This is a genomic window from Shewanella sp. MF05956 (assembly GCF_059758055.1).
Window position 1 is genome coordinate 115,343 of the sequence record NZ_JCAYNV010000011.1, and the last position, 57,671, is coordinate 173,013.

The 57,671-nt window shown below is 43.3% G+C and carries 45 protein-coding genes (2 of these 45 running past the window's edge); 8 read left to right on the forward strand and 37 right to left on the reverse strand.

Going from position 1 to position 57,671, the window contains the following annotated elements; genetic code table 11:
- Window positions 1–541: the 3' end of a PepSY-associated TM helix domain-containing protein gene (locus tag AC19MX_RS13545; RefSeq protein WP_498298728.1), read on the forward strand. It extends 581 nt beyond the left edge of the window; the window shows 541 of its 1,122 coding nt (coding positions 582–1,122); its start codon lies beyond the left edge, outside the window; it ends in the stop codon at window positions 539–541.
- A 77-nt stretch (window positions 542–618) separates the two neighbouring features.
- Here AC19MX_RS13545 and exeM read toward each other — a convergent pair whose 3' ends face one another.
- Window positions 619–3,234: an extracellular exonuclease ExeM gene (gene exeM / locus AC19MX_RS13550; protein ID WP_498298730.1), complete on the reverse strand. Its 2,616-nt coding sequence runs from the start codon at window positions 3,232–3,234 to the stop codon at window positions 619–621.
- Window positions 3,235–3,919: 685 nt separating this feature from the next.
- Between exeM and AC19MX_RS13555 the strand changes: the two genes are divergently transcribed.
- Entirely contained in the window at window positions 3,920–5,359 is a 1,440-nt protein-coding gene (locus AC19MX_RS13555; protein WP_498298732.1) for a methyl-accepting chemotaxis protein, read from the forward strand.
- A 260-nt stretch (window positions 5,360–5,619) separates the two neighbouring features.
- Window positions 5,620–7,038: a 30S ribosomal protein S12 methylthiotransferase RimO gene (gene rimO, locus AC19MX_RS13560; RefSeq protein ID WP_432400899.1), complete on the forward strand. Its 1,419-nt coding sequence runs from the start codon at window positions 5,620–5,622 to the stop codon at window positions 7,036–7,038.
- A gap of 141 nt (window positions 7,039–7,179) precedes the next feature.
- Here rimO and AC19MX_RS13565 read toward each other — a convergent pair whose 3' ends face one another.
- Window positions 7,180–8,547: a hypothetical protein gene (locus tag AC19MX_RS13565; RefSeq protein ID WP_432400897.1), complete on the reverse strand. Its 1,368-nt coding sequence runs from the start codon at window positions 8,545–8,547 to the stop codon at window positions 7,180–7,182.
- 226 nt (window positions 8,548–8,773) lie between these two features.
- Complete coding sequence (gene pmbA, locus AC19MX_RS13570) at window positions 8,774–10,153, reverse strand: metalloprotease PmbA (protein WP_432400895.1); 1,380 nt, start codon at window positions 10,151–10,153, stop codon at window positions 8,774–8,776.
- 147 nt (window positions 10,154–10,300) lie between these two features.
- On the opposite strand from pmbA, the gene yjgA reads away from it, so the two are divergent.
- The 4 genes from yjgA (at window position 10,301) to AC19MX_RS13590 (ending at window position 15,206) form a co-directional block, all read left to right on the forward strand.
- Window positions 10,301–10,834 carry a ribosome biogenesis factor YjgA gene (gene yjgA, locus AC19MX_RS13575; RefSeq protein ID WP_432400893.1) on the forward strand — a complete coding sequence of 178 codons (534 nt, stop codon included), beginning with the start codon at window positions 10,301–10,303 and terminating at the stop codon, window positions 10,832–10,834.
- A gap of 45 nt (window positions 10,835–10,879) precedes the next feature.
- Window positions 10,880–13,354 (forward strand): hypothetical protein, encoded by a 2,475-nt coding sequence (locus AC19MX_RS13580; RefSeq protein ID WP_498298734.1) that lies wholly within the window; start codon window positions 10,880–10,882, stop codon window positions 13,352–13,354.
- Window positions 13,355–13,569: 215 nt separating this feature from the next.
- Window positions 13,570–13,971 (forward strand): hypothetical protein, encoded by a 402-nt coding sequence (locus AC19MX_RS13585; protein ID WP_432400889.1) that lies wholly within the window; start codon window positions 13,570–13,572, stop codon window positions 13,969–13,971.
- Between the two features lie 344 nt (window positions 13,972–14,315).
- The gene (locus tag AC19MX_RS13590) at window positions 14,316–15,206 is read left to right on the forward strand and encodes a LysR substrate-binding domain-containing protein (protein ID WP_498298736.1); all 891 of its coding nucleotides are present in this window, start codon (window positions 14,316–14,318) and stop codon (window positions 15,204–15,206) included.
- 35 nt (window positions 15,207–15,241) lie between these two features.
- Here AC19MX_RS13590 and AC19MX_RS13595 read toward each other — a convergent pair whose 3' ends face one another.
- The gene (locus AC19MX_RS13595; RefSeq protein ID WP_498298738.1) at window positions 15,242–15,796 is read right to left on the reverse strand and encodes an aspartyl/asparaginyl beta-hydroxylase domain-containing protein; all 555 of its coding nucleotides are present in this window, start codon (window positions 15,794–15,796) and stop codon (window positions 15,242–15,244) included.
- A 505-nt stretch (window positions 15,797–16,301) separates the two neighbouring features.
- On the opposite strand from AC19MX_RS13595, the gene AC19MX_RS13600 reads away from it, so the two are divergent.
- Window positions 16,302–16,814 carry a tetratricopeptide repeat protein gene (locus tag AC19MX_RS13600; protein ID WP_498298740.1) on the forward strand — a complete coding sequence of 171 codons (513 nt, stop codon included), beginning with the start codon at window positions 16,302–16,304 and terminating at the stop codon, window positions 16,812–16,814.
- A 144-nt stretch (window positions 16,815–16,958) separates the two neighbouring features.
- Here the strand turns inward: AC19MX_RS13600 and AC19MX_RS13605 are convergent, their stop codons facing one another.
- The 33 genes from AC19MX_RS13605 to AC19MX_RS13765 form a co-directional block, all read right to left on the reverse strand.
- A complete protein-coding gene (locus AC19MX_RS13605) occupies window positions 16,959–18,113 on the reverse strand; it encodes an ABC transporter permease (protein WP_498298742.1) in 1,155 nt (384 codons plus the stop codon).
- Window positions 18,110–19,282: an ABC transporter permease gene (locus AC19MX_RS13610; protein WP_498298822.1), complete on the reverse strand. Its 1,173-nt coding sequence runs from the start codon at window positions 19,280–19,282 to the stop codon at window positions 18,110–18,112. The genes AC19MX_RS13605 and AC19MX_RS13610 overlap by 4 nt, the downstream gene beginning before the upstream one ends.
- Before the next feature lie 21 nt (window positions 19,283–19,303).
- A complete protein-coding gene (locus tag AC19MX_RS13615) occupies window positions 19,304–20,290 on the reverse strand; it encodes an HlyD family secretion protein (protein ID WP_498298744.1) in 987 nt (328 codons plus the stop codon).
- Window positions 20,280–21,677, reverse strand: coding sequence for a TolC family protein (locus AC19MX_RS13620; RefSeq protein ID WP_498298824.1), 1,398 nt, complete (start codon window positions 21,675–21,677; stop codon window positions 20,280–20,282). The genes AC19MX_RS13615 and AC19MX_RS13620 overlap by 11 nt, the downstream gene beginning before the upstream one ends.
- A 239-nt stretch (window positions 21,678–21,916) precedes the next feature.
- The gene (gene tldD, locus AC19MX_RS13625) at window positions 21,917–23,365 is read right to left on the reverse strand and encodes a metalloprotease TldD (protein WP_498298746.1); all 1,449 of its coding nucleotides are present in this window, start codon (window positions 23,363–23,365) and stop codon (window positions 21,917–21,919) included.
- Between the two features lie 59 nt (window positions 23,366–23,424).
- Entirely contained in the window at window positions 23,425–24,261 is an 837-nt protein-coding gene (locus AC19MX_RS13630; RefSeq protein ID WP_498298747.1) for a carbon-nitrogen hydrolase family protein, read from the reverse strand.
- Window positions 24,185–28,417 carry a YhdP family protein gene (locus AC19MX_RS13635; protein WP_498298748.1) on the reverse strand — a complete coding sequence of 1,411 codons (4,233 nt, stop codon included), beginning with the start codon at window positions 28,415–28,417 and terminating at the stop codon, window positions 24,185–24,187. Before AC19MX_RS13635 ends, AC19MX_RS13630 begins: the two co-directional genes overlap by 77 nt.
- Window positions 28,417–29,907, reverse strand: coding sequence for a ribonuclease G (gene rng / locus AC19MX_RS13640; protein ID WP_498298750.1), 1,491 nt, complete (start codon window positions 29,905–29,907; stop codon window positions 28,417–28,419). Before rng ends, AC19MX_RS13635 begins: the two co-directional genes overlap by 1 nt.
- 83 nt (window positions 29,908–29,990) lie before the next feature.
- Entirely contained in the window at window positions 29,991–30,578 is a 588-nt protein-coding gene (locus AC19MX_RS13645; protein ID WP_498298751.1) for a Maf family protein, read from the reverse strand.
- Window positions 30,579–30,619: 41 nt separating this feature from the next.
- A complete protein-coding gene (gene mreD / locus AC19MX_RS13650; RefSeq protein WP_498298753.1) occupies window positions 30,620–31,111 on the reverse strand; it encodes a rod shape-determining protein MreD in 492 nt (163 codons plus the stop codon).
- Window positions 31,108–32,202, reverse strand: coding sequence for a rod shape-determining protein MreC (mreC, locus tag AC19MX_RS13655; RefSeq protein ID WP_498298754.1), 1,095 nt, complete (start codon window positions 32,200–32,202; stop codon window positions 31,108–31,110). Before mreC ends, mreD begins: the two co-directional genes overlap by 4 nt.
- Before the next feature lie 61 nt (window positions 32,203–32,263).
- Window positions 32,264–33,313 (reverse strand): rod shape-determining protein, encoded by a 1,050-nt coding sequence (locus tag AC19MX_RS13660; RefSeq protein WP_188956447.1) that lies wholly within the window; start codon window positions 33,311–33,313, stop codon window positions 32,264–32,266.
- Window positions 33,314–33,506: 193 nt separating this feature from the next.
- Complete coding sequence (locus AC19MX_RS13665; RefSeq protein WP_498298756.1) at window positions 33,507–38,054, reverse strand: DUF6701 domain-containing protein; 4,548 nt, start codon at window positions 38,052–38,054, stop codon at window positions 33,507–33,509.
- Window positions 38,055–38,139: 85 nt separating this feature from the next.
- Window positions 38,140–38,595 (reverse strand): MSHA biogenesis protein MshP, encoded by a 456-nt coding sequence (locus tag AC19MX_RS13670; RefSeq protein WP_432400859.1) that lies wholly within the window; start codon window positions 38,593–38,595, stop codon window positions 38,140–38,142.
- Window positions 38,585–39,412, reverse strand: coding sequence for a prepilin-type N-terminal cleavage/methylation domain-containing protein (locus AC19MX_RS13675; RefSeq protein WP_498298758.1), 828 nt, complete (start codon window positions 39,410–39,412; stop codon window positions 38,585–38,587). Before AC19MX_RS13675 ends, AC19MX_RS13670 begins: the two co-directional genes overlap by 11 nt.
- Window positions 39,412–39,972 (reverse strand): type IV pilus modification PilV family protein, encoded by a 561-nt coding sequence (locus AC19MX_RS13680; RefSeq protein ID WP_498298760.1) that lies wholly within the window; start codon window positions 39,970–39,972, stop codon window positions 39,412–39,414. Before AC19MX_RS13680 ends, AC19MX_RS13675 begins: the two co-directional genes overlap by 1 nt.
- Window positions 39,962–40,450 (reverse strand): pilus assembly FimT family protein, encoded by a 489-nt coding sequence (locus AC19MX_RS13685; protein WP_498298826.1) that lies wholly within the window; start codon window positions 40,448–40,450, stop codon window positions 39,962–39,964. The genes AC19MX_RS13680 and AC19MX_RS13685 overlap by 11 nt, the downstream gene beginning before the upstream one ends.
- A 216-nt stretch (window positions 40,451–40,666) precedes the next feature.
- Entirely contained in the window at window positions 40,667–41,158 is a 492-nt protein-coding gene (locus AC19MX_RS13690) for a type II secretion system protein (protein ID WP_498298762.1), read from the reverse strand.
- Window positions 41,159–41,226: 68 nt separating this feature from the next.
- Window positions 41,227–41,832, reverse strand: a complete 606-nt coding sequence (locus AC19MX_RS13695; RefSeq protein WP_432400851.1) for a pilin — start codon at window positions 41,830–41,832, stop codon at window positions 41,227–41,229.
- A gap of 108 nt (window positions 41,833–41,940) precedes the next feature.
- Window positions 41,941–42,543 carry a hypothetical protein gene (locus AC19MX_RS13700; RefSeq protein ID WP_498298764.1) on the reverse strand — a complete coding sequence of 201 codons (603 nt, stop codon included), beginning with the start codon at window positions 42,541–42,543 and terminating at the stop codon, window positions 41,941–41,943.
- 33 nt (window positions 42,544–42,576) lie between these two features.
- The gene (locus tag AC19MX_RS13705; RefSeq protein WP_498298766.1) at window positions 42,577–43,791 is read right to left on the reverse strand and encodes a type II secretion system F family protein; all 1,215 of its coding nucleotides are present in this window, start codon (window positions 43,789–43,791) and stop codon (window positions 42,577–42,579) included.
- Window positions 43,792–43,793: 2 nt separating this feature from the next.
- On the reverse strand, window positions 43,794–45,554 hold the full coding sequence (locus tag AC19MX_RS13710; RefSeq protein WP_498298768.1) for a GspE/PulE family protein: 1,761 nt from the start codon (window positions 45,552–45,554) through the stop codon (window positions 43,794–43,796).
- On the reverse strand, window positions 45,551–46,891 hold the full coding sequence (locus AC19MX_RS13715; RefSeq protein ID WP_498298770.1) for a tetratricopeptide repeat protein: 1,341 nt from the start codon (window positions 46,889–46,891) through the stop codon (window positions 45,551–45,553). The genes AC19MX_RS13710 and AC19MX_RS13715 overlap by 4 nt, the downstream gene beginning before the upstream one ends.
- The gene (locus AC19MX_RS13720; RefSeq protein WP_432400841.1) at window positions 46,891–47,826 is read right to left on the reverse strand and encodes an ExeA family protein; all 936 of its coding nucleotides are present in this window, start codon (window positions 47,824–47,826) and stop codon (window positions 46,891–46,893) included. The genes AC19MX_RS13715 and AC19MX_RS13720 overlap by 1 nt, the downstream gene beginning before the upstream one ends.
- A gap of 19 nt (window positions 47,827–47,845) precedes the next feature.
- Window positions 47,846–49,504 carry a pilus (MSHA type) biogenesis protein MshL gene (mshL, locus tag AC19MX_RS13725; RefSeq protein ID WP_432400839.1) on the reverse strand — a complete coding sequence of 553 codons (1,659 nt, stop codon included), beginning with the start codon at window positions 49,502–49,504 and terminating at the stop codon, window positions 47,846–47,848.
- A gap of 13 nt (window positions 49,505–49,517) precedes the next feature.
- Window positions 49,518–49,853: an MSHA biogenesis protein MshK gene (locus tag AC19MX_RS13730; RefSeq protein WP_432400837.1), complete on the reverse strand. Its 336-nt coding sequence runs from the start codon at window positions 49,851–49,853 to the stop codon at window positions 49,518–49,520.
- Complete coding sequence (locus tag AC19MX_RS13735) at window positions 49,834–50,490, reverse strand: MSHA biogenesis protein MshJ (protein WP_498298772.1); 657 nt, start codon at window positions 50,488–50,490, stop codon at window positions 49,834–49,836. Before AC19MX_RS13735 ends, AC19MX_RS13730 begins: the two co-directional genes overlap by 20 nt.
- Complete coding sequence (locus AC19MX_RS13740; protein WP_498298774.1) at window positions 50,487–51,107, reverse strand: PilN domain-containing protein; 621 nt, start codon at window positions 51,105–51,107, stop codon at window positions 50,487–50,489. Before AC19MX_RS13740 ends, AC19MX_RS13735 begins: the two co-directional genes overlap by 4 nt.
- Window positions 51,104–51,985 carry a biogenesis protein MshI gene (locus AC19MX_RS13745; RefSeq protein ID WP_498298776.1) on the reverse strand — a complete coding sequence of 294 codons (882 nt, stop codon included), beginning with the start codon at window positions 51,983–51,985 and terminating at the stop codon, window positions 51,104–51,106. The genes AC19MX_RS13740 and AC19MX_RS13745 overlap by 4 nt, the downstream gene beginning before the upstream one ends.
- Window positions 51,986–52,298: 313 nt before the next feature.
- A complete protein-coding gene (gene csrD / locus AC19MX_RS13750; RefSeq protein ID WP_498298778.1) occupies window positions 52,299–54,206 on the reverse strand; it encodes an RNase E specificity factor CsrD in 1,908 nt (635 codons plus the stop codon).
- Window positions 54,207–54,653: 447 nt separating this feature from the next.
- Window positions 54,654–55,901, reverse strand: coding sequence for a malic enzyme-like NAD(P)-binding protein (locus AC19MX_RS13755; RefSeq protein WP_432400827.1), 1,248 nt, complete (start codon window positions 55,899–55,901; stop codon window positions 54,654–54,656).
- Between the two features lie 435 nt (window positions 55,902–56,336).
- The gene (gene rpmE, locus AC19MX_RS13760; protein WP_432400825.1) at window positions 56,337–56,549 is read right to left on the reverse strand and encodes a 50S ribosomal protein L31; all 213 of its coding nucleotides are present in this window, start codon (window positions 56,547–56,549) and stop codon (window positions 56,337–56,339) included.
- Between the two features lie 157 nt (window positions 56,550–56,706).
- Window positions 56,707–57,671, reverse strand: the 3' portion of a protein-coding gene (locus tag AC19MX_RS13765) for a hypothetical protein (protein WP_498298780.1). 274 nt of this gene lie beyond the right edge of the window; the window shows 965 of its 1,239 coding nt (coding positions 275–1,239); its start codon lies off the right edge, out of view; it ends in the stop codon at window positions 56,707–56,709.

The following is a 57,671-nucleotide window of genomic DNA, read 5'->3' on the forward strand; positions in this document are numbered from 1 at the left end:
AGTGCTCATTATTGTGGCTTTGACTGGCGTGTATTGGAATTTTATTGGCATTCAACATGAACTTAGCGAGCATGCCGATGGTGAACATTATTTAGTCAGTGCGCCACGTCATAACCCTAGTATTGCCTTTGAAGCACTCATGCAACAAACAGAGGCCGAAATTGCCAGCTACAAAGCGGGTTACCTTACCATGCCATTTGAACCCGGCCGTGATATCACCTTTTACGGCGAGGTCGACAGTCGCAATCCATTTAATAGTGAGTACGCCAGTTATGTGAGTTTTGACAGAACCACAGGAAAGTTGCTCGCCAAGCAAGATATACGTCAGGCGGACACTTTAACCGTGTTTTTAGACAGCTTTCGTAAATTACACTTTGGCTATTTTGGTGGCCTGCTAAGCCGTATTATTTGGTGTGCTATTGGCTTAATGCCACTTATCCTTGGATTTACAGGGTTGTATATGTATTGGCACCGCCGTAAACAACGGATTAAATCAGCACAAAATCGCCGCCAACAAGTCGTAAGCGCATCAATAATCTGAGTGCATAAAATGGCCAATAAAAAAGGATGACTATATAGTCATCCTTTTTTCTTAAGCACTAAAACAATTAGTCCACATTAGCTGCGACGACGTAAGCCTAGTGCACCTAATAACATTAATGCGAAGTAGCCTAAGCTACCACCGTCACTCTTTTTCTCTGGCTCTACAGGATCTGGAGTCGGGGTCACTACTGGCGCTGGGTAGCTTAATGCAATAATTACTGGGTCGTGATCAGATGCTGAAAATGCATTTTCAGACTTCACTAACTCACCAGTGTACTTGCTGCCATATTCAAATAGATTAGATTCAACCGAGTTGATGTGCCAGTCATCAATATCGACTAACTTAGCGGCTAAACTCGCATTACCTAACGCATGGTCTAAGTTACCTAGCTCACCGTTGTAGCTGTATGAGTAAGTGTCAGCACCGTGCGCTTGAGTATTTAAGTTAATTAACCCGTAACCTTTATCAATCACACTACCTTCACGTTCATACACTTTGCCATCAAGGGTAGTCCATGACGCAGTACGGATAACATGGTCAGTTGTCGATGCATCATAGTCGGTTAATACAGCGACAGGATCTTCTTTGCCATAAGCATTTAAATCACCAATCACTAACACATCACCGTCAACATCTTTAAGTGACTCACCTAATACTTTGGCAGCCGATACGCGGAACGCAGTACACTTACCTTGTAAGTCAGCAGGCTCTGAGTTGTCATTAAATTTAGCCCAATCTTCAACACAACCTGAACCTTTCGACTTAAGGTGATTTACCACAATCGTGAGTTTTTCATCATTAATGCTAAAGCTTTGTACTAGGCTGTGACGTTGGAACACATTATAGCTAGGGCTAGATTCAACAACATCATTTTGCTCGCGAGTTTGCGCACCTTCAGCGGCATGCTGCTCAGGTGTAGCAATCACTTGCGCGGCACCATTTAAGCTAATACGGGCTGGGCGATATAACATGCCCACAGTAATGGCATCGCTACCAATGAATTTGCCTTCATACTTATCGGCATCTTCAATTTCAACAAAGCGATATGCTTGCTCGTCTGTTAGCTCAGCATTTAATGCATCAACTAGGTTTTGAATCGCACTTAGCTCGCCAAAACCGTTGTTAGCGATTTCCATTAAACCAACAACATCAGCATTCATGGCAACGAGTGCAGTCACAATCTTGGTGCGCTGTAGTACCATTTCGTCTTCAGTTAACGCACCACGGTTGCTGTTTGATGGATTAGCATCGCCACCCACTGCGTCATTGAAGAAGTTAAGTACGTTAAAGCTTGCTACACGAATGTCGCCCATGTCTGCCACAGTTGGCGCATCGGTACGGTCATCAACACGGATAAAGTCACCCGCAGTGATAGTGTTCGTCGCTAAAAGACGGTATGAGCTGTAGCTATAACCAATCACACCTTCAAGATTAGTTAACTGGTCACCAACGCGGATATAACCTGTTTCAGCATTAAAGTCAGGGAAGTAAGGTACTTCGCCGTCTTTAGCTTTGAAATCTGACTCAACAAATAGCTGGTTAACGATATTGGCATCATTTAATGCTACCGCTTCTGCTGAATTTGGCTCAAATACTTGAGTCGGTTTCATTAAAGGTGCTTTATGCGACAACACCATGTTGTTGCGATAGCTTGAGTAATCGAAACTAAAGGTACGAGTGACTTTCATGTCGCTGCCAGCATCTAGCTTCACTTTCATGCCTTCAACGCGCTCTAATGCTTGTGCAAGTGTTTCGCCGTCAGCAACATAAAATTCAACAGCAGCAGGCACATCGCCTAACACACCCACTTCAAATTTTTGATCGTCTTTAATATCAATCTGAGTTGAGCCGAAATACTCTTTAACTTTACCTTGTACACACACTTCAGTACCAGGCTGAACAGTGTCTGGCGCAGCTTCATTCAAATAAACAAAAATACCGTCAGAGGTGTATGGCGAACCGTCACCTTGAGCATCTTGAATAAAGAAACCTTTATATAAACTGTCACTTCTCGCGCTAACAATACCTTTTACGGTCACTTCATTCGCTGACTCAAAGCTGCCACTCACAATCAATGGGCTTGAATCACCGGCGCCTTGAATGTCATAAATATTAGTCAGCGTGGCGCCGTTACAGGTAAAGGTGCTTGGCTCTGGAGCTGCTGCAGCTTCTAGAGTACCTAAACCGCTAAAGGTGTCTTTTTCTAACTCAACCCATTGGGCGGCAGCGTAAGTTGTGCTTGTCGTTAAGTCGTCAACATTACGTTGAAAGGTGGTATCAAGCCCCCAACCCGCTGGCGTAGGAATATCGCCAATCACATCAACCAATACTCCATCTTTTAATAGGCCGACTGCATCGCCACCATTAAAATATAGGTTACCGGTCATTGAGTCGGTACCTGCTGGCAAAGTGATTGCCGCGCTTGGATGTAAAATCACTTTGATGCTTTTAGCCGCAATAGAGTCAACAAGGTCGACCATATCTGTTGCTGTGGTATCGCCGTCTTTATAACGAACTAATTTGTAACCTGTTAAATCAACGGCTGCGTCACCGTTGTTATACAGCTCAATAGCTTTGTTGTTTGAGCTACCTTCAACGTATTCACTAATAAGCACATCTGCATTCGCCATCATTGGCAATGCAGCGGCTACTGCGAGTGAAACCGCTGTTAGTTTAGTCAGTCCTTTCATGTTTTTAACCCCATACTTTGTAATAAAAATGCTATTTTTTTGTAATATGCGGCCAGATTGTCCCAAAGTTCTGTGACATAAAAAAGAACATTGATCACATAAACTCACTAAGCCAATTCACTATATACTTGATTAGCGAAACAAAATAATCCGCCAAAAAGAATACCATCTAAAATGTGATCAAATACTCATTAAAAAACAGAAGCTAAGTAAAGAACAATGCCTCAGGGTTTGATCGAACATTGAGATAAGTTTTGTAACACTTATTATTCAAAATAAGCCAAGAGCATTACAAAATATTGTTTTGCAATGTAATTATTTTCATCTATTTAATCATTTGACCTTGAAACGGTAAAATAATGCGCGGATGATAAAACAGATTATTGAATGAATGGGTGTATTTAAAAGCACTGTTTGTGATGAGCTTGTAGCAAACTATGGTGCATAGCGGACTCTGGCTGTACAGATACATGCAGCTGCGCATTAAGTGGCAACAGGAAAACAATAAATCACTTTAGCAATTCGATTTATTGTCGATATCAATTTAGAATAATTATAATTTAGCTCATAAAAACTGTATTTAAGCACATAAAAACGGTAGTTAGGCTGAGTATTTAGTATCAAAATACGACCAGCTCATCTACTATTTGCATTTATTGTATTTACCGATTTAGGTACCCTCGCTATGAAACAAGTTGATTTCAGAAATATCGATAAACTCTTCATCAAAATGTCTATTAACGATAAGTTTTGGACCATCTTCGGACTGTTTCTTATTATTTTGTCCAGTGTTTCCATCAGCAGTTATTTCAGCAAACTTGATCAAATTGAGCAGCAATCAGTGCAGATGCTAGAGCAAAAAGCCGCATCGATGGTGCAAGCACTTGATACGACGGGTCAACTTGAACAAGCTGCGAGTTTAGGCTTACAAGTCTCTAACCGTGCCCAAACCAGCACTCGTTCACAAGACTCGGTAACCGCTGTTTATGCTTCGGCAGGTCAATATTACACCTTGAGTGAATCGGTTTATAACCTCGAGTCTGAGGCCAAACAAGCCGCGATGACATCGATGCTACTGTCGTTTTTATGGATATTACCCTTTGCGTTGGTCATTTATTGGAACGCTACATTTATCGGCGGTGCGCTATGGGTGTTATGGGATACCACAGAAAAAATTGCTAAAGGCGACTTAACATCACGTTTAGGTTTTCACCCAGGTCGTGACGAGTTTGGTACGATTGGCTGTGCACTAGACAAAGCCATGGACACCTTAAGTGAACTGGTTATTGCGGTTAAAACAAACACAGATACCTTGCATGCTACTTCAGACTCTTTTGCTCGCGATGCAGAACAAAGTGCTGAACAAATCGACCTACAGTATGCATCACTCGACTCTGTTGCTACCGCAATGGAAGAGATGACAGCCTCTGCCGCTGAAGTGTCTAATATTGCGCGCAACTCTACCGAGCGTGTGGAGCAAGACTCAGAATATACTCGCCAAAGCTACGACAGAGCAAAACGTGCGATTAACGAAATTAAACAATTGTCTAATTACATTGAGCAAACCTCTAACTCGGTTAATACCCTAAAGATCAATGCCACCAACATTAATGAAGTGATCACCACCATTAATGCAATTTCAGATCAAACCAACCTACTGGCGCTTAATGCCGCCATTGAAGCGGCACGAGCAGGCGAAATGGGTCGTGGTTTTGCCGTGGTTGCCGATGAAGTCCGTACCCTTGCGGGTCGCACTCAGGCTGCAACGGTAGAAATTCATAAAATGATTGAGCTACTGCAAAGTGAAACGCTAAACATCGACAGCATCACTCAAGACACCGTTAAACAAGCACAAACCAGTAGTGATTTAATCAGTAATATTGGTACTGACATTGATGCTATTGCCGAATCTTCGCGCTCTATTATGGACATGAGCTTCCAGATTTCTACCTCGTCTGAAGAGCAAAGTGCTGTGGCGAATGATATCGCTAAAGAACTGACTGAAATTCGCCATAAATCGAATGTTATCCGCGGGCTATCGCAGCAATCATCACATGGTGTGAAAGATCTAACGAAAGCATCGGCTAACTTAGGTAAGATTTTAAGCCGTTACCGTACTAACTAATGTGCGTAACTAATGTGCGTAAATAATATGCATAAATAATGTGCGTAACTGACACGATGCGTTTGCTATAACCCATAACAAACGCATGCTTAATCCCCTTCGGCGTGGCATCTACAGATGTCGCGCCGTTTTTATTTATACTCGCCCTGCTTTTGCAGTATACTTTTCAACCACATTGGATCTATACCTTTTACGACTTTCAGGTATAATCCGCGCAATTTTATCGCGACGATAATCGCAAACTCTATGTGTGAGATCTTATGACAGTTGAAACTTTTACACCGAAACAAACCACCACGCTCGATATTCCAGTCAAAACCCTTGAAGCAAACAGCCCAAGCACCCCAAGCACTGGTAATCGAATCGGGTTTGTTTCCTTGGGCTGTCCAAAAAACCTCGTCGACTCAGAGCGGATCCTCACCCAATTACGTACCGAAGGTTATGACGTAACTAACAGTTATGATGATGCCGACCTCGTTATTGTTAATACCTGTGGCTTTATTGACAGCGCAGTACAAGAATCGTTAGAAACCATCGGCGAAGCATTAGCCGCAAACGGTAAAGTGCTGGTAACAGGCTGTTTAGGCGTTAAGAAAGACGAAATCATTGAGCTGCACCCTAACGTATTAGGCGTAACTGGCCCGCATGCTTATGACGAAGTGCTTAAACAAGTGCACTTGCATGTTGCAAAGCCAAAATACAATCCACTGATGGACTTAGTGCCAGATCACGGCGTCAAACTCACGCCAAAACATTACGCCTATTTGAAAATTTCTGAAGGCTGTAATCACCGTTGTACTTTCTGCATTATCCCTTCAATGCGCGGTGATTTAGACTCTCGCCCTATTGGTGATGTATTAGGTGAAGCCCAACGCTTAGTGAACGCAGGCGTAAAAGAGCTATTAGTCATTTCACAAGACACCTCAGCTTATGGCGTTGATGTAAAACATAAAACGGCATTTTGGGACGGCATGCCAGTCAAAACTCACATGCAGCAGCTTTGTGAAGAATTAGCTAAACAAGGTGTGTGGGTACGCCTGCACTATGTATACCCTTACCCGCATGTGGATGACATTATTCCATTAATGGCGCAAGGCAGCATTTTACCGTATTTAGATATTCCGTTTCAGCATGCTAACAAGCGCATCCTTAAATTGATGAAACGCCCAGGTAGCTCAGACAAGGTGTTAGAACGCATTGCTAAATGGCGCGAGATTTGCCCAGAATTAGTGATTCGTTCAACCTTTATTGTTGGCTTCCCAGGGGAAACCGAAGAAGAATTTGAAGAGCTATTAGACTTTCTAGAAGAAGCACAACTTGATCGCGTAGGTTGTTTTAAATACTCGCCAGTAAAAGGCGCTAAAGCCAACGATTTACCAGACCATGTACCTGATGATGTTATGGAAGACCGATTACAACGCTTTATGGCGGTTCAAGCACAGATCAGTGCCGACAAGCTGCAAGCCCGTATTGGTCAAGAGTATTTAATCTTAATTGATGAAGTGAACACCGAAGGTGCTATTGGTCGCTCATACATGGACGCCCCAGAAATTGACGGTAAAGTGTACTTAACCGACGAGTTTGACGTGCAACCAGGCGACCAAGTTTGGGTACAAATTATTCACGCGGATGAACATGATGTATGGGGCGTTAAAGTCGACGATGATCAAGACGAATAACCTTGATAAATTAGCGTCATAGCGCATTAACCTCATAAAAAAGCCGATATCACTGATATCGGCTTTTTAGCTTTTACACTGGCTTATTTACTGCTTTGGTATCGAATGACATCTTATAATCGATACCCGTTTTAAGCTCAGTTACTGCAACGAGGTTAATCGATGACCTAGTGCACTTTCTGTGTCTGGCGTAAGGATAAAGGTAAAGTTGTTGCTACCGCTAATACTTAGAGATTCAGACTGATACACTAATGTTTGCGTGCCGTTGTCGTCTTCATACACGATGTTAATTTCATAGTCGTCAGAAGGTAACGTTAAGCTCTGTTGTTCAACAAAGTCTAAGTCAGTCAAGGTGTATTCTGCCGTTTCAATGGTTTCTGAGTCACGAACAAAATACACAGTTAAATCATTGTAATCATAAGATAAATTAACAACATCGACTTTATATTCGTATGCGCGTGGGCGTAAGTCTTGAGAGATAACCATGCCTTTAACAGAACTGTCGGCTTTTTGGTAAATCAGTAGCGATTTAACATCATCCTGGTTAAAGGTGACCAATAAATTATCGAATAACTTGGTTTTACTGGTGGCATCTCTCACCGTAATACCATAATCGTTGAACGACGTTGATTGGTAATCTGTTACCGCAAAAGATGCAACATCATATAAATACTGCGTTTCTTGCTTACTGACCACATCAATATCAATGTTTTGCGTTTCAAGTCCGTTAAACACTCGGTAGTCAGCAGTGGCTTCTAACGCTGCATAGTTATCTGGCGTTGTTGTAGAATCAACACTGTCGATGGTGACTTTAATGTCGCCTGCACCAAAACTGTTACGGATCACAAATTTATAAACCGTTTCAGTGGTGAGGTCCATACTGCCAGTGGTGTAAACCACATCTTTAGTACCCGCTGTCGTGAGGTACACAATGTAATCGTCGGTATCAAGAATGGTTGAGTCGGTATACGTGCTATATGCTGCGCTGCCTATCATCACTGCATCGTCAATACTTTGAGTATCAAGTGAGATGTACGCATCAAATGTGCCTTCGTCTGTTGCGACGTTAGCCACTAGTACCTGCATTTTACTGTATTCGTAATCATCATCCGCGTTAAGCTCGTCCATTTCATCGCGGTTGTAGTTTATATCCAGTAATTGTGGGTCAAGGTAATCACCGTATAACACGAATAAGTGATTATCATCAGCCTCTAAACTGACAGTATCACTATATACCGTGACCGTTTGACCATCTTCATCTTGGCCATAAATATCTAAATCTGTGCTCCCCACGCTGTAGCCATAACGAGGCATTGCATCAGCAAAGTCGATGGCTGTGTAAGCGTAATCATCAAGCACTAACGATGTAGAAGTACTGTTAGGTGATGCATTATAATATTGTACATAAGCAACATCGCTGCTACTGCTACTGCTATCAGAGCCACACCCTAAAAGTACAGCTCCAACCGTTGACAACAATATCAATCGGCTTACTTTCTTGTTAAACATAATTACTCCATTAACCGCTTAGCTACATTTTCAGTATTATGACTCTTTGTATGCGTAAACGACTGTCAAGAAAGGTAAAGTAGATATATAAAGCGTCAAGATGGACAATTTTGGTTATAAAAAGACCTCTTATCGGCCGATAAGAGGTCTTTAACGAAAGTATTTACTAAAGCTAATGCATCACAACTCAGCGATTACGCGCTTGGCTGAGGTTATTTGTAACAGATTAGTTACCGGCAATCTTCATTTCACTGAGCAAAATACCACCAGTACGAATAGATGAACGCAAGTCGCGATCTTTACCTATGCCCTGAATGCCTTTAAACATGTCTTTTAAGTTACCAGCGATGGTAATTTCTTCGACTGGGTACATTACTTCACCGTTTTCAACGTAGAAACCCGCTGCGCCGCGAGAATAATCACCCGTAACGCCATTAACGCCCTGGCCCATGACTTCCGTAACAATTAAGCCAGTATTCATGGTTTTAACCAAGTCATCAAATGTTTGATTGGTGTGGCTTAACGTCCAGTTATAAATACCGCCGGCATGGCCAGTATTGGTCATACCGAGTTTACGTGCTGAATAACTGGTTAATAAGTATGTCTCGAGGTTGCCACGATCAATAATGCGGCGATCTTGTGTGGCGACACCTTCACTGTCGTAATTAGCACTGGCCAGGGCTCCAATTAAATGTGGCTGCTCTTCAATACTAAACCAGTCTGGGAATATTTGAGTATTTAAGGCTTCCATTAAGAAGCTCGACTTACGATAAATACTGCTACCACTAATGGCACCGATTAAATGGCCCATTAAACCGGTGGCAATTTCTGGCGCAAACAATACTGGCATTTTTGCCGTGGCAATTTTACGAGCATCTAAGCGGCTTAAGGTTTTATTTGCTGCTTGTAAACCTACCGCTTCAGGTGACAACAAATCATGATATTTACGCGCAACGGTATAGTCGTAGTCACGTTGCATATTGCCGTCTGACTCTTCGCCAATGACAACACAACTTAAGCTGTAACGCGAGCTGCAATACCCGTTTAAAAAACCATGACTGTTACCGTACACTCTGGCGGCAGTATGCGCATTGGCACTCGCACCATCTGAGTTGCGAATGCGGCTGTCTACCGACAAACTCGCGGCTTCTGCACGAATAGCCAATTGCGCTAATTCTTCAGCATCAATATCTTGTGGGTGATATAGCTGTAAATCACGAATGTCTTGTGCCATTAAAGCGGGATCGGCCAAACCACTAAATGGGTCTTCTGAGGTATATTTTGCAATACCATCTGCCGCTCTTACGGCTTCACGGATAGCCTCTGGGCTTAAATCTGAGGTTGAAGAGTTGCCTTTGCGGCCATCACGGTAAATGGTAATCCCTAATGCACCATCTTTATTAAATTCGACCGTTTCGACTTCTTTTTCGCGAGTCGATACCGACAAACCTTGTTGCTTGCTAATAGCGACTTCTGCAGCAGTAGTGCCCAATTGTTTGGCGTACTCTAATGCAACGGCTACGGCATCTTTTAGTGCCGATAATTCAGAATCAATTCTAGGTGTTGGTTCACTGGCGCTAGGCGCTGAAGAAGGATGAGAAGCCACAAATTTACTCTTTAATTAGTCTAATTGTCGCTAGCATATCAAATTAAAAAGGCGATTGATAACCAACCCGTTATCTTGAATAAAATCTGCATATTCAATGCCAAATAAATGCTATCATTAAGGCATATTGACTCGAGGTTTAAGACTATGAAGATTGTTGGCGATTCTGAACTGTTTCAGCAGCCCTATGATAATGATGACAACTATGTCAGCAGAACAGGCGTTAAAAAAGAAAGTGAGGATGCTCAAGCACTTGGCATGCGTCTAGTGGCGCTGAGCAAAACTCAATTAGACAAAATGGGTTTAGATGAATTTCTATATGATGCGATTCTAAAAACAAAATTGATCAAACAAAAAACTGAAGCCTATCGTCGTCATTTACAATATATTGGTAAATTGATGCGCGGATTTGAGCATGAACCTATTGAAGCAGCACTCGATAAAGTGTTGAACAAAAACAATAATGAAGCAGCTCAAATACAGATTTTTGAAAAAATGCGTGAGCGGTTATTAACTAATGGTGACGATGAAGTTCAAAGCTTATTGGACCAATACCCACAATTAGATCGTCAAAAATTACGTCAATTGATCCGCCAAGCTAATAAAGAATTAGCCAAAGGCCCAGAATCAAAGTCGTCAAAAGAGCTGTATAAGTATTTACGCTCTGAAATTAAAGACTAGAATCTGCTCTCAATTTATCTGATTAATCAAATAAGGATGTTACTAATGCGGCTTGAAACAACGATACGTGCACTTTTTCTATCTCTTGCTTCAATGTTGGTATTTACAGGTTGTAACGGTGCCGCTGATGGCACCGATTCAGATACATCAGATGACAGCTACAACGTGTCGGTTAGTTATCAAAATGTGGTCAATGGCCAATGCGATACCAGTACCGACAGTTTAATTTTTGATATTGAAAACAGCTTTTGTGCGGTCGCACAGCTTAAATTGGGTAACGCCAATGTTAGCGGTGCACTCATTGAATTTAGCACCAGTAATGCCACGCTAAGCACAGCGTCTGTATTAACCAACACGAACGGTATCGCCTCAACAATCGTCAGTTCCACCAGCACAGAAGCTGGCACGTTAAGCGTGACCTATACGCCAGATGATGCTGATACCGTCAGTGCCAGCCGTAATTATCAGTTTAAAGAATACACCACTACAGCACCTGTAGAAGCAATCAACTTTACGGTATCGATTAGTGACAGTAGCGGTGTAATAACACGTTTCAATGTTGGTGACACAGTACAGTTAAACGCGCAACTAACCGACAGCAATAACCTCGGTATTGCCAATCAAATAGTGACCTTTAATGCCGGAAGCGCTACGCTAACGCCTACCACGGCACTCACTAAAGCCTCTGGTATCGCGACACTTAACTTCACTCCGACAGATACAGAGTTAGGCGCTAACTTACTCACAGCAACAACAGAATATGACAGCACCACTCTAACCAGCAGCAGCGCCTATGAAGTATTAGCAACAAGTGATGTGCCGACCGATGGCACGATAAAGATCGGCTCGTATGATGCGACCGGTGACTTTGTTGAAAACGTCTTAGGGACAACACTAACCGCAGACGCCGATGGCGAATATACCATTAGTGCTGGCGGGACTTTTGGCGTTACAGCCACCTTAGTGACAGAAGCGATAGATGGCACAATTACTCGTTTACAAAACCCAACCAGCATCAGTTTTAGCTCTGATTGTATGATCACGAGTAATGCTAATCTTGATTCACCTGTGACCAGTATTTCAGGCTCGGCAAGGTCAACGTTTTCAGACTCCAGCTGCAGCGGTAACAGTGAGCACAGCGATACAATCATTGCAACGGCTATCGTCAATGGCACCAGCTTAACGGCAAGTTTACCTTTTACATTAGCCCGTCAAACCTTGTCGAATATTAGTTTTATCTCTGCTGAACCTAACCAAATCCGCATTAAAGGTGCTGGCGGTACGGGCTCAACAGAATCATCTTTAGTCACTTTTTTAGTGAGTAGTGCAAGTGGCCAACCGGCAATACAACAAGAAGTTGATTTTACATTAGACAGCTCAGTCGGTGGTTTGAAATTTATCAACAATGACATTACTGATAGCAGCGTGACTAACTCAGAAGGCTTAGTCAGTGTTCGTGTACAAGCCGGAACAATCCCTACACCTGTTCGGGTGATGGCTTCAACTTCAGATGCCAATCAAACCATCACAACCCAATCAGAACTATTAACTGTCAATACGGGTTTGCCACAGCAATTGGGTTTTAGTATTTCAGCATCGACATCGAACCCTGAGGCTGGCGATTACAATGGCGAAGATGTCACGATTACAGTCTATGCATCAGACAGTTTTGGTAACCCTGCGCCAGATGACACCACGATTAACTTTACTGCAGAAGGTGGCCAAATCGAACCATCTTGTACTGTAGTAAGTGGCACCTGTGCAGTTACCTGGACCTCTGCCTCACCTCGCGTAAGCGATCACCGCATCACCATTTTGGCTTACGCTCTTGGCCACGAGACCTTCTTCGACACCAATGGTAATAATGTATTTGACGATGCTGACGGCGTTGCGGTTAATGGCTGTTTAAGCGGATCGACACTCGTTGCTTGTAGTGGCAACGGTATGGATGTTGAAACCTATAATACTGGCGGTTTTGTTGATTTACCTGATGCCTTTAGAGACGACAATGAGTCTCGTACTTACGACTTAGGTGAGCCGTATTTTAACCTTAAATCTAGTACGTCATATCAAAACGCTGATACTAAATTTAACGGTCCACAATGTGAAGGCAGTTTATGCGACAGCACGGCCATGACAACGTATATCCGTAAAGCGTTAGTGTTGACCATGTCAGGGTCAACGGCCAACTTTACCGTGAGCCAAAATGGTACAGTCATTAATGACTACGATAACGATATTCAAGCAATAGCCAACGGCAGTACCGCGACATTTAAGGTGCAACTCGCTGACAGTGCTAACCAAATCTTACCTGCGGGCACGACCTTAACGGTAACAAGCACATTGGGTGACTTACAATTTGCAGGTTATAGCGTACCGAGTCAAAACTCCGCTGGCGGTACGTCAACATCATTCACCCTGAAAAATGAAGACGCATCGGGTATTGGCCAAGTCACCTTAACGGCTACAACACCAAAAGGTGTCGTTACTACGTTAAGCTTTTTTGTCACCTTATCGTAATTCTGTTCACTTACACTAATCTAAAGCCTGCTGACTCAGCAGGCTTTTTTGTGGTTGGAATTCGTTGATAAGTTGTTACAATAGCGACCGAAATACAGTAAACAGTGTTGTTGCTGTATTTCAATGGTTTTTAAATCAATTCAATTTATAAACAGGGCTAGTTTATTAATACGAGAGACAGGTAAACGTCTTTCGACGCATACTAAGGAACAATAATGCGCAAACTTTATGTAATTTCTACCTTAACTGCAGGCGTGCTTCTTACTGCTTGTGCAGCGAAACCACCTATCGTGGCACAAAATAAAACGGTTGTGGTTAATGATCAAACCATCATCTTTGGTGGCATATACGACAAAGAAAAAAACAAACTGCAACTTATTGCTAATGGCGACGCTATTATGCAAGGTCAATTCCCACCAATGACCCCAACTCAACATCTTAACGCTAAATACAAAGGTATGGCTGTTAAGGGCGATTGCTATTTTGGTTCGGTTCTAGGCGACCAAGGTGGAGCTTTTGGCGTGGTAGCCAGTATTGTGCAATCAGCGAAAAACAGCACTGCTGACAAGTGCGACATCTTTATTGATGGCGAGCAAAAAGAAACACTTTATTTCTAGTCGATAAAATTCACTCAGCACTAGCCCTGCTTGATGTTGCCTAAACGAGATTGCCTAAACGAGGTTACCTAACCGATACTGCACTACTGTGGTGCACATACTTATCCGCTAGGCACCATCACGACTCAATAACACCCTCCTAGATTACTTAACACATTGTTTTAAATATATATTAACAATGGTCTAATCTTTGCTGTATTAACTATTAACCCGCTAAACAGTTATCAAATCAGGTTAGTGGTCAATTTGAGTTAAGTGACAATGTCAGTTATGGATAATCCCGCCAATGATTGTCATCTTTGTCATTTACCCTATGAAAAGTCATTATAGTTGTTGAGAATTGAATGCTGCCTTTACACACTTCTATGCGCGGTTTACGGTGTTTTTGCGTTGCTGCTGAATGCTTAAGCTTTAAAGAAACCGCTAAAAAGCTGTATTTAACGCCTTCTGCGGTAAGTCATCAAATTAAGCAGCTAGAAGAAACATTAAACCAAAGTTTGTTTATCCGCCAAACACGCTCAATAGCATTAACCGAAGTCGGGGCACGCTTTTATCAAGCCATCGAACCTGTAATGCAACAACTGGTCAATACCGTTAGCGAGTTTAATCAGTCTGACCGAATGCTTGAAGTGAGCATTTCCATGCCTGAATTTTTTGCCAGTGAATTGTTTATGCCAAAACTCATTGGTTGGTCATCGAAATACCCTAATATCAATCTAAAACTTGAAACCATTAAGTCGCGCAGTGATGTCATTAAGCATACTGATGTGTCGATTATGCTGTCTGGCAAGCAACAACCGAGTGAAGATGTTTACGATTTATTTCCCATCACGTATATCCCAGCCTGTAACCCACAACTTCACAGCGAACTGCATTTTCAAGGCTTTAAAGCACTGACAACAGTGCCGTTAATACTGCATAAAGCCAGACCTTACGCCTGGCATCAATGGGCTGAGAATGTCGGTTTTGAGCAATTTAAACCAAAACAAATTATACAATTAGACAGTATGTTCAGCGTCGCACGCGCCGCAGAGCAAGGACTAGGTGTAGCTTTAATTCCACTGCCTATTAGCCAAGCCTGGTTTGATAACAACACCCTTATTCCACTATTCTCTCACCCACTTTACAGCCATGACCGCTACTACCTTACCCGCCATACAAATGAGCAACAGCGCCCCGAAGTAAAACTGCTTATCGATTGGATCCTTAAAAGCTTTCATGACGAAAGTCATTAATAATTAGAGTGATAACGACTTTATTAAACTGTTTATTATCGCTTCAATAGCTGTTCAGCGTATTGTCTAACGTCGTCTGGCACCATATCTTCTGTGAAAGAACAAATATCTGGCCGAAGAAAGTCCAACATTAATGTGCCACGATATTGAACAGAATCATTCCAAGCCTCATGTTCAGCCGTATCATCAAATATTAAACATTTACCATCTTCCCAATAACGGGTTTCGCTGGCAACACGAAGCCTACATTCAGGTGGCACCACTAATCCAAGATGTAAACGATATACACTATTGGCCCAGCCGACATGTGGTGTTATGTGTGTATGGGGGGCTAGTAGCGAAAAACCAGCAAGAGAAATGCCGCCGATGTTTTCAAGGAGTTTTGCTGTTTGAGGACATTTAACACATGCATCTTCAACACGATTCCCAAGCGCATACAAACCGAAGACACTCCAGCCTTGACCATGCATTTGTTGTTGAACCCATGGATCAAACGAGTCCTTTGGCAGTGCAAGAAATTCATCCCGAATTATTTCCCAATTAGCTTCAAGCTCTTTCACAAAAGAAAATTTAGAGGCTTCAATAAACATTATCATTAATCCTAAATATACTATTAGCATTATCAGCCACATTCAGGCTGAAAATCAGTGATTATTGCCAATAGTTTCTGGCTGCCTTTGATTAAGTATTAGTGATAATCCTACATGCTCTATCTTATTGATGTAAAGACATTAAAATTTTAACAAAGCAAATTTCTATAAGTAAAAATAGACTTTAATTATGTTAATTTGGCTTACAAACTATCAGTATTAAACTCCTTGATACCGTTGAAGAGGGTTTATAAAAGGATGTGTAAGTTGTTAAGGTTTCAGGTTCAGTCAAAATTGTGGAGGTTAAATAAAATCGTTTGATGGCCATGTCATGAAACACACAACATTAATTGCCGCTGGCGAGTAATTAAACAAAACTATCAAACCACCATAAGTGAGTTTTTTTAACCCATTAATGCGTTTTTTATCGTTTGTCGCCTATGTGTCTTTTCACTAAAGTTCAGTTGTAGCACGGCGCTACACAAACCTCACACGGAGCGACATCATGAACAAGAACATCATTAATGGTCTAATTAGTGCCACATTACTATTAACCGCATCTGCCAGTGTAATGGCTAATACTCAAGGTCAAAACATGAGTAGTACAGCATACAAAATGGTACTTGTTGAAGACGTACCAGGCGTGAGCGCATTGCAAGCGGGTAATATTGAAGAAGGGTTAACAGCGACGCTATCTGCCAGCAAATATACCGTAGACGACTATTCTCGTAATGTGAACTTATGTGCCGGTTACGTGCAAATGTCGGACATGGAAAAAGCGGAAAAAGCGTGCAGTGCTGCGGTAAAAAGCGCGCGTTCTTTAGTGGCCATTCCCTCGATGTCTGTGCGTGCTTATGCTTACAACAACCGTGGTGTAATGAAGTTAATGAACAATGATAATTTAGGGGCATTAGCTGACTTTAAACGCGCAGCTAAAGTCGATAGCAGCAGTATTTATAAGCATAACCTTGAGCGTTTAGAGGCGACATTAAACACAGTACAAACAGGTATGTTGTAATTGGAGAGCGACCAAATAACCGCGACGGTTAACGCCAATCAGTTAATACTCATGAGTGTAACAACATCATATCTAGCTGAGTGTGATGCGATAGACAGGTCAATCACTTGATACCTGTCTATTTTAATTCTCTTAAGCATACCACTACACTTTATTGTTTATGACGCTAGCTTGCTTTTGTTTTTGTGCAACTGCAAAGACGGCAATCACCACAAACACCGCAAATAAGCCCCACAATTGTAGCCATTTTGGCAATATCGCTAACCACCCAGCGCCTAATTGATTTAACTCTAGCATGCCCATAATGGCTGGCACGGCAGGAATAACTTGAGATACTAATACTAATGGTTCTGGAATTAATGCTATAGGCCACACAAACCCAGACACAAATAGCACCGGCATCGACATGAGTAAGTACAACTGAGTGGGTAAATCTCGCCTCATAAACAGACTACTCAACACAATCCCTAGGGCGCCTGTGGCTAACAGAAACGGCAGCATAAATAAGCCCACTTCAATAATGGTTGCCGCAACACTGACTTGATACCAATAAAAGCAGTAACCCAAATAAAAACTGCTAAACACACTATAAATCAGTAAAAATACACTTAAACGCGCCAACACTAACTGAGTAGGACGCACTTGCTGCCAGTAGCCTTTTTTACGCCACTGGCCTGCGCCTAAAATGCCAGTGCCAATTAATAATGTTTGGTGCAATATAAGTAAAAAGAGCCCCGGCACCACATAAGGGGTGTAACCCAAGCTAGGGTTAAATGCCGGCACAGCGTTAATATTAATAGAGTTAACGCTTTGCTGCGCCAGTTGCGGGTTTTGCCCACGCGACAGCAAACCAATGAGCTGCACGACTTTACTGGCATCCATACCTGCTGCGACTAACCCTTCTGCCACGGCGGAGTAAATCAAAAAGTAACTGGCATCGCCGCCATAACTTAACGTTGCGCCCTTTCCTAACAATAAGTCTCGTCTAAAATTAGCTGGGATCACTAACAAACCGTGGGCTTTCCCTTCACTAATCCAGGTTTTAGCTTCATCAATACTGCCCAAATTAGCCACAACATGAATTTTGGCACTGGCATCGGCATGACGTGTTACCAACCGGCTCAGCGATGAATTATCATGATCGATAACAACCACTTGTTGTTCTGTAGGCACTTGTTGCAAATAAGGTAATGGATACAACACTGAATAAAATAACACACCACCAAACAAGGTCACCACAATGGCTTTGTCGGCTAAAATACCCTTAAATTCAGCAAGCATTATTTGCCAGAAGTTCATTGGATCACCTCCTGACCTGCGGTGATGGTAGCCGACTCGGTGCGTGGTACTTGTTTGGCTTTATGTGCTAATAACACAATGATTGGCAACAATAATAAAAAGCCCCAATACGAACTGATTTGCGCTAACACTTGGGGTAATTGCGCGCCATAACTGATCACACTTACATGCGAGTCAATATAATGGCTCGATGGCATCACTAAACGCCACCACTGGGCAAGCACAGGCATATCATTGACTGGAAAAGTAATCCCCATAAATGCAAAGGCGGGGGCAAATAATGCAGTGCAAAAACTCACGGTGCGCGCACCGTCTCGCATCGCCATAAATATCACTAATACCAATAACCACAACGCTAATAGCATAGCCGACTGTGCCAGCATTAAATCAACCAAAGCACCTGCTGCTGGCAAACCTAAGTAGTGATATAGCCACAATAAAATAAACCCACCATGCAACAACATTATCGGGCTGTAAAACAAGACTTTAGTGGCGATAAGCGACCCAATATTGCTCGGTAAGTAATAGCGGTCTTGATGCAGAATAAGCTCTTTATTTAAGCTATTAATAAACACCAACATCGATAACAATTGCCATAATGCAATCAAAATGGGCGGCACTAAAAAGCCGACATAATTGTTATTACGATTAAATAATGCGGTGGTTTGATTGGTAATGGGGCTCAAACTAACATCGACGGTGGCTTTGTTAGCGCCATTAAGTAGCAAGCGCTGCTGGCCTATTTGGGTCAGTCCTTCTGCCAAGCTCAACTGTAACTGGCTCGACAGCAATTTACCCACCAGCAAAAACTGACTGTTGTAGCGAATATCAATGGTGGGCTGTTGACCCGTCAGCAGATCTTTTTTCAGCTGATAAGGCAATACGACCATGGCGTACACTTTAGCTTGGCGCATGGCATCTATCGCTTGCGCCTCATTAGCAAACGACTGCGGGGCAATGACAGAATTGGCCGCAAGCTGCCGACTCAACATTCGGCTTATTTGGCTGTTGTCGAGATCCACTAACGCCACAGGCAGTTGGCGTGGCAAGCCAGCACTAAACAGCCACCATAGAGCCAGCACACCAATAAGCGGAATATAGCTCATCAGTGCTAGCTGCCATGGTGAGTGCCACAGGCTTTTAAGTTCTCGCTTAATTAACTGTCTCATCATTAAGCCTTGTGATGCGACTTATTGGTCAAGTTTGTCGATACGAAATAATACCGACATGCCGACGCGCAAATCAGTTATTGGCTGCTTTGGCGTTAACTCCACTTCAAAGGTACGCATATCAAAATCGTGGCCGCTTTCGGTTGAGCGCCACGTTGCAAAGTTGCCCATTACGCTAATGTGCGACACCACAAATTCAACCTGTTGTTGCAGTGCTGGGATGTCTAAGGTTAAGGTTTGGTCTTGCTTAAATTGGCTCAACTGATCTTCACGCACTTGCATTACTGCCCAAGCATCATTCATATCGATAATGCTCACCACCGGAAAACCACTCGGCGCAAGCTCACCTGCTTGCAATAATACGTCACTCACCTCAGCTTTTTTAGGTGAACGCATTTGGCTGTCGGCTAAAATGGCGTTCACTTCTTTTACCGCACCTTCAGCCATACGAGTTTGCCCAGCGGCAGCGGCTTTGGTTTCACTGCGCGCGCCCTCTTGTGCCATTTGATACATAGCATAAGCGGCTTTCTCAGTATATTTAGCAGCTTGCCATTGAGTGTAGGCTTCATCACGCTTTTGCCTGGCGACTACGCCTTCATCAAATAAATTTTCAACCCGTTGATAGGTTTTAACTCGTAACTCAGTGGCCGCTTTTGCTTTGCGCCATTGCTCTTGTGCGGCAGTGACTTCTTGTTGTCTTGCACCGTTATCCGCTTGTTGCTGCATCGCAGTTGCCGCGTCTAAGCCACCTTGAGCTTGCATTAATTTAGCATCTAACTCTGGGCTACTAATGGCAAATAAAATATCACCTTGAGCAACCATGTCACCTTTACGCACTAGGACTTGTTCAACACGTCCAGGTACCTTAGATGAGATATTATATTCACGAGCTTCTATTTGCCCTTGCAGCACCAATGGTTTGGGCGTAAATGCCAGCATGATGCCGTAACCCAGTAATAACAATAACAGCACCAATGCGAATACTGCGATCACTCTGTTAGTCCGCATGTGAAGCTCCCTGAATTTGAGTTCGATTAACATATTCATCTACTTGGCCGCTCACGGCCATGACTTTGGCATAGGCTTGCATATAGCGATACTTTGCCCCTAACTGCTTGGTTTTTACTGCCGTTAAGCTCAGCTCAGCATCGACACGGTCAATTGAGGTGGATAGCCCTTGATTAAAGGCTAATTCGCGTAAGCGTAGGTTTTCAGTGGCAAGTGCGAGTGAGCTGTCGAGTGCATCAACCTCTTCTTTGGCTTGCAGCATTTGCCGATAGCTTTGGTCTATCAATAAGCTTAAATCTTGTCGAGTTTGCGCCTTGGTATATCGCGCTTGCAGTAATGCACTTTTCGCTGCAAGCACTTTACCACTGCGACCGTCACGGCTAATAAGCGGAATACTCACACCGACGCCGACCATCCAGTCTGGTTCCACTTGAGAAAATAAGCTGTCATCTTCATATAAGGTGTAATTCCCATATAAATACACCGTTGGAAAATAGCTGCCTTTTTCTAAATCGACCAATCCATTGGCTTGCGCTTCTTTAGCCTCAAGCAGTTTTAACGCAGGATGTTGGGTTAAGGTTAGCTGGCTTAAGCGCGATAAGGACGGTTGCTGCTCAAGCATAAATAACGCGGTCGTTGGATTAACCGCTGGCACGTGTAGCATTCTCGCTAATGCGATTTCGGCCATTTCATATTGGCGCTTCGCCTTACCCCAATCGACTTTGGCATTTTCGAGTGCGACTTGCGCATTAAGGCGCTCGACTTTGGCTATCTGCCCTTGTTGCTCAAGCTTTTCAGCATGTGACACATGTAAACTTAACGAGTCCACCAGCTGTTTTTGCGTATCGGCCAACGTTTGCGTTACCGACACAGCATAATAACGGTCAACTAATTGTAAAAATAACTCTCGGCTGGCTAATGCAAACTCTTGTTCTGTCTCAGAGACTTGCGCTGCATGAATCCCTTGTGCCGCGGTAATTTTACCGCCAGTATAAATCGGCCACATGGCTTGCAAGCTAGCACGAAACACATCTTGTTCAGTAAATGGCGTGACATACATTGAGCTAGGGATAGTGGCTAACACTTCGGTAATCGCGCTAGGTAATGAGCTGACATCAAGCGAGGCAAGTGGGTTTAAATCTTGTAAATCTAATTCGATAGGTTTTTCTAAGCGCGTATAGCTGCCAGCAATATTGAGTGACGGGTAGTTTAATGCATCACCGGCACTTTCTTCCGCTTTGGCTCTGTTAACATGTTGATTTTTAGCCTGCAGTTGATCGCTCACTTGCAATAGCTGCTGCCACGCTTGTACAAAGCTCACGGTTTCAGCATTAGCCAACCCGGTAAAGGCTAACGCACTAAAACATAGCGCAATACAACCCCCCATACGTGCAGGGCGCAGTATGCATTGCCTAATCACATTCATTAAAATCATAATCACCTCTAGAGCTTATGCTCTATTTTCTTAATGAATTATACCCTGTCTCTACATTGGTTATCTGTCAATCATTGAGATCCACTGCACAGGTAAGCAATACAGTTAACCTTAGAGAACAAATCGTTTCAATACATAAACGAGCTTAATCGACTGTAGCACTCAGCATTAAGCTCATTCACTAACGTTTGTTACGCTGTACCGCCTACGGTTAAACGATCAATTTTTAATGTCGGTTGGCCCACACCTACTGGAACACTTTGGCCATCTTTACCACACACGCCCACGCCTTTATCTAACGTTAAATCATTACCCACCATTGAGATTAACCCCATGGCTTCTGGGCCGTTACCAATTAAGGTTGCACCTTTAATGGCTTGCGTCACTTCACCGTTCTCAATTAGATACGCTTCAGAGGCAGAGAATACAAACTTACCCGAGGTAATATCCACTTGTCCTCCACCAAAGTTGGGTGCGTAAATACCTTTTTTAACCGACTTGATGATGTCGGCAGGGTTAGACTCACCCGCATTCATGTAAGTGTTAGTCATTCGTGGCATGGGTAAATGCGCGTAAGATTCGCGGCGTCCGTTGCCTGTTGGCGCTTGGCCCATTAGACGTGCATTGAGCTTGTCTTGCATGTAACCTTTTAAAATACCGTTTTCGATTAAGGTGGTCTTTTGGCTTGGCACACCTTCGTCATCAATACTTAACGAACCACGGCGATTTTCCATCGTGCCATCGTCGACGACTGTCACTAATGTTGATGCCACTTGCTGGCCCATTTTGCCGCTAAATGCACTGCTGCCTTTACGGTTAAAATCACCTTCTAAACCATGGCCTACCGCTTCATGCAATAACACGCCAGGCCAGCCATTACCGAGCACGACGGGCATTTCGCCAGCTGGTGCATCAATAGCATGAACATTAACCTGAGCTTGGCGCACCGCTTCACGAGCAAATTCAAAACTAAGGGGTAAACCAGCCTCGTCAGTGGCTAAAAATACACTGTAGTCATGACGACCACCGCCACCAGCGCTGCCACGCTCACGCTTGCCGTTGTCTTCTAAAATAACGCTGCAATTAAAACGCACTAATGGACGAATGTCGGCGGCTAATGTCCCGTCGCTAGCGGCAATTAATATCTCTTCATGCACACCAGATAAACTGACCACAACTTGAATAATACGGCTGTCGAGGCTGCGAATATAAGCATCGGCTTGCTTGAGCAAATCGATTTTCTTCACTTCGTCCATCGCAGCTATCGGGTCGGCGCTGTCATACAGTTTATGAGCCGTTTGGCGAGTAAATGCTTTTACTTTATGCTGTTCACCCGCGCTAGCTATACCACGCGCGGCTTTTGCTGCGGCATCTAATGCTGCTGGGGTAATTTCATCGGCATAAGCAAAACCCGTTTTTTCACCGGTAATAGCACGCACCCCCACACCACGCTCAATGTGGAAACTGCCTTCTTTTATAATGCCATCCTCTAATACCCAAGACTCATGACGACAAGCTTGAAAATACAGATCTGAAAAATCAACATTGTGTTGATGAATGGTATTTAAGTAACCCTGCAGTCCATCTAAGGTTAATCCATCTTGCAATAAGCTTTGCTCTACTTGGGTTAAAAATGGCATTCAAATTCTCTTTTATTAATAGCTAACGCGTAGTGCGAATGAGGTTCTTAAGCGCCCACTTAAACAGGGGTTAATTGTGGCGCAATGAAACGATTATGGCCGATCACCGGCATTTGTTGGCGTATACGTTGTAGCTCACTGAGCTCAACCCTGGCCTGGGCCCAACCACACTCTGTAGCACGTTCGGCAATGACACGACCCCATGGGTCAACAATCATACTGTGGCCCCAGGTTTCTCGGCTACCTTGATTATGCTGGCCCCATTGCCCTGCACCCAATAAATAGCATTGAGTTTCGATGGCCCGAGCCTGTAATAATACTTGCCAGTGCGCTTCTCCGGTCACTTTAGTAAAGGCCGAAGGCAGTGCGATGTAATCAGCACCCGCTAAACGCAGCGCTCTAAACAAATCGCCAAAGCGAATGTCGTAACATATCGCTAATCCTACTTTACCAAAAGGCGTGTCGACAACACACAGGTGATCGCCTGGATGAAAGGTGTCACTTTCGCGGTAGGTTTTCGTACCGTCGGCAACATCAACATCGAATAAATGCAGTTTATCGTAATGACCTAGGGTGACGCCATGATCATCAAAAAAATAACAACGGCTGAACACTCTGCCATCATCGGCGCGCATCGGAATAGTGCCAGCAATTAAATACACTTGATATTGTTTGGCCATATTGGCTAATGCGGTTTTTAGCTCACTTTGATGTTCGCTGCCGGCATATTGTAATTGCTGGCTTTCATGGCCGCCAAACAACAAACAGCATTCTGGCAATACCACCAATTGTGGCTCGTCTTGTTCACGCGGTAATAGCTTAAGCTGCGAGTCGATAAACGCGAGGTTGGCTTGAACGTCGCGACTGCTCTGGCATTGTAATAAGCTGATTTGCATATTGCGCTCCTTGTAGCGTAACGACATTGCTAGCATCTGTATGTGAGTATGAGTTTCTATTTGAGTTAGAGTTTGCTTGTGTAACAGGCTCTTCAGTTGCGGATTGAATTTCTGGTACCACGTTGTCGCTATCAGTATCTTTCGCTTTTGGGCTGATGCTTTCAATCGCATCAACACTGGTTTCATCTGGTTGCGGCAATATAGCCTTTGGAATTTCGATCTCTTTACTCTTGCGCTCTAGCTCTTCTAATTCAGGGTTGTCCATGGTGCCTGTAACCCGAAAGCGAATTTCTGAAATCACTTCAATTACGGGCTCTAACACTTTGGTTAATGCAAATGCCCCTAAGCCTAAAGTCCATGCACTGGTGCTCAGTAATACTACGGTGGGTACGCTTGAGGCTAATTGCGGCACAAAGCGAATATCGTAATTAAGGCTTTGGGTCGTTAAGTCGGTATACCCTCTCACCTTCATATTACCGGCTATGGCATCCATTTCAGTATCGGTGGTTTTTACTACCCCGTTATCAATGGTTACATTACCCGCAAAAGTATTAAAATATAGCCCTTGGCCAAATACGTCTGAAAAATCTAACGACAATTTACGCAATAATGAATCTAAGCTAAACAATGAAAACACCCGTGCGCCTTTATCACTGATTTCCGATAAATATCCCTTACCTAGGTCAAACTTAATTTGGCCGTTTAAGGTGTCGAGCGAAAAGTGATAAGGCGCTGCTTGCCATGATATTTTGCCACTGAGATCTAACGGCGCCTCTTTGAGGCCAGGGTTAATGCCCAGTGTGGTCGATAATTCGTCAAAGTTTTCTGCCAACAGTTTGACATCAAATTCAGTGCTGTCGACACCCTCATTGAATGACCATAAACCGTTGGCTTGTAAAGATAGCGCTGGCTTGGTAAGTGATAATGTTTGGAATTGATAACCTTGCTCGGTAGGTAAACCTTGTAATACCAAATGCCCTAATGACAGTTCATAAACGCTAAAGTCATCAACATCAACGGCAAGCGTTGGCATTTGCTCAATCATGCTAGCTTCATTAGTCGCATCAACAGTTTCACTTGATATGGCGGCTTGTGTAGTCGATGGTAGCTTTTGTGTCGTTGGCGATAGATGCAGTTTATCTGCCACCACTTTTATACCTTGCTCACGCCAGTTTGAGTAAAAATCGATTCGACCGTCAAATTGTTCAGAAATCGCATCAAAACGCCATACATATTCCGTTGGTTGGGCGTCAAATTGTAATTGATCAAACGATTGGCCTAATACATTTAGCTGAGCAACATTGGCATGGATCCCCACGAGTGGTGGAAATGCCGCTGGAGCGGGAACATTGTTAACCGCTGCTAAGGTGGGGTGATTTAAAGATGATAATTCGGTATCAGTTAAAATCCGGTCTCGTACTGATGATGCGATAACTTCTGGCTCAGCGGCTGCACTAAACCGTTTAATCAGTGGTAACCATTGCGCTAACTCAACTTTTGGTAAGTCGAGATGTAAGTGACCATATTGTTTTCTAAGCTTGTCACCTAATTTAAAATGACGGCCTACCATCACATCGTAAAATGCCAAATGGCCATTATTATCGGCGTTAAACCCGCCCCAAAACTCAACATCGTTACCGAGTTTAATACTCAGTGATGACTGTTTATTGTCGCCGATTAGATCTGCACGCAGTTTTTTCGGTTCGTCTGCTGATTTTGCATATGGAGTAGGTAAATCGAGTGCAACACCGACTAAGTCTGAATTTGCCGACACTTGTAAACTGTAACCGCTGGGGTCAAACACCATCGTCAGTGCGCCGTCCCAATCAAGCTCTCCATGGTATAAACCTGTCATGGGATTATTTAGCTGGTTTGATAAAGTATCCAGATCCCAGCGGCCACCCATATTGACGTTTAAGGCAAAGTTGTCGTTTTGCTTACCCGTGCTCACACTAAAAGTCAGCGGCTGTTTAAACAATTTTGCTTTGATATCTTTGGCTTCAATGAATTGATTTACAAAACTGACTTGCCCTGTGACTTGTTGTAAATCTAAGCCGGGACTAGCAATAAAGATAGGATTATTGGTTAAATTAACCTGACCTTTTAGTTGTTGCTGACCACCTTGATAAAGTGGAATCGCTAAATCTAAATTAATGCCAATAGGCTGTTTTATCTGTACTACATCTAATGTCGTGCCGACTGAATCTTTGAGTGGTGATTGATTAATGACTTGAGTCGCGGCCTGACCATCTGCACTGATCTCGGCTTCGACTTTTAATAACGATACTTTACCAAGCTGCGGAATAGACACTCTGGCACCATCAACAACCACTTTGCCTAACATACCTTGTTCAATATGCAGGTCCATTAAGGCATTTTCAAACAATGCCGACAAGGTTAAGTCGCTTACGGCGGGCCAATCCGGTTGGAATTTAAAATTGCCTTGCGCTAACTCAAAACTAGCTTGAAATACGCCACGACTGTCTTGATACGGATAACCGCTTAACTCACCGTGCCACACCACTTGCGCGTCTTCAATGTTACCTGCTTGTAAGCCATCGTTAAGGTAATCAACTAAACTTGGGCTCATGGCCATTAACGGAAAATATCGCCCTGCATGGGCTACATCAAAAATACTTATGTTGGCGGCTAACGCTAAATGTTTCGTCTCGCTTAAGTCAAGGTTTACCCCTGCTTGCAATGCAATATCGGCATTGCGTAAGTTGATATTGGGAATTGTAAGGCGTTGTGCCGTCAAATCGACTCGGCCCTTCATCGCCTCACCTTGCAATGCCAATGGATGACTAAAACTGTCGCCAAAATCAAATTGGTAAGCTTGTTGTGGCAGAGCAAAATCAAGTTGATTATTAGCCCATGTAAGCTGTAAATCAATGGGGTTTAATCCGGGAATGGCATTAAATGACTGCCATTGTAATTGTTCAATATCGGCGGTGGCGATAAGGGGTTGTTGTGCTTGTTTGTATAACCGAATTGGCCCTACAATGCCTTGAGGATTAAGCTGTTGCCAACGGTTAACTTGTTCTAACCCCAAATCTGGGATTAAAGGCAGTAAAGGCGTTAATAAAGGTGGGATAATTTGATTAATATAACCAAAAAGTTGCCCTTTTTGAGCGCCAAGGGCCAGTGTCAATTGTGGCCATGCTTGCTCGTTAGTCGATAATGCTAAATCGTCACTGCGTATTTTCCAGCCACCTTGCTCAGGTGTCCATTGTAATACCCCAGAATCAATGGCAAATTTTTGCAGGCTATCACTATCTTGCCACTGCAACCAACTCGGCTTAAAGACCAATACACCATCACGAAGTTTACGGTTAGCAAACGTCATCCAGGCATCTAAATTGATCACGCCTTGAAACTCAATCTTGTCAGTTGCTTGTTGAGCAATATGCTGACGAGATGCCCATTTTCCCAAATCAAGCGATTCTGCAGACACATATAACTGCCCGCTAACAGATTCAGGCTGATAACCATCACCACTAAGATCAATTCGTAGCGTCAGCTGTTCATTATTTGATTCTAGCTGATCGACATGAATTAACCCTTGTGCTCGATGGCTGTTTTGGCTGTTTTGCCATTCAAGATTATCAATAAAAATAGGGCGGTAATCATGTTCACTACTGATTAATTGTAATGACGCATCGGTAATCGAAAAGTGGGCTAACTGTTCTAATAACAAGTGATAAAGCCAGTCTACATTTGCTTGCGGTTGGCTGTTGTTGTCGCTGTGATCGCTGTCGTCATTGGCTGACAATTGGTCCAAATTTAACGCCACGCTCACACCGTCAAATACTACGGTTTCAACTTGTGGGCTCAGGGTAAAAAGAGACTGCCAAAAATCGAGCTTAATGTGTACGTTTTGGCTAATAACCGTCATAGGCAGCGACGCTTGTGGAGGCAGGTTTAAATTTTTAATGCTCAGTGCTGGACCAAAAGCTTGCCATTCGGCATTCAATTCATCCATTTGTACCTGTAAATGATATTCAGTGTATAAATAATTAACCAGCTCGGTACGCACTTCAGGAATATGTGGCAACAACCCGCGAATAAGGCTAACAGCCAGTGCAAAAAGCACTAGCGTAATCGCCAATATTTGCCAACAGATCCTGTTGATAGTTGCTGCCCGAGTTGTTGACACTACATCATCACCACATCATATTTGCTTTGAATATATAGAGGTTCGTTTTGCAGACGGATGCGTTTACCGATGTAAACTTCAAGCTCTGCCAATAAGTGCGACTCTTCACCGCTAAAACTCATGTAAACCGCAGGCGAGCAATACAATAAAAACTCATCGGCTTTATAGGCTCGGTTTAAGCGGATAATTTCGCGGAAAATTTCGTAAGACACCGTTTCGATGGTTTTCATGGTGCCCGTTCCCTGACACGATGGACACTCACCACACACCACATGCTCAAGGCTTTCCCGAGTTCGTTTACGGGTCATTTCAACTAAGCCCAAACCAGAAAAACCACTCACACTGGTTTTAACGCGATCAAGGGCAAGTGCAGCGTTTAAGCTTTCAAGCACCCTTGCTTGGTGTTCTTTATTCAACATATCGATAAAGTCGATAATAATAATGCCGCCCAAGTTACGTAATCGCAGTTGTCTGGCAATGGCTTGAGTGGCTTCTAAATTGGTATTAAAAATGGTTTCTTCTAAATTACGATGGCCAACAAATGCGCCAGTATTGATGTCGACGGTGGTCATGGCTTCGGTTTGGTCAATAATTAAATAACCACCCGATTTAAGCTCCACTTTACGGCCAAGTGCCCGCTGTACTTCATTTTCAACATCGTACAATTCAAAAATAGGTGCAGGACCTGCGTAGTGCTCAATCTTGTCGGCTATTTCTGGCATAAACTCTTGAGCAAACAGCTGTAATTCAGCATAAGTACGGCGTGAATCGACTTGAATATGGTCAAGCTCAGTGCCGACAAAATCACGAATAATGCGAACAGGTAATGCTAAATCTTGATAAAGTAGCGTGGCACCTTTTCGTTTACGACGCTCACTCACTTTGGCCCACACTCGGCGTAAAAACGCTGCATCTTGTGCCAGCTCGTCTTCACCAATATTTTCTGCGGCGGTGCGGATAATAAACCCGCCGTCATCGTCGACGTACGGTAAAGTGATATTTTTAAGGCGTTGACGCTCTTCTTCAAGCTCAATGCGTTGCGACACACCCACATGGCTAGAACCAGGCATAAACACTAAATAGCGCGACGGTAAAGTAATGTCCGTAGTGAGGCGAGCGCCTTTGGTACCCAGCGGATCTTTAACCACTTGCACCATAATATCTTGGCCCTGGCGAACCAGCTCAGCAATGTCGCGCACCACAAAGTTGCCTTTTTCGACATCGGCAACACATTCGGTATGGGGAACAATATCAGAGGCATGTAGAAAAGCGGCTTTGTCTAAACCAATATCCACAAACGCAGCTTGCATGCCGGGGAGCACACGACTAATTTTACCTTTGTAAATATTGCCCACCAAACCGCGCTTCATGCGGCGCTCGATGTGGACTTCTTGCAACACACCATGCTCGACTAATGCAACACGCGCTTCGGTTGGCGTAACATTGATGAGAAGTTCTGTGCCTTTTTTACGTTGTGCTTTTATGTTCATAGGCCACCTGTATTCAGGTCATGCTCCAATCGTAATATTGACAGCAGTTGCGCCACCGTATGAAGACCGATTAAAGCAAAAGGTTAAGTTTGCTGCATCATGCAGGCTAATAATTCTCGAGTTTCAACTAACGGTAAACCAACTACTGCAGAATAACTGCCCGTAATCGACTTAACAAAACAGCCACCCAAAGCTTGAATACCATATGCACCCGCTTTATCCATGGGCTCACCAGAAGCAACATAAGCATCGATATCGGGGGCAGATAATTCGCAAAAGCTAACTTGAGTGCGGCAAAGACGATTTAATGTGTGCTTGCCATCGGTTAACGCCACTGCGGTCATCACTTCATGGGTGTTGCCAGATAACAAGGTTAACATGCGCTTAGCGTCGTCAGCATCGACAGGCTTACCTAAAATGACGCCGTTAAGCACCACAATTGTATCTGAACCCAGCACTCTTGGCTGGCTAAACTGTGCACTTAATGCCAGCCCAGCCTGGGCTTTTTCTATCGCTAACCGACAAACATAATCTGCCGCTAACTCATTGGCGTTGGGTGTTTCATCTATATCAGGCGCGACAAGTTCAAAACTAAACTCTGCAAAACTAAACCCCGCTTGCGCGAGTAATTCTTTTCTTCTTGGTGAAGTTGAAGCCAGTACCCAAGTCATGTTTATTCACTCTATTGATGCTATTTAATCAGAAGGCCTGATTAACGTACTTTATATCGACGGCGTATATTGCGTAAAACCCAAAATACCCACCACCAAATAAATAAACTCGACACGGCAGGTAAAAACATATTGAAATCAAACGGTGTAGCACCAACCACCACAAACTGCACCCAAAAAATCAGGGTATGATAAATACATATCAAACTGGCGATAACCAGCGACTGTTGCCAACGAGGGTAATTTCGCAGACGTTGGCATATAAGCACCACAATATAAATCACTAGCGATAGCGCTAAGGAGCGAATACCTAACGTCGCGCCCAGCAATACATCGAGCATCACCCCGAGTATCCACGCAGTAAGAATACTGTATCTATGCGGTAGTGCCATCGCCCAATACACCATGACCATCAACAACCAATCTGGTCGCCAATTTTCTACCATGCTCGGCAAGGGCATAATTTGAAACATCATCCCAATAAAGAGCGTTAGCCATACCACTAAGCGGCCACTGGCGATATGCGCACTCATTGGTTCACCTCACTGGTGTTAGAAATTGGGGTTGACGATGAAGCGGGTTGGTTTGTATTCGGTGCAACCACTGAATTAGAAGTAGGATTAAGGGATGAATTAGGCGCTGTATTATTCGCCGCTGGATCCGTTCCAATGGTTGTTGTAGGTGACGTTTGTGTTGGTGTTGTGGCTTGTCCAAGAGGTTGTTCACCATTAGCTGGCACATTATTTTGCGGTGCACTTGCTGGATCGGTGGCAACAACGCCGACCAAATCAGCAGGTAAAGTAAAAGGCTTGGTTTCATCAGGCCAAATCAACAACACATAACGAATACGGTCTAGCGCAGCTAACGGTTGGGCATTGATCACCGCATAGCTTTGGCCATCGTCACGAGAGACACTAATCACCCTTGCCACAGGGTAGCCTTCTGGAAATCGATTTCCTAAGCCAGACGTCACTAATAAATCACCGGCAATAATATCGGTACTTTTCGCCACATGGCGCAGTTCTATTTGGTCAATATCGCCCGTACCGTTGGCAATCGCTCGCACGTCGTTACGGGTAACACGAACCGGAATGCCATGAGTCGTATCCGACACCATTAACACGCGACTGGTAAATTCACTGACCTCAATAACCTGTCCCACAACCCCTTGAGCATCAACCACCGGCTGACCGACATAAACGCCAGTTTGCGAACCATGATTGAGCACTACAAACTGACGAAACGGATCGCTGGCCACTTCCATGACTTCGGCAACCACTTTACGTGAGTCCATGTGAACAGGAGAACCGAGTAATGCGCGCAGTCGTTCATTCTCTTGGCGAACATGTTCAAAACGCTGTAAGCGTTCAGACATCACCAATTGTTGACGCAACAGTTCTTTATTTTGCAATTCAAGCATATTACGCGTCGCAAATGCTTCAGCAGACCAATCGAGCATCACACCGGGTACATTGGCTAAATATTGTAATGGGCTTAACAGAGAAGAGAGTGATTGGCGGATAGGATCAAGGCGATGATTAGCAACAAGCAAAGCCACCGACAAAATAATTGCCAGTGTCAGTCTAAATTGATTTGAAACGCCACGAACGAAAATTGGTTTCATAAATTGTGCGCGGCTTTGCTAGCATATATTGCTGTTAACAAAGCCACTGTGCAGTTAATCATTAATTCTCTTCTGAGAACAAATCACCACCGTGCATGTCAATCATTTCAAGCGCTTTACCGCCACCACGAGCCACACACGTCAGTGGGTCGTCGGCAACCATTACAGGGATACCGGTTTCTTGCATCAGCAAACGGTCTAAGTCACGCAATAATGCACCACCGCCGGTTAACACCATGCCACGCTCTGAAATATCTGATGCTAATTCTGGAGGAGATTGCTCTAAAGCCACCATCACTGCGCTGACAATACCTGATAAAGGCTCTTGCAGCGCTTCTAAAATCTCGTTGCTGTTTAGCGTAAAGCTTCTTGGCACACCTTCAGCAAGGTTACGACCACGCACTTCGATTTCGAGCACTTCATCGCCAGGATAGGCTGTACCAATAGTATGCTTAATACGCTCAGCTGTTGCTTCGCCAATTAAGCTGCCGTAGTTACGACGAACGTAGTTGATAATCGCATCATCAAATTTGTCGCCACCAATACGCACAGATGATGAATACACGACACCGTTTAACGAAATAATCGCCACTTCGGTAGTACCACCACCAATATCAACAACCATTGAGCCCGTTGCTTCTGATACCGGAAGACCAGCACCAATTGCAGCAGCCATTGGCTCTTCAATTAGGTAGACTTCACGTGCGCCTGCACCCATTGCTGATTCGCGAATTGCACGTCGCTCAACTTGAGTTGCTCCAACAGGAACACACACGAGTACACGTGGACTTGGGCGAAAGAAACTGTTGTTGTGGACTTGTTTAATAAAGTGTTGAAGCATTTTTTCAGTCACATAGAAGTCGGCGATAACACCGTCTTTCATTGGACGAATTGCTTGAATATTACCAGGCGTTCGGCCTAGCATTTGTTTTGCGTCTCTGCCAACAGCAGCAACTGACTTTGGTCCATTGCTATTGCGTTCGCCACGAATGGCAACTACTGAAGGTTCGTTTAGCACGATACCTTCATCGCGAACATAAATAAGAGTGTTTGCCGTACCTAAATCGATCGATAGGTCGTTAGAAAAAATGCCGCGCAGCTTTTTGAACATGTATCAGGCCTGTATTCTGTGAAGTCAGAAGAAAGAAAAATCAGGTAACTTTATCAATGACACCCCTATTCTACAAGACCGAACAGGTTAACAATTGCTAATCTGGCGTTTTTTTTTACAAAAGTATGTAAAAAAACGTCAATCGAGCAATTTTAATCCTAAAAAGCGTAAAAGCGATGCTTTTTTATTCCGATTATTGACCGACCTCACGCCAATAAATGATCCTATCATGACCTCGATAGCGACCAAAGAAGGCGCTTGCTCTTGGGTCATAAAGTACTGTCGGGCTTGCCTCATCCCAATTCCAATACCATTTGAGCCAATTGTCGACTTGTAGTGGTGCAGTCACTTGACCACGATATGGAACAGAACCCGTGTTTTTCCATAATAAGGTTAATTGGCCATTGCTCACTAAACTGCCCGCATCACTGCGGCTCACGCTTTGCCCAGTTGTTAATAAAGGTGCATAAATTTCAGCGCCATCAAGCGGGTCAATGACCTGGCTACAACTGTCATTAATATTGGTTATCCAACCCGTACCATTCCAATATTGGGCATAGGTTGGCATGCGCAAAATTTCAGTTTCTGGGCCAAAAGTATTGTCCATCACCACTCGCCCGTGACGAAAGTCTTGGGTTGATATCTGTTTTGCATTGCAATCATTACTGTCTGTGCAAATATCACTGCTATTTACTGGCATATCGGGCGAAGCAACAAATGACACATTGCCATCGTTATCAGCAACCTGAACGCCAATAGCTAATTGGCCAAAAGGACCATCGACACCCGGTGCTGCCAAGCGACTAAAATTAGCGGTATAAGCCACGCCAACACTAGCATCTCCTAGACTCCATGAGCTGGCATTAATAGGTAAAATGCTTAAGCGGCTGCTTAAATCAAAGCCATCATTAAGATTCTCTCCAATTAAACTAGCGCTGGCTTTGGCAAACCCCCCCTGATAATTCTGGGTGATATAAGAGCCAGTATTGTATGCACTTAAGGTAAGAGTTAACCCAAAAGGCTGGTCCATATAGGTAAAGCTGCCACAACTTGGTATGACACTTGAACTGGTAACGGTAAACCTGTCTGGTACAAATCGACCAATATTAGGTGATGCTGCCAGCGGAATATCGTAAAAGCTCGAACCTAAATAAGAACTGGGTGGATTAGCGCTGAATTTAAATACACCGACTTCACTGACGGATTGAGCAACGGTATTCGTGTTTGTTGCTTCTGCTACATGGTTATACTGTGATGAGCCAACCGCACCTAATACACCGCCCGAAGGTGACACTAATTGATGGCTTAAGACGATATTACTGTGGACATAATTAGGCGTATTGAGATTGTTGCAGTAATTAGCATCGCCATCGACTTGCCATGCTTTACCTTGAATGACTAAATCAAACGATTCACCGGCTTTTTTATAGCGATTACAACTGCTATTTCCTGCCGAACATTCCGCGGTACTGTCTTTGGGTGCTACACACAATCCCACAGGGAAGCTCACAAATTGATCAGAGCCCAGCATCACCAATCCGGCCTCGTCGCCACTGCCAGTGTATTTTGCATCAAGCTGCATTTTGCCCGCATCGGGGTAGTTAACATCAATATTGGCTTTACCCGTTGCATCAAAAGCCAACGCAATCGAGGTAGCGGCCGAGCTTTGCTTGCCGACAGTCGTATTATTCACTGTAACCGACTGCCCACTGATTGGCGTAACCGGCTCAATGTAAGTACTCCAAAAGCTGACATTTTTTGTGGTGTTGGCAAAGGTAGGAACGCATTGCAAAGTACTATCCGATTTTTTCACTGCGCTAATCGATATATTGCCTGTTGGTTTGTTAGCCAGCTTATCTGGCACATCAAAAATAAAGCCACTGTCGGCAAAGACTAAGTTACAGTTTGCCTCGCTTGCAGCACCACCATTAACACGGCATAAGGTTTTACTGAATGCTTTAGTACTGGGTGTAGACCCTGTAACACCTAAAGTAACTGTACCTGGGGTATTACGTCTTAGTTGTAAATCTGATTTTTGTCCACCAGTAAAGGTAACAGTATTACCACCAACCCAACCACCACCTGCGGTTATTGTTGCTGGGCTTAAAATAGCTGTCACCGTATCAGGCACCGTTATACTGCAATCTGCATTAGCACACGCTTTTATCGACAACGTTTTTGGAGTACACGTTAATCCTTGGCCTGAATATGAATATTCAAAATGATCGATTTGTACACCTATTGGATTCGAGTCAAGAGCACAAATTTCTATATTATCAATTTCATGATTGTTGGTTGACCCACCTGTTGAACCTGTTAGTGATAACAAAAAGTTTTCTGGAATAGCCTTTTGCTCTATCTGAGATGCAGCATCAAACGCTGGGATAAGTTCAACAAAACCACTTCCAGTATTGCGCTCGACCTTAACTATTGATTGATTAGCGACCAATGAGTCTACGGTAATACGATAACGGTGCGCTGGCTTTGTATTATCATTATTATTATCAACAGTGGGTGACAAACAATTACCACTCGTGTTAGTACTTCCATTACTGCATGTGCCACGTAAATAACGATAACCTGAAGTGCCAGAGCCGGAACCACGAATAGACACCGACTGGCGACGCCGTCCAGGGCCATTAGGTCCACCTTCGGCCGAAAAGTTACCGTATTCATCAATACCAAAACCCAGCCAACCACCCGCAAATCCATTCACATTAGAGCGAGCACCATACCCCATTGGACCACCAGCTGCGCCAGGCTGTGGAGTAATTGAGGCATCTGACAGTACAAAGGCAATACCATCAGCGCTGTTCCCGCCATAGGCATAATGATCAAATTCGATTTCGACTTTATTGTTTTTTGCGGGGAAAAGCCTTTGATAAGTTGTTGAAGTAGCCTGATTTTTCTGCGCCTCTGTTTGCCTTAAACGGAAGATTTTATCCGTGGCGGTACTGAGATCAACAATTGCAGGTGTAAAATTACCTGAACTGCGCGCAACAACCCAATCACTGCCTAAATCTGTACGATCGAAATTATCAGTAAAACACTGACGGACGGGCTTGAGCTTTTCTAGTGCAACAAAACTGTAATTCTCCCAACGATGTTTGCGGTCGCTATCTCTAAAAGTATCTTCATCAACAACCATACTCACTTTAACGTTAGTCAACTGACAACGTCGAAGCCAGCCGCCATCGCCACCTAAGCGGCTATTTTTACCCGCGACTAATATGGGGGCTCCCTTAAAACCAATTAAAGGTGTGGTATAACTACATTGCTCACTTATGTCTTTAGTGCCACCATCAGTAAACGTTTGTGCTTGGCCAAAGTGGTAATTGGTGTCGACACCATTTAAGATCATGGTACCGCTAGCCGTTGTACTGCTAGGGGTGCTCAACGATAAATAGCCAATGGTTTCATTTTGAATTGGATTGTTGTTTAAATTACCTGGTTTACATTGACTATTGCTATAAACCTCTGACGCATCTAATGCAAGCTGAATTCCTGTGCCCGTAAACTCGGAGGTACTCGTTAACCAACAATTATTATTCTGAGTTTGAATCTGATTCAACACCACATCTTGGGTAGTAGGCAAATTAACAGCGGTATAGGGTGAATTAGAACCAAATAAGGCCTGGTCATAATTAACTGAACCAGCAATTAGCTTGATGTTATTGGGCAGGTCATAGCTACCCGCCGTGACAGCAATCCAGTGTACTTCAGGCATTTTAATTGGTACTACGTTACGGTTATCAGGTGATTCTGGTTTTTTTTGAGACCAAGTGAAACCTTGCGAAGATACACTATCAAGGAATACCGATGCTGGGCCATCACTGTTATCGTCTTCGATGGTTGGCATTAAGAAAATTAACGGGGTGACATCATCAGGAAAAGCACTGTCAAACGTGACGCTTTTATTAGACGCTGTAGCTTTACCGTATTGAATGTGAAATACAGGCTGTGGTGTATCAATTGTACAATTAGGCACTGTGGTAATATTAGATACTTTATTATCAAAATTGACCCAGCTATTACCCTCTAACTTTATTTTGCTTGCCGTTAATGCCCCATCCAACTGGGCACTACCACTAATGGTCGCGTCCCCCCCTGCAAAGACATAAGCATTAAGTTTAGCACCACCATTAAGCACAAAATCACCATAGGTATAAATGATAAATCTTTCAGAGTCATTCACTAAGTTTAGATTGTAGTGCCGATAATCATTTTTAATAAAAAACGTCACTGTACCTGTGGGTGGGAACTCTAACACCACACCATGGTTTATAGATAAAGTTTCAATCCAATATTGCCCAGAAGATAACACTAATTTACCTACTGAGGCCTTCAGAGACTTCATTTTATAAATGCCATTATCCGTATTGAAAGTCAGCGTTCTTTCACTACCGCCGTCTAACTTAATATCGCCATACTCGCCTTGTTCAATAGTGATATTTGGTTGTCCCCCTGTGGGAGGCCCTATTTTTTGAACGCTAGCAGAAGTACATTGACTGAAAGCCAAATCATTGGGTTTAGTATTTATGGGAGATGAGGCCTTGCAATTTTTTGCTTTCTTATTGCCATTATCCGCTACACAGGATTCCTCTTGATCGTTGACCGTAGAAGCTGGCAGTTTGCCACTATTAGGGGCATTGTATAACCGCGCTCCACTGGCAAAATCTATTGTAGCATTAGTGCCATGGGCATTAAGTCCTTCTATAAAGCTGCTATCCCAACTAGCCATCAAGGGGAGACTCGTTAAACAAAAACTAAAACAGAGCAGTTTCCGTAACAATAAACCCCAAGCTTTACTTTTAAGTATCTGTACTTTAATTTCCACGCGCTTCTACCTCTACTTGGCGACTCACTCGTAAACACGTTGAGCTGCTTGAGTTACCCGCACAATCACCGGTTTCGCATACCGCTAAGCTATTAATTCGATATTGAACAACACTGCCAACACTGGCGGTATTACAACTAATACTAACGCTACAATTATGAAATCCAACCGCGTTGCTCGGAGGCGTCCAAGATGATGACACATTACTACAGGTTGCCGCACTGCCACTGAGCGGGAACAACTGCGCTAATGCAGCATCAGCACCACTGTTAGCGCTAAACAATGCTCGCGTTCCCCACACTTCCATATTAACCGACTCATCAGCATCGCCAACGATACGAATTAAACTCGCCGCAACCAGAAACATCACGGTTAACACAAAAATACCAATAATTAATGCGCTACCATGTTGAGCATGATGAGTTAACTTATGCTTAGGGAACATTCATCACCTGCACTTGATGTTGATATTGAAACGTCTCACCATTAACCGCAAACAGTGGTTGTAAATGCACTATCGCATTGGTGACTAAAGTTGCAGGGGTTAAAATAATGGCGGGGTTAACGGTTAAGTTATTAGTAATATTTTGCGCCATCAATACGCCTGCCCCCATGATCGTTGGCGAAGGTTGAGTGGCCTGATAACCGTAATTTTGATAAAGCCGCAATTCAACCGCACTTGCAGAGGAGACAAAGCAATAACTCAACGGGCTATCGGCAACGTACAAGCGCTTTAAGGGCGACGCTTCAGTAAAGCGCACTGATTGCGTTAACGTGATAGTTAATTGGTCGCCCGCTTTAGCGACGCTTTGAACGGTAAAGTGTTTTGCCGTTGTCCCTTGAGGGTTGTATACCTCAGCATGGGTTAACGGGTAAATTAATGCTGACTGCCCAGCATCAATTGGCCGAATACTGTTAATCGCAGTAAGGCTATTACGTGCGGCTTCAGGAACAAAAGGCGCGTCAAGGTAAGAGGTACTGGCAGAAATAGGCAGTAACTCCAAACATTGATAACTGCCATCGGCTGCGGTTAACACCCGAATACTATTGGGCACTGCACGGCGGATGTCTCGGGTGATTCTTTCAATGCCAAAACGGCTTTGACTCAGTACTTGATCGACCGCGCTCGACTCAACAAAAATACGGGTGCCAAATATCACAAAGCCACTGACGCCAATAATCACAATACCTAAAATCAAAATAACCGTGACCATTTCGATTAACGTAAACCCAACGGCTTTAGCACGTGAATTCAACAGCATCAGTAATTACTCCTTACCGCTTGGTAAGTAATCACTTCATTGCTAGGTGTAGTGACATCTACGCTAATTAATTTTTGCGCCTTCGTTACTGAGTCGAGATAAGTCACCGACACTTGTAATTCATAATTAGGATAGGCTTGGGCATAAGTTTGGCTTGAATCGAGCATCATGCTCGCTTCGCTCAACCCTTGGTAATCATCAACATCATTAAACGCATCACGGCTTTCACCGTCATTGCCCATTGATGTCGAGCAAATAGTGCCGGTTGGAGAATTACAGGCTGGCACGCCGCCATTAGCGTTTGTTTGTTGATCATAACGTTTGCCCCAAATCTCATTCATTACCGAATGAGCGAGCTCAGCAGATCTCACACGTTGCAGCGTAGCTGCTGCTCTGTCGGCTTGAGGGAACAACATGCTGGTTAACATGACAATACCGATACCAATGACCATCATGCCAATCACTAACTCAATTAACGTAAAACCGGCATTAATGCGACGAGCGGTGATGTTATGTTGCTTACTGAAGTTGACGATGTTGACATTAAATTTATTGGGCATAAATATAGCCCTCAGACTCAACTGCGATAGCGAGTGTTTCATCTGCCACCGCATTAAAACAATGACCTGCACATACAGGGGAAATTATACGCCCACGGCTGTCAAACGTAATCGAAAAAACCTGGCTCACAGTACTGGCAAGTGTGATATGGGCACCACCACTGAAAGTTTGTGGCTGCTCTGCGCGAAATTGATTACTACAGCTATTCCCTGCTCTGTCATTAAAGTAACGCAAGGTATAACCGCTGACGCTCACGTCGAGTTGGTAACATTGATCGGTATTTTGAATCGCTTTTAGCTGTACGTATCTGAGCTCACTGATAAACTCATTACGTAAGGTATAGGCACTGTAGGATGAGCCAGACAATAGGCGCGGCAACACCGTCACGGCAAGAATACCAATCAAGATAATGGTGGTAACTAATTCAACTAAGGTGAAGCCAAGTTGAATATTACGCTGTTGACTCAATTTGATGATGCCCTCGATTTCACCGCTAAAAATTTTGACACTGAGTAGAACTAAACCATAAGAGTGTCAGAGACTTATACTAGCTGATCCAGTATGGCAAAAACAGCTGATTTTGTCTGCTTATTTGTGTATTAGCCTTGTTAGCGGTTGAGGTGAAGACTGATTTTTATTGCTACTAACTCAAAAAAAAACCTGCCGAAGCAGGTTTTAGTATCTAGGTTTATATTAGCAGTTACCAGGATCTGATTCTGCTACATAAGTTGGAATTGTATTTGCGTCTGCAGCTTCTTCATAGACCAAAATACAAGTATCTGGGGCACCACGTTGGTAAATTGTAACTTCACCATCTGTTGTGTCATCAATAATCCAATCATTAGTACCGGTATCAACATCAGCAAGAGCATCAAATGTAACATCTAATGCCTCTTCTAAATCACTTTGTTTTGCTTTCATATAGCCATAAACAATGTTCAAATCTTCACTACCGGATCCAATATCTAGAGTTTCTGTTGCGTCGCCTTCTTTACCAGCTAAGGCAGCTTTTGAATACACCAAGGTATTTCCACCTTGAATTGCCGCTTTCATGCCACTTAACGCCGAAACACGCGCATCGCCCTGCAAGTTAATAAACTTAGGTGCTGCCGTTACCGCTAAAATACCGAGAATAATGATCACAACCACTAATTCGATTAATGTAAAACCTTGTTGCTTTTGCATATAAAATACCTCTATCAAAATAAATCTCTATCCATTCATGAATGGATCAATCGACTTGGTGGTTAAAATTAATTATTGGTAAAAGAAACAACTTGTCCAGTACCAGGGTTATATGTCACACCTTTAGCACCTGCGGTCGTTAAATCAGGTGCGGGTGTTGCCACACCACTAGCCTGGTTCAATACTAATGAAGCCACTTGATGGTATACGCACAAATCCAGGTTGTTTACTGTAACGCCATCAATAGTGGTTGATGAACCGCCTGCAGCGTTAATCACCCTAACAGTGTAACGCTGGTCACTTGCGTCTTCATTAAACAACACGTTTCGTGGTGCATTTTGCAATACCGAATCAAACACCTGTTGGCATGCCGCATTACCCATTGAGTTGGCGCTGGTGTTTGTTGTACCGGTTGGGAAACCAAAACGAGTATCTAATGACACCGTCGTTCCATCTAACACCACACTGGTATTACGACGGCCATCGACTTCCCACTGTGCACGCACAAAGCTTACTGCTGTGGCTAAACCACCGGCTACACCATCAACACTAGCATCTTCTGCATCATCGGTAACATTTAAAAAGCGTGGAATTGCTGTCGCAGCTAATAAGCCTAAAATGACAATCACAATAACCAACTCGATTAATGAAAAACCTTGTTGTCTTAATTTCATATTACCTCACTTTTTTAAATGTTCTTATAATAGATAAAAATGCTAATACGCCTAGAACTTACATAATATTAGCAGCTTATTAAACTTTTTACGTCAGCGATAGCTTTTTTACTGTTCCGCCGATAAAAATATCACACGCCCAGTTTGTAACTGGTAACTTAAACTCGATTGATTAGGTGAGACGTAGCGACACACCTGCTCTGTTTTTTGATACACAACGGTTAACGATAATTCAGTGGTGCTTGTTGCCAACAATTGCTGCCAAAGCTGTTTACAACCCTTATCATCATAGGTATCAACAATAGGCCAACCGTTAGGTGATAACTGAATCCAATTATTTGTGCCTATTAAATCTGCTTCGGTAGCATCTACTTCTGTTGAATCTACTTGCGCAGAAGCACTAGTCTGTCCAGTTTTTGACGATGCAACGCCTGCATTACCCTTAGTATTATTAAGCACATTTGGTGCCACATCGTACCAGGATAATAACATTTTGTTAGGCCTACCCGAAGCTAACCACTGACTTCGTACCATAGCTAAGACATTCAAAAGCCGATTATGTTCAAATGCTACACTCTGACTGGTTAAATTGGGTGCAGTGTTAACATAACGCGCGCCCAGTATCGCCAATACAATCAGTAACACTACGATGGCGACTATTTTACCATACACGCTGAGTAAATCATCATCGGCCTTTTGTTGACTTAACATAGTGTTATCCAATGAAGTGTGAACATGTTGAGTTTACCCACCTTTCACTACTTTTAGCATGTCCCACATTGGTAAATAGATACCTAGCGCAAGGATCAGCACAATACCGGCAACAAAACCAATTAAAATAGGCTCTAATTTTGCGGTAAGGTTCTTTAAATCGTAATCCACTTCGCCCTCATAAAAATCTGCCGCATCGTTTAATAGCTGATCTATTTGGCCAGTTTCTTCACCCACCGCGACCATTTGCAATACTAATGGAGTAAACAGATGGCTGGAATTTGACACTCTTAACATCGACTCGCCAGATTCAATCCCACGGCGCATCCCGACAATTTTATCGTGCATATAGGCATTGTCGACTGCATCGGCAACTAAACTTAATGCTTGTGTCATTGGCACACCAGCGCTGAGCATCATTGAAAAACTACGGCAATAGCGTGACAAAGTAGAACGCTCAATAATCGAACCGACGACCGGAATGTGTAACTTCCATAAGTCCCACTGTTTTTCGCCCTTTTCGGTATGGTGCCAGTAACGAACCCCAATAATGGTCCCAATTAAGGCCACCAACATTAACAGCCAGTAATTCACAAACAGGTTTGAGGTGGCAATGAGTATTTTAGTTGCCCAAGGTAAATCAGCACCAAATCGCGAAAACATATCGGCAAATTTAGGGATAACCATAATATTAAGAATAACCATCGCAATCGTAATCGCTATCAGCACAAAAATAGGATAGCGCATCGCCGCTTTAATACGTCGACGGGTTTCTTGTTCGCGCTCGATGTAATGCGACAGTTGAATGAACGCATCTTCTAATTTGCCGGTGTTTTCACCCACGTGGATCATCGATACAAATAAAGAATCAAATACATCAGGGTGCTGGTTCATTGATGACGATAACGGCCGACCTGATGTTAACTGCTCTGAGATATCACCTAGAGCATTTTTCATTCGCTGCGAGTGAGTGGTTTCAGACAATCCTGCAATCGCGCGTAAAATAGGAATGCCAGAACGCGTTAGCGAATACATTTGACGACTAAATATTTGTAATTCTTCTAACGATACCTTGCTCTGAAACAACGCCACAGAAAACGATTGCTTAGGCTTAACTTCAGTGAGTTCTAACGGGATAATGCCTCGAGAAAGCAATATATCGGCTGCGGCACTTTCACTCGCTGACTCAAGCAAGGCTGTCACCGCTTTACCTTGTGCATCACGACCACGATATTGATAAGTAGGCATAATTACGCCCCAACGCCAGGCGGATTAACTAAATCGGCTGACAATGCCATGTTTGATTCAGTGACATCTTCGACTAACTTCGCCACCTCTTCTAATGTGGTCGTCCCTTGAAATAAATACTCCATTGCCGAATGGGCTAACGGGATAAAGTTCGGGCTACGCAAAGCAGCTCGAGCAAAATCTTGTGGATTACCAGTGCGCATAGCATCAATCATATTTTCATCGAGTTCTAAAATCTCAAAAATACCAATCCGACCTCGATACCCTGAGCCATTACACGTTTGACAACCACTGCCCACTTTAAAGGTCGCACTGTTAATATCTTGCTTAGTCACACTCGACAACCAGCTGCGCTCTGCTGCCGTAGGTTGATAATCTACCGCACAGTTGTGGCACACTCTGCGCACTAATCGCTGCGCAATAATGACTCGTAATGCACTTGCAACTAAGTAACTTGCCGCGCCCATATCTAGTAGTCGCAAAGCACTGGTTACCGCATCATTGGTGTGCAAGGTTGATAACACAAAGTGACCCGTTAATGCGCCTCGTAAACCGATTTCAACGGTTTCTTGGTCACGCATTTCGCCCACCATGATGATATCGGGATCTTGGCGCAAAGTGGTACGCAGTACATTCGAAAAATTTAAGCCGATTTTGTGGTTTACTTGCACCTGGTTAATACGCGGTAACTGATACTCTACCGGGTCTTCAACGGTAATGATTTTTCTATCTGGCGTGTTTAACTCACTTAAAATACCATACAAGGTCGTGGTTTTACCGCTACCCGTTGGTCCGGTGACTAATAACATGCCGTGAGGACGTTTAATTTGTTTGCGAATACGCGCCACAATGTGTGGTGGCATGCCGGTTTCGTCTAGAGTGCGCAGCCCCGTGGTTTGATCTAGCAAACGCATTACCACAGATTCACCATGATAAATGGGCATGGTAGACATACGCACATCGATTTTATGACCTTTAATTTCGATATGAAAGCGACCATCTTGTGGCATACGCTTTTCTGAAATATCTAAACCCGCCATTAGCTTAAGGCGAAGCACTAATGCCGAGGCAATATTCACTTCGCTTAGTGTATTCTCATGCAATTGGCCATCAATACGCTGACGAATACGCAACACTTTTTCGCCGGGTTCAATATGGATATCCGATGCCCGCATTTGCACTGCATCTTCAAAAATCGACTGCAATAACTTAACCACTGTAGTTTCGTTATCGGCATCGCCCTCAGTTAAACTACTAAGGTCGAACATGTCGTCGGCGGCATATTCTTCTTCAAGCTTACCGGCAATTTCAGCAATTTGCCCAGTGCGGCGATATAAGTTATCGAATGCATCTAATAGCTGCTGCTCGGGGGCAACCGCCAGCATTAATTGCTTAGGTGCGACCAACAATTCTAAATTATCGATGGCTTGTAAATCGGCAGGATCGCTCATTGCAATCAATACATGATCGGCACCGCTTTCAACCACTAGAGCACGATAACGACGAGCTTGTACCTCAGGCAGAATGTTAACCACTTCTGCGGCGATAGGCCTGCGGCTGATGTCTAAGTAAGGTAAATTCAACTGCTGCGACAAAAACTGCAATAATTGATCTTCACTGATACTGTTAAGATCAATCAAGGTACGGCCGAGTTTTTTACCGCTATTACGCTGCTCTGTTAATGCTTGCTGCAATTGTGCTTCGGTAATAATCAGCTCTTGCACCAGAAGATCACCTAAGCGCATCTTTAACTTTGGTTTCATCGGTTTTCTCCTAGCTGAGCTAATCGGGTTTCAATAAAGTTCATGGCTGACGTCGATAATCCTTCATAGCTTAATGCTGAACGATAAGCTTGAGCCGCTGGAATATATTTTGTTTGAGAGTCTAAAGCATAACCTAGCCCCATCCACCAGCGGGCCTGAGTAGATTCGGCTTGCAACAAATTCCGGTATGCTTGCTCTGCTAATATAAAATTTTGGCTACTTTGCGCTAACTCGGTTTGTGCCACCCATTTGTCGCGGGCCCAGCTTGAATTATCGGGGATTGCCGCCAAAGTAGTATTGGCACTATCAAAGGCTTTCACTTCAACTTGAATCCGCGCCAGAATCACATAAAACTCCCACTCTTGCGGGAACATACTAATCCCGCTTTCTAATAAACGCATGGCGGTAGTGGTATTGTTTTGAGCGTAATAAATAGCCACCAGCTGCTTGCGGGCTTTATGTAAACTTGGCTGCAAAATAATGGCTTCTAAATAAAAACTGGCTGCGTCATCTACATTTTGCGATTTTTCAGCATCAACCGCCTTGCGATATTGTAATTGCGCCATTTGAGTTTTTGTTAACACAACCTCTTTAACCGTCATGTTATTTGAGGCCGCAGTGGAATCGACTGTAGCTTGCTTAGCACTTATATTGGCTTTTGCAACGACTGGCTTATCGCGAGATACAACATCTGAAGTCCTATTTTTTGCGACTACCAGTGATGATTCTTTAACCTCTTCATCTCTATCTTTTGCGGTTAACTCTGAGGTACTGATTGCAGGCTCGTCGGCTTGCTTTAAAAGAGTAGGCTCATTTGAGGTTAACGCCGCTGATGTAACAGGTGCAGTAATCACTGATTCGGAAGCTAGTGCAATAGGCTCGCTTTCACTCTCTGTTAACGCGGTGCCACTTACGATTTTGACTGCGTCATTATCAAGATGATTAACTACCGTAGCCGATACCGCAGTGCCACTGCTGGTTTGAGTGGAATCGGCAACGTCTGGTTGCTGTTCATTTGTCAGTTTAATAGACGCGTCTGGAGCGTTATCATCTGCATTATTAAGCCTTATGTCTGTTGTGCTTACCTCAGCCAATTGTGGCTCAACCGATGAGTCAGCTTGTTGGTACATTGACACACCAAACCATGCCGCAGGGATTAATAGCAGTAAACAAACACCCGCAGCGATTAATGGCGAGCGTGACTTTTCAGTTGGATAATATTGAACTTGCGGACGAACAAACTCCCCCTTCGGTTGGGAAGATGCTGAGTCTGATTGTGTTGAATCGGGTTTTTCACGCTGCTCTAAATCTCGCAGCATTTTTATTATCACACTCATTAATGCTCACTTATCCGTGTCAACCACTCACCGCCTATATCCATGAATCCCAGCATTAGCATCAACGCGAGTAATAACATAATCACTAGCATACTAGAGCGTGAAAAACCTGAGCGGTCGGTTAAATTAATATCTTCAGTGTCACGTATTGCGGCTCGGCAATGCTTGGTCGACACACGTTGACTCCCTTCACCATAACAAAGCAGTAAACTTTTATGGGTCAATATATTTACCAAGCGTGGGATGCCGCGAGCGGCTTTGGCTAACAATTTAATGTCGCTTACTGCAAATAAATCGGGGCCTTGATAACCTGCAATACTTAGCCGATATTGAATATAAGCGCGTATTTCATCCCAACTTAATGGTCGTAAATGGTAGCTAAATGTGATCCGCTGGCGTAATTGTCTAAATTTAGCTTGTGCGAGCCGCTCATCTAACTCGGGCTGACCAAATAACACCACCTGTAACAACTTACGACTTTCGGTTTCTAAGTTTGTAAATAACCGCAATGCTTCAATACTGTCGTCGGGTAAAGCCTGGGCTTCATCGAGCACGAGCACGACATGGAAGCCTTGATGATTTAATTCGAGTAATCGCTCATGGATCAAACGCGTTAATTGTTGCTGATCGAGTTTATTAGGTAGTGCTAATCCTAACTCTGCCGCCACCGCAAAACGTAATTCTTTTGGGGTTAGATAAGGGTTAGGCAAATAAGCGCAGTGATATTGATCAGGCAAATCATTCAATAATTTCCGGCAAACTAATGTTTTCCCCGTTCCCACTTCACCGGTGACTTTGATAAATCCTTCACCAGTTTCTAACGCTGTTTGCAACACTTGCAAGGCTTCTACATGGGGAGCTAAACCAAAAAAGAATCCCGTATTGGGCGTCAGCGTAAAAGGCAGCTGCGCCATGCCAAAGTGTTGCAAATACATAACTATTTACGTTCCATCATTACTTAGAAGGATACCAACGTTCAATCAAATCTTGCGAACGCTTGAGTTCATCTTTCCAGGTGTCTAAACCCACCACTGTTGGCTTAAGTAAAATAATTAACTCGGTTTTTTGCTTTGATTTGCTACGACTCGTAAAGGCTTCGCCCAAAAATGGGATATCACCTAAAAATGGTACTTTCGATACGGTTTCGATGTTTTCACTCTTCATTAAGCCACCAATCACCACCACATCGCCTGATGCAGCTCTAATGACCGTATCCGACTCGCGGATCTCACTTTGCGCTAATGGTAGCTCTAACGTTGAATCGCTAATTTGAATAATTTTGGTTTGCTCTTGCACGTCAATAACCGACGGATGTACGTGTAATAGTACATTGCCATTTTCATCAATTTGCGGCGTTACATCTAAAGCAATACCAGAGAAAAAGGGGGTTAACTCAACCTCTGGCGTGGTCACGGTGGTGGTCGATGACACTGTTGTGGTCGACACGTCGGTAACAAAGTATTCGTCGTTACCCACTTTAATCACCGCTTTTTGGTTGTTGGTCGCGGTCACTCTTGGGCTTGATAGCACATCAACATCACCTTGAGTGTCGAGTAAACTAATCATGGTACTAAAATCAGTACCTGTAACGTTAAGTGAAGTTACACCACCGATCACTGAAGAAATGGTATCACTTAATCCTTGGCCTGCAGAGGTACTGAAATTAATGTTGGTACTATCCACATGCCCTAATAAATTTTCCCACTGAATACCTTGCTGATAACCATCAGATAATGTCACTTCTATTATTTTGGCCTCTAAAATCACCTGGCGTTGCAAATGGCTTTCAGCTGTAGTCAAAAAAGCCCGAACTTGTCTTAACTCATTAGGAAAAGCGCGAATGGTCACTAAGCCCGCTTGCGGAGTCACAACCACCTGACGCCCGCCACCGGTTTCACCAATAATTGACACTAATGTGGCTTGTAGCTCACCCCAAAAGTCAGTTTTAGTGGTGGAGCGGATAAAGGTACCGTTACTTTGTTCATTACTGCCCGAGCTGCTGTTGCTGTTAGAACTGCTAGAGCTACTAGAACTACTGTTGTTATTGCTACCGCTACTTGAGTTGTCATTATCATCTGAGATACGGCCTGAACTCACGGACGTTAACGATAAACCTTCACGTTGCATATACAGGTAATTTAATGGATATGTTTCTGTGCGCATTCCTGATGGGAAAACCCGTAAAATTCGGCCCTGGCGGCTCACTTCGTAACCGTAAATATCTTCAACGACTTGCAGAGCTTCAGACAAGGTGACCGCTTTTAGTGATAACGAAATGGTCCCTTGCACATCGGGATGCACTGCCACACTTAATGGCGTGTCTTTAACTAAGCTAGGGAAAAAAACTCGAGCATCAACATTATTTGCCGACACATCAAAGCGACGCTCTGCAGGGAGCACTTTTGCTGAGGTAAGCACATTGCTACCATTCAACTCGCGCTGCACTTCTGCAGGCATGGCGGCTGGCGGCGGAGTAACAGCTGCATTAGCTTGTGCTTGTTGCAATGACTCAGATAACGTTGACTTAACCGTTTCAGGATCCGGTCTATCTGTTGTTTGACAAGCAACCAAACACAGCGACATCAGAGGGGTAACATATTTAATTACTTTCATTTTTATTCTTATCCTATCGCTCTGTTATCGACTGAAATAGCTGAAGTTTTCTGCCATCTGACAAGGTAACGCTGTCTTGGCCTATCGAAGTTACACGTAGCCCTACACCACTAATCGTGTCACCCACTGAGAGAATATTGTTATTAATTACCGCATATGCACGCTGCCCATTGACGATACTGTTAAGCACCATGGTTTGCTGGGGAGCGATATTCGAACTCACAGCAACATAACCCTGGCCGGGCAAGGTTGGATCTCGTAACGATTGGGCTTCTGCGTGGGAAGCAAGCACTATTACGCTACTGACCATCACAGCCAGTGCGTTAACGCTAATTCTGTTTAGCAACACTGATAAAGTCCTTATTCACACTCAGTGTGTAAAGTTCTAATTGAGCTAACGCATTAGGATGTGTCTCAACACGATAATCCAAGCGCTTCCAATATAATTTGTCTGGCATATTTTCCACCGCAGAGACAAACGCTAAAATGGCAAAATAATCACCTTGTAGACTTAACTTAATACCATGACTGTATAAATTAACATTACTGCCCTCACCCATATTTAATAATGGCGTGGGTGCAATGGAGGCGAACGATTTAAGGGTCACACCTTTTACATTACCCAGTAAGTTAGCTAATACTGTCGGCATATAATCTGCTGGTACCATATCAACCATTTGTGCGTCTAACTCGGCATCAATGGCTAACATCTGCTCATTCACTAGCAATAAACGTTGCTGGTAATCTTGATTAGGATCTAGCTGCAAGCGCTCTTCATATAAAGTAATTTGTTGCCGTGATATATCATTTTCTTGGTTTAAGGTAGTCAATTGCCTTTGCATTAATTGCCGTTGTTTCCAAAGAGATTCCAAAGGTAAATACAACAACATGCCAATCACAACAACACTCGCAAGCGCAATTAAGACTCGCTCCCGTTGGCTGAGCTGATTAAACTTTTCTGACCAGTTCGCCCATTGTTGCTTCATTGTGAGGGCTCCTTGTCAGCAGTTTGACTGGTTAATTTGAACATTAATGGTTGATCATCACCCCGGTCCATCGTCATAGCTGAAAAAGCATAACCCTTTAATGTCGAGGTATTTTTCAATCGATCAATCCATAATGGAATGCTTTGTGGATTGCGACCATAACCTTCGAATTCGATGCGCTGCGGAGCATTATCTTGCTGAGAAATACTGATATGGCTGAGCCATACGTTGGCGTCTGCGACGACGGCTAAATCAGTCAACATAGGCGAATAGCCCTGGCTGATAAGGTTTTTACGCTGGCCGAGTTCATCTTTTAAACGTATTTTTAAATCTAGACGCTGCTCTTCCAACTCAACTTGCGCCACTAAGGCTGAATCAGGTTTTCTCGCGGCAATTTGCGCTTCTAACTGTGTTTTTTGTGCCATTAACTGATCTTTATCATTACTCGCTTGCTGCTGAACAGCGTGTAACTGATTTTGCTGCCACGATCCGATGCCATAAAAGGCAATGCATAGGCCAAACAAGAGCAATAAAGTCACCGCTAGGCGTGTGAGGGTTAATCGCTGCTGTTGCGGCAATAAGTCGGCAGTATATAAATTAACGCTGGTTTTTATCACGCATCACCTCGTGTTAATTCTTGTAATGCTAACTGAGCGAATAATCCACTCATACCATCATGGGTTTGTGCATGCACTTTTTGATTGAAATTGGCCCCAACTAAGTTGGCTAACGCGCTACTATCGCCATCTGCGGCAATGGTAATAGATGTTACAGGCGCTTGGCGAAGTTGGCTTTCGAAATAATCCATCGAACGTTGGATTTCAAGACTTAAGTTATCAGCAATACCTTGTTGTAATTCATCGTAAGTTGCTGAGCTGAGCTGATTAAAACCACGCACTCGACGTTGCATTAACACTTCACCCGCTTTCACTACCATGAGCAAAAGCTCTTGCTGGGGTAAATGTGCGACTAACATGTGCGCCATATTGTCGTTAGGCAGCATATGCCTTAGCACTAACTCCTCAATGCTAATACCTGCAATGGTTAAACTGCTTGCTTCACATGCCGACGCAAATTTCATGAGTAACTCACGGCTCGTCACCACGACACTGAGTTTGGCGCTTGGGATAATGCTAGACTCAAAATAGTCTAAATGAATGTTGCCTACCGGTTCTGACACCATGTCTTTAATCGCCCAAATTAATGCTTGGGCAATTTCAGTTGTTTCAACATTGGGTTTGTCGGCTTGTAAAAGTTGATAATGAGCATAAGACAAGACTAATTGCATTCGAACATGGCCAAATTGTACTTTTAGCTGTTCAAATGCCTGGTTCCAATTGTGTTTAACCACCGGTATTTTCGTAATGGTATTAGCAGATGTCCCTTTTTGAGTTTTACACACCCATAACGAGCTGTCAGAGATAAAAACACCGACCTCTCCCGTTATTTTGGATGACTTCCAAAAGGCTAATTTACTCAAAAAACCACTTTTCATTACGCGTCCCATACTCACTAACGTGATAATTATTCGAGATTATTGGTTTACTATACGATGAAAAAACTCAATAAAACCCATTCTACCCCAAAAATCCTGAACATAACGATGACTAAAACAATATCTCATTAGCGGGTTAGTGTTTTTTGCGTAATCGCTCATCTCAAATGATGAAAACTTCACCTCAAACACATTGTTAATGTTTTAATTTTGTTACATTAATAACAATATAGCATACCTAATTAAAGACCAATGCAAAAGTGAAGAAACTAAGCACTTATACTTTAATATTGAAGTATTAGTCTTTTTGACGTTAGCTCTCTACTATTTGATCTAAATACTCACCCTGCGCCGCACTAACGCCTAAAATTTTCAATGTTTGCCACTCTTCAAAACATTCTACACCTTCAGCAATCACCTTTACCTCAGCACGGTATAGACCACCAATTAAGCTTCGAATAAACAGTTGATTTTCTGAACGTTGATGCACTTGCCTAACAATCGAACGGTGCAATTTTACTAAATCAAAATGGTGCTCTTGAATATAGTGCGTCCCTACGACATGTTGACCAACATGATCTACGGCTAATTTCGCCCCCATCTTTCTCAGCATGTCTAATGATTTAACGAGAGCAGGATTACTTTGATGTTTAACAATGATATCTTCTGACACCTCAAAAATAAGCCTTGAAGCCAAAGGTCGATGCTCAAGTAAGGTTGACTGAATCCAACGCACAAAAGCACGACTCACTAACGTATCGAGACTCAAATTTATACAGTAAGTCGCCGTGTTTTGAGGCATTAAATCAAACAATACTTGCGATAATATTTGCCGTTCGATTTGCGGCATTAGGCCACACTTATTGGCCATTGGAATAAACAAGGTCGCACGCACTTCATTACCCTGATTATCAAGGGCTCGGCTAAAGACTTCGTAATGCAGGATACGGTTATCACTGTCGACGACAGCTTGTTGCAGCGTAAAGAAACGTTTTGCCACCAGTGCATTTTCAAGAAAGCTGCGCCACCGCACAGAACCTTTGGCAATTTCTTCATCGACAGCGCCTTTGTCATACATAAACCAGTTATTCACTCGTTGTAATTGCGCCGCGCGCAATGCCATTTCGGCCTCTTCAACTAGCTGAACTTGTAAGTCGCCTGCTTTAAAAAATGCACTGCCTAAATGTAAAAAGTTATCCGGATTGCCTAAACCATAAAAAGGTAACGCTAAGCAGGTTTTTAGTACCCGTTGAGCCAATTGATCCGCTTCAGCAAGCGATAATTGAGGAATGACAATCACTAATTGTTGATAGCTTCTGCGGGCAAAAATACTGTCTTCGTATTGAGCTAATACCGCAGTTATGGCTTCTGTGGTTAAAGTAAACATAGCTTTAAGGCCACTTTCACCTAACTCTTCTTCCACTAAATCCATGTCGTCAAACTCAATCAACATCAATACCCCATGGGCAATCATTTTTTGATTATGACTTAATGCATCTAGGCGATTTTGAAAAAAGATGCCGTTACCGATTTGAGTTTGTTTGTCTAAAAAGGTGTCTTTGCGAATAAACTGGTCTAAACGTCCACGTTCTTTATGAGCATCATCCAGATCGCTCAATAATTTGCTGATCGCCCGATTAATCATTCGCGGCTTACCGTTTGTGGGCACTTGAGCTGCTTGAACTAAATCGCCTTCTAAAATTAATTTACTGCGTAAAGCAAGTTGTTCAATGCCGTCAAGTTCTCGGGAATACCAGCCATGCCCAAAACGAACAAAAATCCCGATGGCAATAAAACCGATAATAACAATAACCAATTCCGACCAACCAAGATTATATAAAGAAAATGGCGGTGGCATGGTGAGTGATAATCGCAAATCATTATCAAGTTGATTCTGATATAGAGTAAGGCTATTTTTGGCAACACTTAAGTTGTCGTGATGATATTCATACAATAATTTATCACCCTGACTTAAGCTGAAATCAACGGCATTATAAGCAGACAATAATGGTGGCAACCAAGTAGACAGCTGGCTATGGTCTTGCCGATTACTGTGCTCAACCAGCATAATTTCGAGTTCAGTGACTTTTTGCTGCTGAAAAGTATAGGTGAGTTGTATAAAACTCATGATTGCGCACAGAAGAAACACAAAGGCGACTGCCGCTAATGAAAGTAACCAAAAACTGGTTAATTTTTTTGTAAGGATCTTGGTGAGTTTCATTTATCCGCTATCCTGCTGGATTTATTTTTATGGTCTAGCCCAATTAAATCTTTATCAGTATAACGATTGTGCTCTATAAGTTCACTAGGGCCTATTGATCTTTTCTGGTTGAGTTTTGTTCGAGTTAAAAACGTTTTAATCGAGGCGAATGGATTGATGCCTAGTCATCTAAGCAACTCTTTATTTGCAAAGAGTCATTCAACAAAGAGTAAAACGTTTTTAGCCGAACCCTTTCGGGCAGTGTTTGTTGGCCATTTTTAATGCGTTATCGACTTTTCATATGGAATCACTACACCCCAAAGTCTCTGCCGCGCATTTGTATATCTGAATAATGGCCAACAATTCACTGCAAAAACAATATTGAAAGATTAACAGGCCCTAGTTGTTTAAGCGCATATAAAAAAGGGGCTTTCGCCCCTGTGTTTATCGTCGATATAACTTAATACTTTAGACTTTATATTCACTCGGCAATGTAGTGATTTTAGCTACGCCAGAATCTATTGCCGCTTGCGACACTGCACGAGCAACAATAGGCAATAATCTAGGATCCATGGGTTTTGGAAGTACATATTCTGCACCAAAACTTAATGAAGTCACTTTAGGGTAGGCCGCTAGCACTTCTGCTGGCACAGGCTCTTTGGCCAAATTAGCGATTGCATGCACTGCCGCTAACTTCATTTCATCGTTAATAACAGCAGCACGCACATCTAATGCGCCTCTAAAAATAAACGGGAAACACAATACGTTGTTAACTTGATTAGGGTAATCACTGCGTCCAGTCCCCATAATTAGGTCATTGCGAATAGCATGTGCTAATTCGGGTTGAATTTCAGGATCGGGATTTGAGCACGCAAAAATAACTGGATTAGGTGCCATTAAGGCAATGTCTTCAGCCGCTAACAAATTGGCACCTGACAACCCTAAAAACACGTCCGCATCTTTAATCACATCTTGCAGAGTACGTTTGTCAGTATTATTAGCAAACAGCGCTTTGTATTCGTTTAAATCTTCACGGCGAGTATGGATAACCCCTTGTCTGTCGAGCATATATACGTTTTCGCGTAGCGCACCACACTTAACAATCATGCTCATACAGGCAATGGCGGCAGCCCCAGCACCTAAACAAACAAATATCGCATCATCAATTTTTTTACCTTGGATTTCTAAGGCATTCAACATCCCTGCGGCGGTAACAATGGCCGTGCCATGCTGATCATCATGAAACACCGGAATACTACAACGCTTAATAAGTTCGCGTTCAATTTCAAAACACTCTGGTGCTTTGATATCTTCTAAGTTGATGCCGCCAAACGTGTCTGCTATCGACTCAACAGTATTGATAAAGTCTTCGGTGGTCCGGTGTTTAACTTCAATATCAATAGAGTCAATATTGGCAAAACGCTTAAATAAAAGCGACTTACCTTCCATGACAGGCTTTGAGGCTAATGGGCCTAAATTGCCAAGGCCTAAAATCGCGGTACCGTTAGTAATGACCGCGACAGTGTTACCTTTATTAGTATAGCGATAGGCATTTTCAGGGTCTGAGGCAATCTCACGTACGGGTTCGGCTACACCAGGGCTATACGCCAAAGCTAGGTCGTGACTAGATTGGGCTGGTTTCGTGAGACACACAGCCGTTTTGCCTGGAACGGGGAATTCATGATAATCGAGAGCTTGTTGACGAATATCTGACATTGTATACATCCTGAAATGCGCTATTTAGTATCATTAAAATTGTGACTAGCACTATGAACACATTAATTATGCTAATCATCGAAAGTGTTTTAACGATACGCTATTACCGTGTTGATAGAAATCAAAAACTCAGTGACAGGATGAGTTGACCGGCCTAAACAAGCTTAGGTTTTGTTAATCAAACTAAACTAACATGAATATATATAAATCAAAGAGTTAAAAATGTAGGAAAATAACAAGATTTAGCAGAATAAACCGTTTTAACAGGCGTTATTTGTTATTTATTTTGCTTAAATAACAATAAAAAGAGTTTTAGGCATTTTTGCATTGTTTACAGCTTAAAAATAAGTTTCCACTACAGCACAATGTCATTATGCGAACGCTAAAAACAAAAAAGGCGCCAAAGGCGCCTTTATGAAGTTAATTGCAGGGCAATTACTTCTTAGCAAGCACGCTGAAACGCTTGTTGAACTTGTCAATACGACCACCAGTATCAACAACTTTCTGAGTACCAGTATAGAATGGGTGACATGCGCCACATACGTCTAAGTGCAAGTTTTTACCAGCAGTAGAGTTCACTTTGATGATGTTACCACAAGTACAAGTTGCAGTGATTTCAGCGTAATTTGGGTGAATACCAGTTTTCATTTGGAGTACCTTAAATTGAAGGCCATGTCGCCATCACAACCCGAAGTTGGACACCACATGAAGTTAATAACAATATGTTTTAGGCGCGAGATAATACAGTGTCCGACAAGCTCAGACAAGTAGAATTTATAAACGCCCATGCTTTAGCAAACTAAGACTACCTCTGCTTACGCTCAAGCGCTTCATAGGTCAGTCGATCTTTAACTGCGTTTTGATATTGCTGTAGCATTTGGTTTGATGGGCAATCTAAGTGACTGTCGGCCATTAAGAGGTAAATTTTCTGTTTAAAGAATGCATTAGGGTTGGCATGGTATAACGCTAGCATGGCACCATAGACATTTGTGTGTAGCTGTTGATGATTACGCGTTGCCACACGCCATAAATTGTCGTCAGGGCGCTTATCAATTGAACATTGCTGCACACTTTGATTTTCTAGCACATCAGCTTTTACTACATCAGCTACAACTTCAGTCACATCGGCGACATTAATACGATGACTCGTGGTGACCTCAGTGCCTATTTTGGTATGGTCGACTGAAGCGGCTGCGGCGTTCACCTGGATATGTTGTGATGCCGCTTCTGGTGCTTTTTTAGGAAGTGTGCGTGTTGGCGCTTGGGCTATCGCGCGAGTTTGGCCTTGTTGACTGGCCACTAAGTCGTCAAATGTCACTCTATCAACATCAACATTTTGGTACTTCACTAAAATATTCGCAGGCGGACAACGCAATGAGCTGTCTAGCTGTAACATACTAATTTGATTTTGATAAAAAGCTTGTGGATTGGCCTCATACAAAGCCAGCATGGCCCCATAAATGTTAGACCCCCACTGTTTACGATATCTAACCGCAATTTTCCATAATGAGTCATCCTGCTGCTTAAGAATATTGCAGCCTTCTAATAACTCTTGAGTGGCTGCCAATACAGGTGCTTTAGCCACAACTCGGGTGATTTCTGCAACCTGTTGTACAGACGAGGACGAAGTGGGTAACTTCATTTTTTTGATGGCAACAGGCTGGTGATTACTGGTTGGTAATACTTGATTAAATAACGGCACAGGTGAATATTGTTGCCATTTAGCATTGCGATACTCAGAGACAATTAATGCAGAGTCAGGATCACGTA

Bases quoted from the DNA above. Each gene is read 5' to 3' on its own strand.
- exeM (WP_498298730.1), bottom strand. From the start codon at position 3,234: ATGAAAGGACTGACTAAACTAACAGCGGTTTCACTCGCAGTAGCCGCT.
- AC19MX_RS13555 (WP_498298732.1), top strand. From the start codon at position 3,920: ATGAAACAAGTTGATTTCAGAAATATCGATAAACTCTTCATCAAAATG.
- rimO (WP_432400899.1), top strand. From the start codon at position 5,620: ATGACAGTTGAAACTTTTACACCGAAACAAACCACCACGCTCGATATT.
- AC19MX_RS13565 (WP_432400897.1), bottom strand. From the start codon at position 8,547: ATGTTTAACAAGAAAGTAAGCCGATTGATATTGTTGTCAACGGTTGGA.
- yjgA (WP_432400893.1), top strand. From the start codon at position 10,301: ATGAAGATTGTTGGCGATTCTGAACTGTTTCAGCAGCCCTATGATAAT.
- AC19MX_RS13580 (WP_498298734.1), top strand. From the start codon at position 10,880: ATGCGGCTTGAAACAACGATACGTGCACTTTTTCTATCTCTTGCTTCA.
- AC19MX_RS13585 (WP_432400889.1), top strand. From the start codon at position 13,570: ATGCGCAAACTTTATGTAATTTCTACCTTAACTGCAGGCGTGCTTCTT.
- AC19MX_RS13590 (WP_498298736.1), top strand. From the start codon at position 14,316: ATGCTGCCTTTACACACTTCTATGCGCGGTTTACGGTGTTTTTGCGTT.
- AC19MX_RS13595 (WP_498298738.1), bottom strand. From the start codon at position 15,796: ATGTTTATTGAAGCCTCTAAATTTTCTTTTGTGAAAGAGCTTGAAGCT.
- AC19MX_RS13600 (WP_498298740.1), top strand. From the start codon at position 16,302: ATGAACAAGAACATCATTAATGGTCTAATTAGTGCCACATTACTATTA.
- AC19MX_RS13605 (WP_498298742.1), bottom strand. From the start codon at position 18,113: ATGAACTTCTGGCAAATAATGCTTGCTGAATTTAAGGGTATTTTAGCC.
- AC19MX_RS13610 (WP_498298822.1), bottom strand. From the start codon at position 19,282: ATGAGACAGTTAATTAAGCGAGAACTTAAAAGCCTGTGGCACTCACCA.
- AC19MX_RS13615 (WP_498298744.1), bottom strand. From the start codon at position 20,290: ATGCGGACTAACAGAGTGATCGCAGTATTCGCATTGGTGCTGTTATTG.
- AC19MX_RS13620 (WP_498298824.1), bottom strand. From the start codon at position 21,677: ATGGGGGGTTGTATTGCGCTATGTTTTAGTGCGTTAGCCTTTACCGGG.
- tldD (WP_498298746.1), bottom strand. From the start codon at position 23,365: ATGCCATTTTTAACCCAAGTAGAGCAAAGCTTATTGCAAGATGGATTA.
- AC19MX_RS13630 (WP_498298747.1), bottom strand. From the start codon at position 24,261: ATGCAAATCAGCTTATTACAATGCCAGAGCAGTCGCGACGTTCAAGCC.
- rng (WP_498298750.1), bottom strand. From the start codon at position 29,907: ATGAACATAAAAGCACAACGTAAAAAAGGCACAGAACTTCTCATCAAT.
- AC19MX_RS13645 (WP_498298751.1), bottom strand. From the start codon at position 30,578: ATGACTTGGGTACTGGCTTCAACTTCACCAAGAAGAAAAGAATTACTC.
- mreD (WP_498298753.1), bottom strand. From the start codon at position 31,111: ATGAGTGCGCATATCGCCAGTGGCCGCTTAGTGGTATGGCTAACGCTC.
- mreC (WP_498298754.1), bottom strand. From the start codon at position 32,202: ATGAAACCAATTTTCGTTCGTGGCGTTTCAAATCAATTTAGACTGACA.
- AC19MX_RS13660 (WP_188956447.1), bottom strand. From the start codon at position 33,313: ATGTTCAAAAAGCTGCGCGGCATTTTTTCTAACGACCTATCGATCGAT.
- AC19MX_RS13665 (WP_498298756.1), bottom strand. From the start codon at position 38,054: ATGGCTAGTTGGGATAGCAGCTTTATAGAAGGACTTAATGCCCATGGC.
- AC19MX_RS13670 (WP_432400859.1), bottom strand. From the start codon at position 38,595: ATGTTCCCTAAGCATAAGTTAACTCATCATGCTCAACATGGTAGCGCA.
- AC19MX_RS13675 (WP_498298758.1), bottom strand. From the start codon at position 39,412: ATGCTGTTGAATTCACGTGCTAAAGCCGTTGGGTTTACGTTAATCGAA.
- AC19MX_RS13680 (WP_498298760.1), bottom strand. From the start codon at position 39,972: ATGCCCAATAAATTTAATGTCAACATCGTCAACTTCAGTAAGCAACAT.
- AC19MX_RS13690 (WP_498298762.1), bottom strand. From the start codon at position 41,158: ATGCAAAAGCAACAAGGTTTTACATTAATCGAATTAGTGGTTGTGATC.
- AC19MX_RS13695 (WP_432400851.1), bottom strand. From the start codon at position 41,832: ATGAAATTAAGACAACAAGGTTTTTCATTAATCGAGTTGGTTATTGTG.
- AC19MX_RS13700 (WP_498298764.1), bottom strand. From the start codon at position 42,543: ATGTTAAGTCAACAAAAGGCCGATGATGATTTACTCAGCGTGTATGGT.
- AC19MX_RS13705 (WP_498298766.1), bottom strand. From the start codon at position 43,791: ATGCCTACTTATCAATATCGTGGTCGTGATGCACAAGGTAAAGCGGTG.
- AC19MX_RS13710 (WP_498298768.1), bottom strand. From the start codon at position 45,554: ATGAAACCAAAGTTAAAGATGCGCTTAGGTGATCTTCTGGTGCAAGAG.
- AC19MX_RS13715 (WP_498298770.1), bottom strand. From the start codon at position 46,891: ATGAGTGTGATAATAAAAATGCTGCGAGATTTAGAGCAGCGTGAAAAA.
- AC19MX_RS13720 (WP_432400841.1), bottom strand. From the start codon at position 47,826: ATGTATTTGCAACACTTTGGCATGGCGCAGCTGCCTTTTACGCTGACG.
- mshL (WP_432400839.1), bottom strand. From the start codon at position 49,504: ATGAAAGTAATTAAATATGTTACCCCTCTGATGTCGCTGTGTTTGGTT.
- AC19MX_RS13735 (WP_498298772.1), bottom strand. From the start codon at position 50,490: ATGAAGCAACAATGGGCGAACTGGTCAGAAAAGTTTAATCAGCTCAGC.
- AC19MX_RS13745 (WP_498298776.1), bottom strand. From the start codon at position 51,985: ATGAAAAGTGGTTTTTTGAGTAAATTAGCCTTTTGGAAGTCATCCAAA.
- csrD (WP_498298778.1), bottom strand. From the start codon at position 54,206: ATGAAACTCACCAAGATCCTTACAAAAAAATTAACCAGTTTTTGGTTA.
- AC19MX_RS13755 (WP_432400827.1), bottom strand. From the start codon at position 55,901: ATGTCAGATATTCGTCAACAAGCTCTCGATTATCATGAATTCCCCGTT.
- rpmE (WP_432400825.1), bottom strand. From the start codon at position 56,549: ATGAAAACTGGTATTCACCCAAATTACGCTGAAATCACTGCAACTTGT.